Origin of the sequence: Chitinivorax tropicus, from assembly GCF_014202905.1 — a bacterium.
Classification (GTDB): Bacteria; Pseudomonadota; Gammaproteobacteria; order Burkholderiales; family SCOH01; genus Chitinivorax; species Chitinivorax tropicus.
In genome coordinates, this window is the sequence record NZ_JACHHY010000027.1 from 1 (window position 1) to 42,028 (window position 42,028).

Genomic DNA, 42,028 nt, shown 5'->3' on the forward strand with positions numbered 1-42,028 from the left:
TAGCTACGACAACGCCTTGGCGGAAACAATAAATGGCTTGTACAAGGCCGAGATGATCCACCGACGAGCCCCCTGGAAAACCAAGGAGTCAGTGGCGCTGGCGACCTTGGAATGGGTGTCCTGGTTTAACCATCACAGGTTGCTCGAACCCATTGGTTATATCCCGCCTGCAGAAGCTCAGGCAAACTACTACAGGCAACTCGCCGATCAGGCTGTTATTCTGGCCTGACTTTAACCAACCAGCCTCCATCAAAGCCGCGGCGGTTCAGCCGGGGGGAAGGTCACGATGGCGCTGAAAAAGCGTATGCCCGATCTCGTTGATTGATTGGGGATCGTCGAGCTGCCGTGCAAGAATAGTCGTACCAGGTGAGTAGCCTGGGTTAGGTTGGGGGCCATAGGATTGGGCAGTCAATCCATGTTGAACCAAGACATCCTGGGCGGCGATGGTGGCCAGGCCATGGAGCAGGATGGCCGCGTGAAATTCCTGATGAATAGCCTGCGGCGTCTGGCCTCCGAACTGTTCGAGCGTGAGGCGGCACCTGAGATGGCGGAAAGCTTCCTGATGCATCAGCGTTTCTGAGAGCGTGCGGCAAAGGCTAAAGCCGGCCACAGCGCTTCGCCCTGCAAGGTGACCGTTCTTGGGTGGTGCGCGCGCAGGCACGGCGGAACAGGCTGTAAGAACGTGTTCACGATCTCGTCGTATTGCCAGGTAATGGTGGAATGATAGCCCCCTACGCCAGCGATATCAGTCGAGAGCAGTTTGAAAAAATCCTGCCACTGCTGCAAAGCGTCAGGAAGCGCACGAAGCCGACCACAGTGGATCTGTACGAAGTGTTCTGCACAATCCTGTACCTGCTGCGCAGTGGTTGCCAGTGGCGGATACTGTCGAAAGATTTTCCGGAATGGCACACAGTGCATTCGTACTTTGCCAAGTGGAGCGAACTCGACCAGGACGGCACCAGTGTACTGGAGCGGGCAATAAAAAAATCAGGTTGGCGCGGCCCGCGAGAGACCGAGGCGCAACGCCATGCCGACGCCTCTGATCGTGGATGCGCAGCGCGTGAAGCACACGGATACAGCCGGTAGTAAGGGCGATGACGCGGGCAAGAAAATTGTAGGCATTAAGCGACATATTGGCGAGGATACGCAAGGGCATGCCTCATGCCATGGCTGTGACCACGGAAGAGGTCACTGACCGCAAAGGGGCGTTACAGGCACTAAAGCGCTGCGGAGTCGGCTTGAGTAAAGTGCAAAGTGTGCTGGCTGACAGCGGTGACGTGGGTCAGCCTTTCGCCCAAGAGGTGAAGGGAATCCTGGGCGAGGCGAATATGGTGCAGATTGCCAAACGTCTGGTTGGAAAAGGACGGGCGGCTCTGGAAGAACTGCGAGCAATGGCTCAATACCAGCTTGCAATTCATCCAGCTGGCCTTCTTGGCGGTACTGCTCAGGAGATTGTGAACACGTTCTTGCGAGTGGGCCCGCGCTTTGGTCATTTTGACAATCCTGCGCCGAGTTACGGTCGGCTCAGGCTTATTATGTAATTTACGGATAAATCATAAGTCATACCGCCATCATGTAAGCAGCGGCAAACATGGCGTAGCACAACAATGCCAGGCTGACTCAAAATTCTTTTCGAAATAACACGGAAGTTCTACTCGCGTCATAACCAATTTGCTTGTAAAACACATGCGCTTCCTCGGCTCGATGGATGCCAGATCGCAGGCGCAGATGAGTATGGCCCTGGGACTGAGCCCACGTTTCCGCTGCGGTGACTAGCGCTTGTCCGATACCCTGTCTCCGGTGACGTTCGCTGACGACCAGGGCCATGATTTCCGAAAATACCGGGGAGGTGAACAGGTGATAAGCCGTCGCGTGCACAAAACCAATTGGACGATTTTCCCGGTCGATGGCGACGGCTGCAAAAGTATCATCGCGAGCTAGAAGTTGACACATGCGTTGCTGAACGAGTGTTGGTGTCGTGATATAGCCCAGCTCTCCAGAAAGTGTGACGATGTCGTCAACATCTGAGGCGACCATGTTACGAATATGAATGTGATTCATGATTAGCCGTACCCGTGATATCGGTGGTGTCAAATAGCTTTGTTGTGCATGGCATCTTGTGCCGAATCTGCACAGTCGGCGTGGCGCCGATCGACAGGGTTCCACATTGAGGCCGAAATGAACCTTGCACCCTGGTTGGCAGTATGCCGCACCATGTCTGGTCGTTTTCCACCTGCTTTCGTGCCGCTTGTTGATGCCAGCAAAGGTGAATGTTGCTGCTGGACAAAATCACCGCTGAAACGCAATGACATGGTCGATCTCCAGCCGGATGCCAATCCACTCCCCCACCGCGTGGTTGTGGTGGCTGGGGACGAGTGACAGGACTTGATCGCCGCTTTCCAATTCTAAGGTGTAGAGGAACTCAGCGCCACGGAAGGCTTTGTTGATGACCTTGGCTTTCACTGGGCTGGCGTCGTCGTGCAGGATGTCATCCGGGCGGATCAGGACGTCGGCGGTGCAGCCCAGGCAGCAGGTTTCTGGCATGGTGCCGCGAATCTCTCCTAGTTCGATTTCCAGGAGATCGTGCCGGATGACCTGGCCGGGCAGGAACACGCCTTCACCGATGAAGTCCGCCACGAAGCGGTTGGCCGGGCGGTGGTAGAGGTTGTAAGGGGTGTCCCATTGCTCGATGCGGCCATGTTGCATGATGCCGATCTGGTCGGCCATGGCAAAGGCTTCGCTCTGATCATGGGTGACCAGGATGGCGGTCATCTGCTGGGATTTGAGGATGGTACGGATCTCCTCTGACAGTTTCTTCCTCAGCTCGACATCCAGGTTGGAGAAGGGTTCATCCAGCAACAGGATGGCCGGCTGGGGGGCCAATGCGCGCGCCAGGGCCACCCGTTGTTGCTGGCCGCCAGACAGTTGATGGGGGTAGGACTGGGCCAGGTTGGCAAGCCCCACTACCGACAGCATCTCTGTGACACGTTGTTGCTGCTCTGCCTTGCCCATGCCGTGCAGGCCAAAGGCGACGTTACCCGCCACAGTCAGGTGTGGGAACAGGGCATAGTCTTGGAACACCATGCCGATTTTACGCTGTTGTGGAGGCACCAGCTGCCCGGCAGTGGCTACGGTCTGACCATTCAGGATGATGCCGCCACCGGTGATGGATTCGAAACCTGCGATGCAGCGTAATACCGTGGTCTTGCCACAGCCGGATGGGCCGAGCAGGCAGCCGATGTCTCCCTTATCCAGGTGCAGGCTCAGGCCGTCGATGATGTGGCGGGTACCATAGGCATGGGAAATCTGTTTGAGTGAAAGCTGCGACATCGTTTAATTGCTTACGTCTGAGGTGGATTGGTCGGTCTGGCGCATCAGCAGCAGGACCGGCAAAAGGCCCGCGATGACGAGTGAGATGGCGGGTAATGCGGCGCGTTGCCACTCGCCCTCACTGGTCATTTCGAAGACGCGGATGGCCAGGGTATCCCAGCCGAATGGGCGGGTCATCAAGGTGATGGGCATCTCCTTCATGACATCCACAAACACCAGCAGCATGGCGGATAACAGACCGGCGTTCAGTTGCGGCAGATGGACACGTCGGATCAGCTGCAGGCCGCCCAGCCCCAGGCTGCGTGCGGCCTCGTCCTGGCTGGGGGTGATGCGGTGCATGGCGGATTCGACCGGGCTTACTCCCACGGCCATGAAGCGGGCGAGATATGCCAGCAACACGACTGTCAGCGTGCCATTGAGGATTTGGTGGGTGCCGTTTGGCAGCCAGGCTTTGCCATAGGCCAGCAATTGATTGTCCAACCAGGCGATCGGCACAAAGATGCCCACCGCCAACACCGAGCCAGGAATGGCGTAGCCAAGGGTGGCCAGCCGTGATACCCAGTGGCTGGTGCGATCAGGCAGCCGACGCTGGGTGTAGGACAGCGCCAGTGCGCAGGTGGCGACCAGCAGGGCGGCAAAAGCTGCCAACAGGATCGAGTGCAGGACGAAATCGATGTAGCGGGCGTCGAGATCATGCTGAATGATGCCCATGGCCCACCAGACAAGCTGCATGGCTGGGACGATGAAAGCCAAGGCCAAGACCAGGCTGCACGCCAAGGTGGCACCCCAGGCTTGCCAGCCCAGTAGGGGGATGCGCTGCTGCTGGGTGGTACGGCCTGCGGGGGTGTAACGCCGATGGCCACGGGCGTGTTGTTCAGCCACGGCCAGAGCCAGCACCACCATGACCAACAAGGAGGCCAGTTGGGTGGCGGCGGGTAGCGAGAACATCTGGAACCAGGCTTTATAAATCGCGGTGGTGAAGGTGTCGTAGTTGAAGATGGAGACGGTGCCGAAGTCCGCCAGGGTTTCCATCATGGCCAGCATGACACCTGCGATGATCCAGGGCCGCGCCATGGGCAACGCCACCTTGAAGAAGCCCTGAGTGCGGGAGAGGCCCAGTGATTGGGCGGCCTCCAGGGCGCGCCGGCCTTGGCTCTGAAAGGCGTTCAGCGCCAATAGATAGACATAGGGATAGAGCGCGAAGCTCATCACCAGTATCACGCCACTTCGGGAGCGGATGCGGGGGAACCCCGCGCTGCTGCCAAACCATTCACGCAGCAAAGTCTGGATTGGCCCGGTGAATTCCAGCAAGCCGACGATGGCGAATGCCATCACATAAGCAGGCATGGCCAAAGGCAGCATCAGGGCCCAACGGAAGAACCGCCTGCCCGGGAACTGGTGGATGGCAGTCAGCCACGCCAGGCCAACGCCCAGCAAGGATGTGCCGACGCCCACCCCTAGCGCCAGCCAGGTGGTGTTGGCAACCAGCTCGGGCAACAGGGTCTCGACCAGATGCGGCCAGACATCGTTGGGCGGCTGCAGCCAGGCAGACAGCACGATGCCGAGCGGGATCAAGGGCACCAGCGCGATCAGCATGGATGGCAGTCGGATTAGCCACGTTCGGCGTCGGACAGGGCGTAGCGTACTGTCTTGCGCGTCGATCGCAAGGGGGTGGGTTGATGTGAGCGGACCACTGGCAGGCATGGAGGATCAATTGAAATAGGCTTCAAATGAGAATTGTAACCGATAGGATTCGCAATCGCGAAAATGCACAACGGGCAATTGCTTGCCCGTTGTGGTTGGCGGGCGTCTGCCCCGCCAGTGGCCATTCACCCGGCGCATATCACGCAGGGTAAGCACCTATGTAACTTATTTATAGCCAGCGCGATCCATCAGCTTGGTAGCGGCCACTTGATTCTCACCGGCCTTGGCGACGTTGACATAGTTGTGCTTGAAATCCCCCCAGCTGGCTACCAACGCATCCGGCTTGATCTTGGGGTTGGCAGGGAATTCCAGATTCACATCGGCATAGAGGTTTTGAGCCTTGTCAGATGAGAGCCATTCCAGCAGCTTGATGGCACCTTTTTCATTTTTGGCATGCTTGGTGATGCCTGCGCCAGAGATATTGACGTGCGTACCATTGGTCTTCTGGTTGGCCCAGAAGATGCCGACCGGCAGCGACTTGTTCTTCTCGACCAGGCGGCCATAGTAGTAGGTGTTGGCAATGCCGACATCGCACTGGCCAGCGGCAATTGCTTCCAGCATCTTAGTGTCATCCGCGAACACATCGGTAGCCAGATTGTTGACCCAGCCCCGCACAACCTGCTCCGCCTTGGCCTCACCCTGTTCAGCAATCATCATGCCTACCAGCGACTGGTTGTAGACCTTTTTGGAGGTACGCAGGCATAGGCGATCCTTCCATTTTTTGTCAGCCAATGCTTCGTAGGTGGACAGCTCAGCAGGGTTGACTTTCTCCTTGTTGAAGAAAATGGTCCGCGCCCGCACGCTCAGACCGAACCACTGGTTGCCTGGGTCGCGCAGATGCGCAGGGATGTTGGCTTCCAGCGCGGCGGATTTGACAGGCTTCAGCAGATTCAGATTACTGGCCTGCCACAGGTTGCCCGCATCGACGGTCAACAACATGTCAGCAGGTGTGTTGGCGCCTTCTGCCTGCAGCTTGGCCATCAGTGGGCCTTCCTTGTCGGTGTGTACCTTGACCTGAATACCAGTCTCTTTGGTGAAGGCATCGAACAGTGGCTTGATCAAGGGCTCGTTCCGTGCGGAGTAGACGGTGACTTCTTCGGCATGAACGAAACCTGCGGTAGCCAGCAACAAGGCGAGCGGGGTCAGAAAGCGTGTTTTCATCGGTATTTCCCGTTGTAACGAACTAACTAAAAACAAAACCGTTGCGTGCCAGCTTCAACCAGCGTCGCTGACGGTGTACGTAAAAACATTTGGCGAGCAGCCAGATGGCAGGTGTCAACCAGCCAGCGTCGATCTCCATGTGATCGATATAACGTGTTCCCTGGTCGGATTCGAGCAGCGTGATGTGATGGTCCCAGCGCCGGATCAACCGGCTGTGCCCAGTGCCGCGTAAGGCATACGCTCGGCGGCCTGTTGGCGTGATGTAGTCTTTCGACGAAACATCCGTGCCACGCGGCCAGAATGCCGCCACGCCAACCCCCCGCAATGCCACCTGATAGACCCACACGAACCATGCGCCGGAAAGGGGCGCTGAACCGGCCCCGTGCTGAAGCCGTATCGGGGCCTGCAGCTGGGCCACCACATCATGCAGTGGTACGGGCAAATCGATGCTGTGCTCGATATCCATGCATGATCCTTTCCCGAAGATGTGTTGGCCGACTGTGTGACTGCCAAGCATGATCGACCGACCTCGTCCATGCACAGCATTGTGCAAATGAGAATAATTATAAATAATTATTGGGAAAAGGGAATCCAAATGTTGAGCGATCCAGGCGGGCGGCAAAAAACCCGCCCCCAGACGGGAGCGGGCTTGGCAAGCAGCGTCAGGAGATGGTGAGGCGTTTGGTGGCGCTTTGTTGCCGCTTGGGCAGGCGCAATTCCAGAACACCGTCTTTGTAACTGGCAACCGCTTCACTCTGATCGACATCTTGCGCCAGCTGGAAGCTACGGGATACTTTGCCGTAATAGCGCTCGCTACGTAGCAGCTTCTCACCATCCTTGGTGTCGCTTTCGCGCTTGACCTCGGCTGAAATGGCAACCAGGCTGCCATCGATGGTGACGTGGATGTCTTCTTTCTTGACACCAGGGATATCCGCGTGGACGGTATAGGCTCGGTCGTCTTCCTTCACATCCATCTTGATCTGCAGCTCAGGTTGATCTGCAAACTGAACAGGGCGGACAAAAAAGCCTTTCAACAAGTCATCGAATACGTTGTCGAAAGCGGGGCGGATGTTGGCCATGATGATGCTCCTTTCTTGCGAGTAAGAATTGGATATTCAACAGGTTATGAATCGCTGCGCGCCAGCTGTGAGTAACAAGATGGGTTGTACTGGACAGATTTCAAGAGATTGAACCCATGCGGGATCGACTGGTTTGATATGCATCAAACTTTCGCCTTTTCCGAGACTGCGTGGCCGGGGTGATGGTTGAAAGCGGCTTGGGTGGCGCTTGCTGGATAGCCTATCCCGCAGGCTGACCTATGTTGCGGGCGGGTTTCAGGATATGTCTGTGCTGCAATCAATACGTATTTGTGCATTGATATGTGGAAATTCGAATTTAAAAGAGCTATAACGTCAGTCTGAACTTGTTTTGGAGTGTCTGTCATGCCCCGTCTGTTCCGTCTGTCCTGCTTGGTATTGGCGATCACCATGTCCGGTGTGGTTGCCGCTGAGAAACCCGCATCAGTGAAATTATGTACTGAAAATGAAGAGTCCTATCCTTGGCTGCTCAAGTCCAAGCCTGGGCTGAGCATCATCATGATGCAGATGGTCGAGAAAAAGCTGGGAACCAAGCTGGACATCCAGCCCCTGCCTTGGAAGCGGTGCATGGAGGAGGTCAAGCAGGGCAATATGGATGGACTGTTCAAGATCAGTTTCAAGGCAGACCGCCTGGAGATGGGGCACTACCCAATGGTGGGCGATAAGCCAGACAACAGCAAACGGATGCTGGATGACAGCTACAGCTTCTACCGGCTGAAAGGCAATCCAGTGGATTGGGACGGCAAGACCCTGAAACATGCTGACGCTGGGGTTGGTGCCCAGTCAGGCTTTTCTGTTGTCGATCAATTGAAGGGCATGGGGCTGAAAGTGGATGATGGCACCCGTGTGGCGGATGACAATTTACGGAAGGTGCTCAGTGGCCGGTTGGCGGCGGTGGCGCTGCAAACCCAGGAGGGCGACGCCAGCATTGCCTCGCAGCCAGAATTCAACGGCAAGCTGGAGCGATTTGGTCCACCTTTGGTCGAGAAGCCTTACTTCCTGATGCTGTCCAAGTCTTTTGTCGCGAAGCAGGGCGAGCTGGCCAAACAGATCTGGGATGCGGTTGCCGCAGTGCGGGAGTCCCCGGAGTACAAAAAGCAGCTGCAAAGCTTCAAGTGAGCTGCGGCAAACGGTGCCTTGTCAGCCACGCAGCACAACGCCAATCAAGGCACCAGCGCTGCCCAATGTTGCTCCCAACATGGGCAGCATGATGCGTTTGGTGAATGCCCAGCCACCGATGCTGGTGGTCAGGATCAGTTTGAACGCGGTATTCGCGCTGATGGCCAGTACGATGCTGATCAGGGCTTGATCCAGTGTCAGGCGCTGTTGGCTGAACAACCGCATGGTTGACAACGTGATTGCGTCCACATCGGTCAGGCCAGACGCCAACGAGACGAAGTACAGCCCACCAGCCCCCGCCATGTCCTGCAACCAGGCAGAGGCCAGCAGCACCACGGAGTAGATCAGTGCGAAGGTGATGGCCGTTTTCAGTTCGGCGGGGTTGGTCATGTTCGGTGCAGCGCTGGGGGCGTGTTGGCCTCGGAAGCTGAGGGCGATCATGATGAGCCCGATCACCAGCCCGATACCGAGCGTGGTGGCCAGTGCGACCAGCATGCCCTGTGCAACGGCTGCGCTCAGCAGGGTCAGGCGCACAAAGATCATCAGGTGTGCCAATGCCACCACAACCGCTGCAAAGTGGATCAAGTCACGGTTTTCCTTGGCCTGTCGTGAATAGAGCAGGGTGGTGATGGTGCTTGAAACCAGCCCGCCCAGCAAACCCAGCAAGGTTGCGCCGATCTGCTCGCCCAGCAGACGAAGCGCCACATACCCCGCCAGGCTGACACCTGAGATCAATACCACCATCAACCAGGTCTGATAGGGGTTGAAGGCCCGGTACGGCCCCATATCCTGATTCGGCAGCACCGGCAGGATCACCAGGCTTAGCGCCGCAAATTGCAGCATGGAGCGCACGTCACGCGGGGTCAGATTGCGGGCGATGCCTGACAGCTCGGTCTTGAAATGCAGCAAGATGGTGGACACGATCGCCAGCGAGACCGCCAGATTACGTTCTCCCACCCAACACAATACGCCCAGCCCGAAACAGAGCAGCAAGGCAATCTGTGTCGTTGTGCCGGGGTCGTGGCTGCCGTTGTGGGGCTTTTGATAGGCACTGATGATGGATGCAGCCACCGAGATCAGCCCAGCGGCAATCAGCCAAGGGCTGTTGAAGGTCTGCGCCAACATGCCGCAAATCGACCCCAACATGGCAGTGAGGGCAAAAGTGCGTAGACCGGCCCGTGCGGCGGGGCTGCGCTCGCGCTCCAGACCAATCAACAAGCCAATGGCCAAGCTGGTGGCAAACACCGACAGCGGGCCGAACTGTAGCAGGTCGGCAAATCGACTGGGCATGCAGGGGCTCCTTCAGGTCACAATGTCATGATAGTGCCCGCCAGCGGCGAGTGGTGACAAGTTGTATCGCACGGTTGTGCGAGCCGGGGCGGCCATCTGGTCTGGGTGGAAGCTGGCGGAGTACATGAAATCAAATGCTTAGTGTGGCACCCACTAAACGACTGCCAGCAGCAGGCAGTGGTGGGTTAAAATGACAGAATGAATGCTCCTGACTTTGTCCATCTCCGCCTCCACACTGAGTTCTCCATCCAAGACGGTATCGTCCGTATCGACGACGCCGTAGGCCGCGCCAAGGCCGAGCAGATGCCTGCGCTGGGGATCTCCGATCTCGCCAATATGTTCGGCATGCTCAAGTTCTATAAGGCTTGCCGTGGTAAAGGCATCAAACCTGTCATTGGTTGCGATGTCTGGATCGAAAACGATATCGACCGTGACAAGCCTTTCCGCGCCATGCTGATCTGCCGTGATCGGGCGGGTTATGGGCGGGTTGCTGAATTGCTGACCCAAGCCTACCGCACCAATCAGTACCGCGAGCGGGCCGAGATCAAGCGGGCCTGGCTGGAAAGCGGTGACAACCGGGGCGTGATCGTGCTCTCCGGGGCGGCCTGGGGGGATGTGGGGCAGGCGCTGATCAATGGCAACCTCAATCAAGCCACTGAGTACGCCAACTGGTGGGCCAGACTGTTCCCTGATGCCTACTATCTGGAGCTGCAACGCAACGGCCAGTCCCTTTATGAACAAGTCCTGCAGGGCTGCCTGCAACTGGCGTCAGAGCTGGATCTGCCCGTGGTGGCCACGCACCCGATCCAGTTCATGAGCCGTGAGGAATTCAAGGCGCACGAGGCGCGGGTCTGCATTGCCAGTGGCTATGTCTTGGCCGACAAGCGCCGCCCGCGTGATTTCACCGAGGATCAGTATTTCAAATCGCGCACAGAGATGCTGGCGCTGTTTGCTGACGTGCCGGAGGCCTTAGCCAATACGGTCGAGATCGCCAAGCGGTGTAATGTCACCATCCAGCTTGGAAAATACTTCCTGCCGGATTTCCCCACGCCAGATGGCATGACGCTCGATGACTATCTGGAATACCGCGCGGGAGAGGGGCTGAAGGAACGGATGTTGCATCTGTTCCCCGATGCCGATGAACGCGAGGCCAAACGCCCTGAATACGAAGCGCGGCTGAAGTTTGAAACCGACACCATCATCAAGATGGGCTTTCCAGGTTACTTCCTGATCGTGGCGGACTTCATCAACTGGGGTAAGAACAACGGATGCCCGGTTGGCCCAGGCCGGGGGTCGGGGGCGGGCTCCCTGGTGGCGTACAGCCTGGGGATCACGGATCTCGATCCATTGCGTTATGCCTTGCTGTTCGAGCGTTTCCTGAACCCCGAGCGGGTGTCGATGCCCGACTTCGACGTGGATTTTTGCCAGGACAACCGCTGGCGGGTGATTGAATATGTACGGCAGAAGTATGGCATCGATGCCGTCTCGCAGATCATTACCTATGGCACCATGTCATCGAAAGCCGTGATTCGGGATGTCGGGCGGGTGCTGGATCTCCCCTTCGGTCTGTGCGATCGCTTATCCAAGCTGGTGCCCTTGGAGGCCAACAAGCCAGTCGCGCTGGCCAAGGCCATCGAGATGGAGCCGCAGATCAACGAGATCAAGGCGGTGGAGGAGGGCGTTGATGAGTTGTTCGAGCTGGCGCAGACCCTGGAGGATCTGACACGCGGCGTCGGTATGCACGCCGGCGGCGTATTGATCGCGCCAGGCCGCCTGACGGATTTCTGCCCGCTGTACCAAGCCTATGGTGATGAGGCCAGCCCGGTCAGCCAATTCGACAAAGATGACGTCGAGCAGATCGGTTTGGTGAAGTTCGACTTCCTCGGCCTGCGTACACTGACCATTCTGGAGCTGGCAGTTGGTTATATCAAACAACTGGATGGACGGTCGGTCGATCTTGCCGCCTTGCCACTGGATGATCAGCAGGCCTATCAGATCTTCAAGGACGGCAATACCACTGCGGTATTCCAGTTCGAGTCCTCAGGCATGAAAGACATGCTGAAGAAGGCGAAGCCCGATCTGTTCGAGGACATCATCGCCTTTGTGGCCTTGTACCGCCCAGGGCCGATGGATCTGATCCCTGACTTCATCGCGCGTAAGCAGGGCACCAAGTTCGAATACCTGCACCCCTTGCTGGAGCCAGTCCTGTCGGCCACCTACGGCATCATGGTCTATCAGGAGCAGGTGATGCAGGCCGCGCAGGTATGCGGGGGCTATAGCCTGGGCGGCGCGGATCTGCTGCGCCGGGCCATGGGCAAGAAAAAGGTCGAGGAGATGGTGCAGCAGCGTGCGACTTTTGTTGCGGGAGCTGCGCAAAAAGACATTTCTGAGGAAAAAGCCAACGAAATCTTCGATTACATGGAGAAATTCGCGGGCTATGGTTTCAACAAGTCGCACGCGGCTGCCTACGCGCTGGTGGCCTACCACACGGCGTGGCTGAAGGCGCACTACTGTGCCGCCTTCATGGCGGCAACCATGTCCACTGAATTGTCGAATACCGACCAGCTGGCAGTGTTCCGTGAGGATCTCAAGCTCAACCGGATCGAGTTGTTGTCACCGGATATCAACAAATCCGTCTATCGCTTTGTGCCCGAATCGATGCAGTCCATCCGCTATGCATTGGGTGCGATCAAAGGCACGGGTGAAGCGGCCATTGAGCATATCGTGGCTGAGCGTGAGGCAAATGGCCCATACAAGAGCCTGTTCGACTTCTGCAACCGTACTGACAAACGGATGGTGAATCGGCGGGTGATCGAGGCGCTGATCCGAGGCGGTGCCTTTGATACGGTCGATGATCACCGTGGCCGCTTGCTGGCGAACGTGCAGCTGGCCATCGATCAGGCGGAGCAGAAAAACGCCAATGCCAATCAGGGCGGGCTGTTTGACATGTTCGAAGAGGCCGCGCCCAGCGTGGAGATGATCGATTGCCCACGTTGGGATTTGATCAAATTGCTGACAGAAGAGAAGCTGGCCATCGGTTTCTATCTGTCTGGGCACCCATTCGAAGGCTACGCGCCCGAGGTGCGGACATTCGCCAAGACCAAGATCAAGGATCTGCGGCCTTCCAAAGACCCGAAGGATTTGCAGACGCTGGCGGGGATCGTGCTGGAGGTTCGCATCAAACAGACGCAACGTGGCCGCATGGCTTTTGTGAAGCTGGATGATGGGTCGGAGCCGGTCGATATCTCAGTGTTCTCCGAGCTGTTTGATGCCAGCCGCAACAAAATCAAAGAGGATGCATTGCTGGTGGTCAAGGCCAATGTGCGCCACGATGAATACAGTGGCGGAGTGCGGATCATCGCTGATAGCTTGTTTGAGCTGGCCGAAGCGCGCAGCCAGTTTGCCAAACGACTGGCCTTGCGGATGAACGGACAGGCCGACGCGGGGCGTCTCAAGCAGATCCTGAGCCCTTACCAGGCAGGTGCCTGCCCGGTCAGCATCAAATACAGCAATCAGGAGGCCGAGTGCGAGCTGGTGCTGGGCGATGCGTGGCGCATTACCCTGCATGATGATCTCCTGAATGAACTGAAAGCCTGGCTGGGTGAGCAACATGTCGCCGTCCGCTACAGCTGAAGACCCGTGGGCGGCACGTTGGCAAGCGCTCTGGCTGCGCCTGGGCTGCCAGCCGGATCTGGCTGAATACCAAACATTGCGGCAAGCCTATGCCGAGCCGGCACGGCATTACCACACATTCACCCACATCGCCGCGTGCTTGAGCTGGCTGGATCGGGCCTATGCAGATCAGGCTTTGCCAGTGGATGACGGCCTGGAGCTGGCGATCTGGTACCACGATGGGGTGTACGACCCCTACCGCGCCGACAATGAAGCGGCCAGTGCGGCATGGTGGCGCCAGACTGCCGCCCGACATGGGCTGGCTGGGCCATTGGTCGAGCGCGTATCGGCTTGGATTCTGGCCACTCAGCACGCAGACCAGACACAACCTGATGCGCCTTGGCTGTTGGATATCGACCTCTCCATACTGGGGGCCGTGCCAGCGGTCTATCAGCAATTCGAGCAGCATGTTCGGGCTGAATATCGCTGGGTGCCGGCCTTTGTGTTCCGCTGCAAACGGGCGGCGCTACTGCAGCAGTTTTTGGATCGGCCCCGGTTGTACCAGACCGATTACTTTCATGACAGGTTGGAAGCCGCCGCTCGTCACAATCTGCAGCATGCCATCACGGCGCTGTGCGGATGACCCAGTCATCGGTGCTGGCAGCAGGTAAAGCCCCCATGGTTGCCTCGCTGGAGGCGGCTCGTGGCTTTGCTGCGCTCTATGTCACCATCGCACACCTGCTACAGATTCTGGGGTTCAAGTCTGGCCAGGGTAGCATGCCCCTGCTGGTTGAAATGGTGGGTGGCTATGCACACCAGGCGGTGCTGTTTTTCTTCCTGCTGTCTGGCTTCAGCATCCATTACGCCAGCCTGCACCGGCCATTGGACACCTGGCAGGGTGTCAAGGCCTACCTTCTGTTGCGTGTCCGTCGTCTCTATCCTATCTGGTTGGTTGTCTATGCGCTGGCAGTAATCTTGATCTGGATTGGCGTGCAGCGGGATATTCCACGCTACCAGGTCTGGTGGGCCGGTATCAGCCAGTGGGACTGGTGGGCCAATCTGCTGTTCCTGGGTGATCGTGGCTATGTATGTGGTCGCCTCGCCAATGCACTGCCCAGTACGGCTGTGTGGTCGTTGGGGTATGAGGTGATCTATTACCTGCTCTACCCCGTGTTCTGGTGGTCAACTCGCCGGTTTGGCATTCATCGCACCTTATGGGCTGTGGGTGTGACCAGTGGTGTGGCGTTCTGGTTGAACGAGCAACACTGCCATCATCTGTGGAATGTGCTGGAGCTTTATATCGGCTGGTGCCTGGGGGCATGGATCGCCCATCGCCAACGCGTGGGCTTGACATTCAAGCTGTCGGGTGAGGCCGCCTTTCTGGTTGGAATGGCGTTGCTACTGGTGGCACTGGCGGTTGGCTATACCCGGTTCGCGGCATTGGCCGAGCTGTCGTGGTTGGGTCTGTTTTTCATATTGATGGCTTGGCACTGGGCAGATCCCACATATCGCACGCCCGCAGGGCCTCGAAAGGCGCACCTTGCCATGATCATGGTACTGATGGCGATACTGGTGCTCGCATTGGAGCAATGGCGGCACTTCGCGACCTCGTCTAGCCTGTTTACAGGCCGGGTGATCGTATTCACCTTGGGCAGCCTCATTCTGCTGGTGTGGAGTGGTCGGCCCTCAGCTGGTACTGCCATGGCACAGCTGACCCGCTGGCTATTGCCTCTTGGGGGCGTGTCCTATGCACAGTATCTGCTGCACCTACCCTTGATACAGGCGGGTCACGCCTATGGTGGTCCATGGGGGGCCATTGTGGCCCTCCCGATCACCTGGTTGCTGGCGTATTGGCTGGAAAAGCAATGGCAGCCGCAGGTCAATAGCCGATTGCCGATCCACTGGCCAGCCTCAGCTGCCCGGTAGCATCTGAAACCCTTTCAGCCGTTCCAACGGGGCCAGATCGTATTCGCCTTTCCGGTCAAATGGTAAGCGCCAGCCACTTTCCCCCACCAGCGCCTCCCCAGTCAATCGATAGGGCACCTTGCCATTCACCGCCATCGCCTTGGCCTGTTTGATCAGCTCAAACAACTTGATATAGGCCTCAACCTCCAATACATCAGACCCCAACCGTTTGACCGTGACCGACTGATTGCTCTGCCCCGTCACAAACTCCTGTCCGCCAAGCTCCAGCTTATAGTGAAGGCCACTCAGTTGGAGATCGAAATCATTGGGGTTTTGAACACGTAACTTCAAGATGAATTGCTGTTCGAACAGATTGCCCCCGACCAGACTGATACCAGCGATGCTGAGCTGAGGGGGTTGTGGTTTTTGCAAAAGGCTGCTGCAACCGGTGATCAAAGAAAGTGCGCAAAATATTGTCAGAAACCAGCGGCGTGTTAGCATGGTGTGGTGTCTTGAATTGGTCTGGATGTTCGATATTGTAGTTCGTCCGCCCCAATGACGGCTGAACGAAAATTATCCACACATCAGCCAGCATGAGGGTGTGGATAACCATAAGAGGCATTTTTTGTTACTATACTTACGGTAATGAGTATGTATTAGGGTTGGTGGCATATAAGTCCTGATAAAACATCGATTTGCGGAATATTGGCACTTGACCGGAATAGCAGATAGTTTAATATTTGCTTATATGCTGGCGTCAAAAGCATGTATACTTTGATGCTACGAGCGATTTCTGCTCGTTTGATCAAGGTACTCATGAAAAGCTGACCACTATGGCCAAATAAGGCATGGTGATCAGAGAGGTGCCAGAAAAATCGACGTCTTAATCTTCAGGGCAAACCTACTGAAAAGTGGGGACGCAAAGTTTCCGGTCTACAGGGCGAAAGCCCCAGGATAGCGGGATTGCTAAGAACGTTGAATCGGGCTAGCCTTAAGTCCAGGCGTGCACGACTCCCAGCTTCCAGCATCCCAACCCCGGCAACTACGCTGAATGATCAAGGCGGTTTTGGGCACGGTTTTGATGGCCAGTGCCAATGACGGGTGTGCAGCCATGAACAACACAGCGCCAAAAAACATTGTCTCGTTAAGCGAGTACGACAAGGCTCGTAAAGTGGGCTCAGAAACCATTTCATTGTTGAATGAATGCCGGGATATGGCAGCGGAACTGCTCAGCAAGTCCCTGTCCAAAATGCTCGACCGCATCGAAGAATCGCTGTTTGAGCTGGCCGAGAAGGCGCTCAATCACGACGTGCGCAATGTCTATCTTGAGGCGCGTGGCAAAGCATTGGCGCACCGAGATGCCATCGAGAGCGAATTCCGCCGCAATTTCCTGCAAGGTTTCAATAAACGGCTGGTTGCGCCAGATGCCGCATCGAAGAAGCTCGACTTTTCTTCGCTGGAGCTGAGCCTCGTCGATACCGATGATTTCGAGGCAACCCTGGCTGTCTCTGACATTGCGAAACGCCTCAAGAATAACTGCAACGATGAGCTGATGGCACTGGATTACCGTGTCTCCGAGCTCATGCACAAGACCGATCTGGCGGATGATGACAATCCGCTTGGCCCCAAGGCGATCTGCGAAGCCTTCAAGGATGCATGTAACCAACTGGAATCCAACGTCAACGTCAAGCTGATCATTCTGAAGCAGTTTGATCAGCTGGTTTCTGACGACATTCAAGGGGTGTATAAAAACCTCAACACCCATCTGGTCAACCGCAACGTCATTCCTGTCATTACGCCGGACATGCTGCGCCGCCGTGCATCTGGTAGCCCGATGCCGCGCCCGGCGCCTCGCCAACAGGAGCGGCTCGACGACAAAGTCGAAACCGTTGGCGACCAGCCCCCGCAGGCCCAGGCAACAGAGCAGGAATTGTTCACAACCTTGCAACAATTGTTGACACGCAATGATGCCGGGATGGCCGCCATGCTGGGTGGGCTGTCTCAAAATGCATTCGCACCGACAAGCAATGGTGGGTTCCCTGAACTGAACAATAGCGTGCTCGATGTCCTGAGCAGCATGCAGCAGGGCAATTTCGGCGCTGTTGCCTTGAATGGCGCAGGATTGGATCTGGCACAAGCCGGCAGTGGCAATATCCTGCGTGACGTCAAGCAGGCGGTGCTGGGGCAGGGGGCAACGCAAATCGATGGCATGACCATCGATATTGTGGCCATGCTGTTTGATTATATTTTCGACGACCGTCAGATCCCGGACAAAATGAAAGCGTTGATCGGGCGCTTACAGATTCCGGTGCTCAAGGTTGCGATGCTGGACAAGAAGTTCTTCTCCAAAAAGTCCCACCCCGCACGACAACTGCTGGACACATTGGCACTTGCCGCCCTGGGTTGGAATGAAGCGGAAGGCGAGGGCGACCGGCTGTATTGCAAAATAGATGACATCATTCATCGGATTCTGTCTGAATTCGAAGAGAATTTCGATGTCTTCGAGTCCGCCCGTCTGGATTTGGAAGCGTTTCTGGCGGAAGAGGAGCGCCTGGCACAAGAGCGGGCCGAGAGTTCCGCAAAAGTCATCTATGAGCGCGAATGGCTGCAGATGGCCAAGTCCACGGTCGAGGAAGAGGTGCAGCGCCGTATTGCGACTGGTGACATGCCAGAGGTGATCGGCCAGTTTCTGTCTTTGCAGTGGGGCAATCTATTGTTGTCGGTCTACGTCAAGGATGGTGTGGAGAGCGACAACTGGCGTAACGCGCTGCAAACCATGGATGATCTGATCTGGAGCGTGCAGCCCAAGCGCTCTCCAGAAGAGCGGATGCGTCTGGTCAGCCTGTTGCCACCGATGCTGAAAAAGCTGGAGGCAGCGCTCGAAATCAATCAGACACCCAAGGAGTCCCGCGAGAAGTTCTTTGCAGCGTTGGTGCAATGCCATGCCAGTGCCATCAAGTCAGGCATGCCAGGCAAGGCGCCTGAGCCCATGCCGGTGATCGCAGCCGAGCCGATCTTCACCCACCCACCTTTGCTGGTGAATGTCACCAGCCCGGTTGCAGAGGCGAAGGAGCTGGTTCCAGTGGAGCAACTGGGTGCGCCGCCTGTTGGTGCCAGCAGTTTCGAATTGGATCTGATTGCGTCTGCCAATGCCCGCCAATTGAATGATGATGTGGCGGCGATTCAAGAGCGTGCGCCTGTGGTCACGTCGGTGCAGGCTGCTGATCCATACGATGCCATGGCAGCCAATCTGAAGCGGGGTGCCTGGATTGAGTTCCGCCATGATGATAGTGCCATGCGTGCCAAGTTGGCATGGGTCAGCCCCATGAAAAACATGTATCTGTTTACCAATCGACAAGGTCTGAATGCCATGTCTATTTCACTGGAAGGGCTGGCAGCCAAGTTGCGCTCTGGCAGTGCGGTGATCGTGGAAGAATCGGCCCTGGTTGATCGTGCGGTCAGCAGCATGCTGGATGCGCTCAAGAGCGGCGCTGCTGCATGAGTCACCGCCGATGGCTGGCAAAGGAGAACGCCGCTGTTGAGCGGCGTTTTTCATTGGTGGGATCGATAACATCATGATTGGTTGTGCTCGGTCAGCAAGGCGGCCACGTGTTGCACCAGGTACACCAGACGTGGGCCCAGGTCTTCGGTCAGCTGGCGGGGCTTGATGGAAAAGGCTGGGCCACCACAGCTGAATACCACGACATCGGACAGCTCGGGGATGATCAATGGCACTGCCACTGAATTGACATCTCGTTTCCACTCTCCAAGCGACAGACAGAAGCCACGTCGGGCGTAGTCCTCCATGGCGGCGCGGATGCCAATCAGTTGTTCTGCCCAGCGGTGCCCAGCCCGTCGCTCCAGGTGTTGCATCATGAATTCACGCTCTGCCTGAGGTAGCCCAGCCAGGAAGGCCCGCCCGATGGAAGTCGTGGCAATCGGCATGCGCATGCCGGTGTCCAGCCGCAAGGTGACAGAGGCCCGGCTGCGGCAGTTTTCCAGATAGATCATGTCCAGACGGTCACGGGCAGCCAGCGATACCAGGGCATTCGAGTAATCGGCCAGATCCTGCATCAAAGGGCGGGCAATTTCGCGTACCTGCATGCTACCGGTGGCTGCGTAGCCCAGTGCCAGCACGGCTGGTCCGACCCGGTAACCGGCCAGATCGGGTAATTGCTGTAGATAGCCTAATTTGGTCAGGGTGTAGGTCAAGCGGGAAACCGTCGATTTGGGCAATTGCGTGCGGCGGGCAATGTCGCCGTTCGACAAGGCTCGATCCCCGACGGTAAAGCAACGGAGCACATCCAGGCCGCGAGCCAGCGCCGTCACGAATTGACGATCATCAATCTCATGGTCATTGTGAGCGGTATCTTCAAAATCAGTGATGTTCTGCATGTCGGAACAGTCATTCGGAGGAAAATCCACAATGTTGAGGATAATGCCTCTCTGCGCTATTTTGCTAGCAGATTTAGTGTAATGACATTCTGCATTGCGGAACGATTGAAAGCCTGCCTATTATCGAGTAGCGGTTGCTGGCCTGATGCCAGTGCTGCTTTTTGATGTCACCGACCGGAGTAATGAAGATGGCGACCAAACCGAGCTTCACCTGGGATGATGCACTGCTGTTGAATGATCAACTGACCGAAGAGGAGCGCATGGTGCGGGATGCCGCGCATGCCTATTGCCAGGAAAAGCTGCTGCCACGGGTTCGAGAGGCCAATCGCCATGAGCGATTCGATCGGGAGATCATGACCGAGATGGGGGAGCTGGGCATGCTGGGTGCAACCATCCAAGGTTTTGGTTGTGCGGGGGTTAACCATGTCTCATATGGCTTGATCGCGCGTGAGGTGGAGCGAGTGGACAGTGGCTATCGCTCAGCCATGAGTGTGCAGTCCTCGCTGGTGATGTACCCGATCGATGCCTACGGCTCGACGGCGCAAAAGGAAAAATACCTGCCGAAACTGGCGAAAGGGGAATGGGTCGGGTGCTTTGGCCTGACCGAGCCGGATCACGGCTCAGACCCCGGTGGTATGCAGACGCGCGCCCGCAAGGTGGCGGGGGGCTGGCAATTGACTGGCAGCAAGATGTGGATCACCAACTCTCCGATTGCCGATGTGTTCGTCGTATGGGCAAAGGATGATGAGGGTGAGATCCGGGGATTCATCCTTGAGAAGGGCATGGCCGGGCTGTCTGCACCTAAGATCGAAGGTAAATTCAGCCTGCGTGCATCGATCACGGGCGAGATTGTCATGGACCAGGTATTCGTGGCTGATGAGCAATTGTTGCCAGGTGTCAAAGGCCTGAAGGGCCCATTTGGCTGCCTGAACAAGGCGCGCTACGGGATTGCCTGGGGGGCGATGGGGGCGGCAGAGTTCTGCTGGCATGCGGCCCGCCAATACACACTGGATCGTCAACAGTTTGGCCGCCCGTTGGCCGCCAATCAGCTGATCCAGCTGAAGCTGGCCAATATGCAGACTGATATCACTCTGGGGCTGCAAGGCGCATTGCGCGTTGGTCGGCTACTGGATGAAGGGCGCGGTGCGCCTGAAATGATTTCGCTGATCAAGCGCAATAACTGTGGCAAAGCACTGGACATTGCTCGCATCAGTCGTGACATGCATGGTGGGAACGGCATTTCAGACGAATATGGCGTGATCCGACATGTGATGAACCTGGAGGCCGTCAACACCTATGAAGGCACCCACGACGTGCATGCGCTGATTTTGGGGCGGGCGCAGACAGGCATCCAGGCGTTTTTCTGATATGGGTGCGCTTTCTCACATCAAGGTTCTGGATCTATCCCGCGTTCTGGCTGGGCCATGGGCGAGCCAGATCCTTGGCGACCTCGGCGCCGATGTCGTCAAGATCGAGCGCCCTGGCGGTGGGGACGATACCCGCAGCTGGGGCCCGCCCTATCTGCTGGATGAAGCAGGGCAACCTACTGGCGAGGCGGCCTATTTCCTGTCAACCAACCGCAACAAACGATCGGTGACGGTCGATATGTCCCAACCGTCTGGTCAGGCGTTGATCCGTCAATTGGCCGCTCAGGCAGATGTCGTGCTGGAGAACTTCAAGGTGGGTGGCCTCAAGCAGTATGGGTTGGATTACGACAGCCTGCATGCCATCAACCCCCGCCTGGTCTATTGCTCCATCACGGGCTTTGGCCAGACCGGGCCCTATGCAGAGCGCGCTGGGTATGACTTCCTGATTCAAGGCCTGGGCGGCTTGATGAGCCTGACTGGCGAGCCGGATGGAGACCCCCAGAAAGTCGGTGTCGCACTGACTGATATCATGACTGGGCTATATGCCACGATCGGCGTCTTGGCGGCGCTGGCTGATCGTGAACGGACGGGCAAGGGGCAGCACATCGATTTGGCCCTGCTTGACGTGCAGGTCGCGTGCTTGGCCAACCAAGCCATGAATTACCTGACGACCGGGCAAGCCCCCAAGCGACTGGGAAACGCCCACCCGAACATCGTGCCCTATCAGGCTTTCCCAACGGCAGACGGCGACATGATTCTGGCGGTCGGGAACGACGGCCAGTTCGCCAAGTTTTGCGAGGTGGCCGGGAAGGATTGGGCGCAAGACGAGCGATTTAGCACCAACCGGGCCAGGGTGACCAATCGGCAGGTGTTGGTGCCATTGATCCGGCAGACAACCGTGATGAAGACCACGGCGGAATGGATTGCCGCGCTGGAAGCTGTGGCGGTGCCTTGTGGGCCGATCAACACCTTGGAACAGGTATTTGCCGACCCGCAAGTCCAACACCGTGGCTTACGCCTCGACCTGCCCCACCCGCTGGCCGGCCATGCGCCTGGCGTGGCCAGCCCATTGCGCCTGTCAGCCTCGCCTGTCAGCTATCGCAATGGGCCACCGTTACTTGGACAAGACACAGAGGCGGTGCTTCATGACTGGCTGGCACTGTCCGCGCAGCAAATCCATGCGCTACGTGAGCAGCAGGCATTGGGCTAGGTCTGCCGGGTACGGCATCGTATTCGGCACTGGGCGGGGTTGGTGGAGAAGCCTGGTGTCAGGAGTGTGGCATGGCAGGCAGTCTCAGCGCGGAGCCGTGATGGCTTGCTGCAAGATGCGTTCTGTCTTGGAACATTGAATGAGATCCATCAGCCTGAAGGGCTTGCCCATCCTGCCGCGCCAGGTTTGGCATCCCCCTCGGGCGGTCATCTACATGAATTTTTCTGAACGATAGCCAACGCGCCTTGGTATTTTGTTATAAAGGCCAATCTCGCAGCCCCTGAGTCACGGATATATGGAACAAGATCCGCGCTGGATTGCAGGTGTGGCGCCGTTTGTCAGCCCCGTCCAGCGGCTTGAAGCAGCCATAAATACTGTTTGACTCAACAGTTGGATGATGGCCGTGGTAGTCTGTCGATAAAGCCCGGTCTACAATTCTAGATATAACGATGCGCCGACGCAGAATTAGACCAGTCGGTTTTGTTCAAGTGGATCGGGCGAATTGCCAAACGGAGAAAATATGAGGGAATTTGGTTTCGAAGTCATGGCCGTACCAGGTGCTGAAGCGTTGGCTACTTTGAATCGTCTGAAAAGCGAAAATCGGGGTTACCCGGTTTTGCTGGGTGATTCGGATAGCGTGCTGGCCTTGAGCGAAAACCTTCAGGATGTTGAAGATAGCGTTGAGGAGTTGATTGAAAACGCTGAGAAACTGAACCCCAGAAGTTGGTTGATCACCCGCGCGAAAAACGATAGCGAATACTATCGTGCGCCACGCGGTGATTGGCCGGATGATGAGGAGCCTAGTGAGGGGTTGATCAGCCATCTCGATCTGTCGACCGGCCAGCCGCTGGAAAAGGTCTATATCGCGATGGTGCCGACAACAGAGTCTTGGAAGGTACCTTGTTATCTGAAAATGGGCGGTTGGAATGAATGCCCGTTTCCTGAAGTCCATGCCAGCCTGTTCCGTAAATGGGGGGAAGAATATGGCGCACGGGTGGTGGCAGTGACCAGTTCCACCATCGAATTCGAGGTGGAGCGCCCACCTCGGACTCGGGATGAAGCGATCACGCTGGCAAAAGAGCAGTATGTGTATTGCATCGACATTGTCGAGCAAGGCACGGAGACGATCGAGCAGCTGGCTGCATCGCTGCTGAATGGTCGGACCTGGTTCTTCTGGTGGGATTGATATCGTACCGTAATCCTTGATCTGGCTTGGTCGTATCGATGCCTGATCATGAAAGTGCCACCTCTTTATGAGGTGGCATTTGCTTTTTTGAGAGTGCTTGCTCATGATGGTGCATAAATGTCATTGATTATATTGGTGAATTTTATATTCGTAATTTAATCATTGAAAAAAACTATTGTTAACATTCTTATAATTCATTTAACTAATCAAACTTGCTCTCCTAGACTGAATTCCACTTACCGAACAAGGAGAACAAGAATGAAACATCTTTCCATACAATCCGCCAAAGCCTGCATGAAGCATCTCGCAGCCGGTGGGCTGGCTGCCACATTCACGCTTTCGCAGGCGGCCTGGGCCGCGCCGCTGACCCGCGATAACGGGGCACCGGTGGGTGACAATCAGAACTCGCAAACTGCGGGTGAACATGGCCCCGTGCTGTTACAAGATATCCACCTGATTCAGAAGTTGCAGCGTTTCGATCGTGAGCGGGTCCCTGAGCGGGTCGTGCATGCACGAGGCACGGGCGCCCATGGCGTGTTCGAGGCGACAGAGGATGTGTCGGGGCTCACCCGTGCCAAGGTGTTTGCCAAAGGTGCGCAGACACCTGTATTCGTAAGGTTTTCAACTGTAATCCATGGTTCGCATTCGCCTGAAACTGCGCGTGACCCACGTGGCTTTGCGACCAAGTTCTACACCAGTGAGGGCAATTGGGATCTGGTGGGTAACAATCTGCCGGTCTTCTTCATCCGTGATGCCATCAAGTTCCCTGATATGGTCCACTCGCTGAAACCGGCACCTGACACCAATATTCAGGATGCCAATCGCGTGTTCGATTTCTTCTCGAATGTGCCTGAGGCCACCCATATGCTGACCCGAGTCTACTCGGACTATGGGATACCCAAGAGCTATCGACTGATGGATGGCAATAGTGTCCATGCATACAAGTGGGTCAATACGGCGGGACAATATACTTATGTGAAATTCCACTGGAAGTCGCTGCAAGGCGAGCAGAATCTCTCGGAAAAAGAGGCTGAAGCCATCCAGGCCAAGGATTTCAACCATGCAACCCGCGACCTGATCGACGCAATCAAACGCCAGGACTTTCCGAAGTGGGATCTGTATGTGCAGGTGTTGAAGCCAGAGCAATTGGGTCAGTTCGATTTTGACCCATTGGATGCCACTAAGGTCTGGCATGGTGTACCAGAGCGAAAGATCGGTACCATGACGCTGAATCGTAACCCGGACAATGTCTTTCAGGACACCGAGCAGAGTGCCTTTGCGCCCTCCAATCTGGTTCCAGGGATTGAGCCGTCAGAAGATCGTCTGCTTCAAGGGCGGGTGTTTTCCTATGCGGATACGCAATTGCACCGCGTCGGCACCAACGCGCTGCAGCTTCCGATCAATCAGCCCCGGGTTCCGGTACGGAGCAACAATCAAGATGGCGCACTCAACTCAGGCAAGCGCACTGGGACGGTCAACTATCAACCCAGTCGGATGAGTGATCTGCCTGATCAGGCAGAGTTCAAATCCAGCAAGTTGCCGCTGGCTGGGGCGACTCAACAGGCACGTATCGCCAAGACGCTGAATTTCCGCCAGGCAGGTGAGTTCTATCGCAGCTTGTCAGCCAATGACCAGAAAAACCTGATTGCCAATCTGTCAGGTGATCTGGCCAAGGTGGTCAGCCCGGAGACGCGTGACATCATGCTGTCGTATTTCTACAAAGCCGATGCTAACTATGGTAAAGCACTGGCCAAGGCTCTGAAGGTGGATGCAGCGGCAATCGAGCAGCGCGCATCGCAGCTGGCTGAATGATTTCGGCAGCTAGGCAGTGAGCAAAACGGCGGTGGTGACCGCCGTTTTGTTTTGCTACATCATCAGAACTTATAGGCGGACACGATTTCCCGCATGTTGGTGGCGACCTGATCCAGCTCTGCGGCTGTGGTAGCCGTCTCTTGTGCTGCGGCACTGGCTTGTTCCGCCATTTGCGCAATCCGTTCGATCTGGGAGGCGATGTTGTTGCTGGCGGTGGCTTGTTCGCGAATCGCCGTGGTGATCTCCCCGACCATGATGACGGTCTGTTCAGAGCTGGTGCCGATCTGGGCGATGGCTTGCGCTGCATGGTCAGCCCGTACCACACCTTGTTCGACTTGCTTGACCGCGCCTTCCATATCCTTGACCGCACCCTCGGCGCTGGCTGTCATGGCAGAGATGGTGCGGGAGATCTCCTGTGTCGATACCGATGTCCGCTCGGCCAGCTTTCTCACCTCATCTGCCACCACCGAGAACCCCCGTCCATGCTCACCGGCCCGGGCGGCTTCAATGGCGGCATTCAATGCCAACAGGTTGGTCTGGTCAGCGACCTCCTTGATGACCGCTACGACGCTTGAAATCCGCTGGCTTTGGTTTTCCAGCTCGCGGATGTGTTCTGCAGCCTGGCTGACTGTGCTGGCGATGTCGCGGATGTCGCGCACGGTCTGCTCGATGACCTGGCGACCGGACTGGGCCAACTGCCCGGCCTCAGTGGCCAATTGGTTGGTTTCGCTGGCACGGTCACCGACATGATTGATGCTGACGGTCATTTCCTCGATTGTTGCTGCAGCGGAGGATGAGGATTCGCTCTGCGTATTGGATGACAAGGACACCTGCTGTGAGGTTTGTGACAGCTGATTGGCGGATGCAGACACATCCACGGCACTATGGGCCAATTGCTTGAGGTTGCCTTGCAGCCGATTGAGCAGTTGATTGAAGGCCGTCGCGGTTTCACCGACTTCGTCTTGGCGCAGGATTCTGGCGCGTTGGGTAAAGTCCAATGACTGTTCGATATGGGTGACCGTGCGGCGGATTTGATGAAGCGAGCCGATGATGGCGCGATACAGCAGCCAGCCGCTGATGCTGGTGATCAATATTGCCGCGACGATCAAGATGGTGTTGATGATGAGGCCACGGGAAATGGCGGCTGCGTTGGCTGCTTCATGCCGCGCGGCTGTTTTCTCCCTGTAGCTACGATGACGCTCGATGACCTTGAACAATGTCGCGAGCTTGGGGCCTGCCGCGCTGACAGCCATTTCCCGCGAGGCGGTCAGGTCATTTTCTCGCGACAGCTTGAGCACTTGCTCTCTGACCGTATCATAGTCGGCCAGGGCGGCCCGCACGGCTGCCAGCAGCGCCTTGTCCTCTGCTTCTTCCGCCAGCGCGCTATAGCTCTCAAGGCTGGCAGTGACCCGGTTGTGGGATTCCTTGATGACCTGGTCCTGGGCGTTTTTGAGTGGTTCATCAATGGTCAACATATGCATCAGCACGCTGGATCGGATCTGCCATATGCCGCTCTCGACATCTGCCAGCAGTTGAATGGCAGGGATGACATTGGTCTGGGTGTACTCCAGCTTGCCTTGCGTATCATTTGCCAGTCTGGCGCCGTTTATGCCGACAATCAGTAAGGCGAGCAAACTGATGACGATGAGCAACAATAGACGTTTGGCAATATTCATGGGCGTTTCTCAGAAAGTGGGTTGAGCGACATGTATCGGATCGGTTTGATGCGTGCAGCATGCTGGCCTCAGCCAGAAGGCCCGATAGAAGGGCGAGTTGTGAACATCATCGATTCTTTGGTGTGGTGAATATGACATCGGAACCATATATTACAATGCCCAGCGCATCGGCTGGGCATGAAAGATCAAGAATCGTGTTATGGCCGTTCCAGTGTCGTACTCCATGTCACCAGGGCCTGAAGCTGTTCCCGGATCAATTGCAGGATGCGCTCATCCACCAGATTGCCAGCGTCATCGAAACCATCGCTGAAGGCATTCGCAAATACCTCAGGCTTGTTCAGTGGATGGAGATCCAGAAAGACACAGACCTGGCGGAGATGGTACTGGGCGCGCGCGCTGCCCATGCCACCCGCTGCGCCCATCAGCGCCACGGCCTTGCCTGCCAGCAAAGCGTTGCCCGGCTCACGGGACGCCCAGTCGAGTATGTTCTTCAGCGCGGGCGCAATGGAGTAGTTGTACTCTGGACAGGCGATGACCAGTGCATCCGCTTTAGCGATTTGATCGAGCACCCGCTGCACCGATGCCGGTTTGTTGGTGATGTCGGCATTGTAGAAAGGGATATCGGACAAGTCTGCGATGTCCATCGTCACACCTGCGGGCACATTGGTAGCGGCAGCCCGCAGCAGGCCCTTGTTTCTGGATTGTTGGCGAAGGCTTCCCGTGATGCCGAGAAAGTGTAGCGACATGGTGTCGGCTCCTAAGTGGTTGGCGGATAGGGTCAGGTTCCGATCAGGTGATTGCGTAGCTCCCGCAGCGCCGCCGAGAGCATGGCCAGATCCTGTGTCGGGTGGGCCTGCAGCTCGGTCAGCAATTCACGGCAGGCATCCACCCCCTGCTTGCGGTGCGTTCGCCAGGTGGCGCTGGCGGTCTGCCATTCGCCAGTGTGGGCGGTTTGCAACACCAAGGCTGTCAGTGAGCGATGCTGGCGATACAGATCATCACGCAATGCAGAGCGGGCCAGTGTGCTCCAGCGATTGTCACGCGGCAAGCGGTTGATGGCAGAGAGCATCCAGTCCAGCGACAGGTTGGCGCCGATGTCGAAATGGATTTGCGCCACCATCTCGGGCGCGGCCATATTGGCATGGGCGATGTCCAGGATGTCCAGTGAGGACAGCAGAGGCTCTGCGCGGGCCAATGCCGAGGCAATCTCAGCGGGCACCCCTTGTTCGAGCCAGCGTCGCTCCATGGTATCGCTCTTGCCTTTGTCTTCCCCTTGCAAAATGCCTGGCAGCACATCGATCAGCACTGAAACGCCACTTTGATATTGTTGGACGATCTCATTGCAGTCATGTGCAAAGCGACAATTGCGCAGCATCCAGCGGGTGGCCCGCTCAATCAGCTTGCGTAGCTCATGCAGCAGCTCATATTGGACGGTGGCTGCCACCTTGCCATCCAGTGACTCCACCTGCTTAGCGTAGCGGTGTGCGTTGAAGACCTGGCTGGCGGCATACCAGGCGCGAGTGATGTCGGCGGGCGAAAAGCCTGTTTCTTCATTGACCCGGAAAATGAAGGTCATGCCCATCCGATTGATCAGATTATTGGTCAGGAAGGTTGCGACGATCTCACGTTTGAGCGTGTGATCCAACATCTGATCCGTGTAACGTTCTCCTAGCGCATTTGGGAAATAACGGAGCAGGAGCTGGTTGAAGTCGGTCTCATCCGGCACCGACGATTCCAGTAATTGATCGTACAGATCGATCTTGGCATAGGCCAGCAACACCGCCAGCTCAGGGCGGGTCAAGCCTTGCCGGGCCAGTCGCCGTTCAGCGATTTCTTCGTCATTGGGTAGGTACTCAAGCCGCCGACTCATCCGCCCGACCCGTTCCAAGTAGGTGATGAACCGGGCGTGGGTGTTGAGCATCTGCGGGCCAATGGCTTGCGACAGGCTTAGCACCTCGGTCTGCAGATAGTTGTCGGCCAGCACCAGGGCTGCGACATCATCGGTCATGTCCGCCAGCAACTGATTGCGGTGCTTGAGCGACAACTCGCCCTCGGCCATGACTGCGTTGAGCAGGACTTTGATGTTGACTTCGTGATCCGAGCAATCGACTCCGGCGGAATTGTCGATCGCATCGGTATTGATGCGCCCGCCACCCAGTGCGTATTCGATCCGTCCGGGCTGGGTCAACCCGAGGTTGCCACCCTCGGCCACAACACGGCACCGCAGCTCCCGGCCATCGACGCGAACCAGGTCGTTGGCCCGGTCATTGGCCTCGGCGTGGCTCTGGCGGCTGCCCTTGACATAGGTGCCGATACCACCGTTGTATAGCAGATCGACGGGCGCTTTCAGCAGCTCCTTGATCAAATCGTTCGGTGTCAGTGCATCATGTGTAATGGCCAACGCGGCACGGGTTTCCGCCGACAGCTTGATGGACTTCAAACTGCGCGGATAGACGCCCCCTCCGGCTGATATCAGGCCCGGCGTGTAATCTGCCCAGGAAGAGCGCGGCAGCTTGAACAGCCTTTGCCGCTCTGCGAAGCTGATGGCTGGGTCTGGGTTGGGGTCGATGAAAATGTGGCGATGATCGAAGGCGGCCAGCAGGCGGATATGGGGCGATAACAGCATGCCGTTGCCGAATACGTCGCCGGACATGTCACCAATGCCGACCACGGTGAATTCGTTGGTCTGGATATCCAGGCCGATTTCACGGAAGTGGCGCTTCACCGACTCCCAAGTACCGCGTGCGGTGATGCCCATCTGCTTGTGGTCGTAGCCGGCAGAGCCACCCGATGCAAAGGCATCGCCCAGCCAGAAGCCATATTCCAGCGCGATGGTATTGGCGACATCGGAGAAAGTGGCGGTGCCTTTGTCTGCTGCAACCACCAGATAGGGGTCATCGGTATCGAGCCGTACCAGATCGGCAGGCGGGATCACTTTGCCGCCGACCCGATTGTCGGTCAGATCCAGCAAGCCACGGATGAATGTCTGATAGCAGGCCACACCTTCCGCTTGAATTGCATCGCGATCCAGGCTGCCATGCAGCTTCTTGCAGACGAATCCACCTTTGGAGCCGACCGGGACGATCACCGCATTTTTGACCATTTGCGCCTTGACCAACCCCAAGACCTCGGTCCGCACGTCTTCCATGCGATCTGACCAGCGCAAGCCGCCGCGCGCCACCTTGCCGCCACGAAGATGGATGCCTTCCATGCGTGGCGAGTAGACCCAGATTTCGACCAGGGGCTTGGGTAGGGGTAGGAAATCGATGGCCCCGGAGTTGAGCTTGAATGAAATGTAGGGCTTGGGGTGCCCCTGGCTGTCACGCTGAAAGTAGTTGGTGCGCAAGGTGGCCAGAATGACAGTCAGAAAGCCGCGCAAAATACGATCATCAGCCAGATTGGCGACACGATCCAATTGCAGATGCAAATCCTCGAACAGCGTCTGCGCCGCCGACGAGTCGCTATGGATGGGGTCATGCCGTGCTTTGAACAACGCAATCAGTTGCCAGACGATATGCGCATGGCTGGCCAGGCATTGCTCGACATAATGCTGGGAAAAGGTCAGCCCGGCCTGACGCAGATATTTGTTGTAAGCGCGCAACACGGCGACTTCCCGCCAATCCAGGCCCGCCAGCAGAATCAGGCGGTTGAGACCATCGTCTTCCGCCTCGCCATTGAATACCTTGGAAAAGCAGGTCAGAAAGTTGTCACGATTCTGTTCGATGACAAACAGCTCCGGGTCCGCCAGTTGCATCGAAAAGTCTGTGACCCAGTATGGGCCACCTAGCGCCGGGCGTACCATATAGGGCCGTTCTTCCAGCACTTGGCCACCCATGTTCTCCAGCATCGGCAGAGTGCGGGACAGACTGGTTTCGGTATTGCGAAACAGTTTCAGGCAGATCAGCGGCTGTTGGCCAACCAGCACCTGCCTGAGCGCCAGCTCACAATTGTGTTGGGGTGTCAGCGATACCAGCTTCAGAATGTCCTGTACGGCGTGGCGTGGCTGGAAGTCCTCGCGATAGGCGGCTGGAAAGGCGGCATGAAACTGTTTTAGCAGATGGGTGCCGTGTTCCTCACCAACCGCTTCGATCAATGCGCTGCCCAGGCTGTCCTCCCAACGGCGACACAGCTGGGCAACCTGTTGCTCCAGCGCTTCATTGCTGAATGAAATCGTCGCCTCTGGCGAAACCCGCACAATGAATTCAATCCGGGCCAGCATCGATTCAGACAGGGTGGCCCAGAATTCGACATGGCGCCCCTGGAAGGTCTCCAGCAGCAATGCCTGGATTTTCAATCGGACTTCGGTATTCCAGTTATCCCTTGGCACATACAGCAGGCAGGCGTAATAGCGACCATAAGGGTCGCGCCTGACGAACAGGCGAACCCGTTGCCGCTCCTGTAGATTGACAATGCCATGGCTGAAGAGGCGTAACTGTTCGATCGACAGCTCCAGCAACTCATCGCGCGGGTAGGTTTCCAACACGTTCAGCAGGGTTTTGGCTTTGTGGCTGCCCGGCAGGTAGCGGGTTTCGCTCAATACTGCATCGATCTTGGCGCGCAGGATGGGCACCTGACGAGGCGTATTGTTGTAAAGCTCAGAGGTGTAGAGCCCCAGAAAACGGTACTCACCGATCACCTTGCCTTCATTGTCAAAGCGTTTCACGCCGACATAATCCAGATAGCCAGCCCGATGGACGGTCGAGCGGGTGTTGGATTTGCACAGGATCAGTGGATAGGGGGCCTGTGCCTGTTGGCGCAAGGCTGGCGTCAGGGAATCGAAGCTTTGTGAGTGGGCGCGGTCATTGTCACGCAAAATGCCCAGCCCACAGCCCTTGACCACCTTCAGAACCAAGCCGTCTGGGGTATCGAGCAGGTCGTAACAGCGATAACCCAGGAAAGTGTAGTGCTGGTCGATCAGCCAGGCCAGAAAGGCATCGATCTCATCGAGATCGCTTTGGGCGATAGCCGGGTGGGTGTCAGCCAGCGAGGCGCGGGCCTGCCTGGCGGCATCCACCATGGCTGGCCAGTCTTCCACCGCAGCACTGACCTCGGCCAGCACCTGCTGCAAGGCACTTTCCAGTGCTTTGAGTGTGGCGGGGTCTGACTGGCGGTCGATTTCGAAGTGCATATAGGATTCATGGCGGCAGCCCAGGTCTTCCGGCTCGCAATGGCTTGCATAGCAATGATCGGCATCCCGCGTCAATGCAACGACCGGGTGTACGATCAGGTGAATGGTCAGGCCACGGGTGTTGAGCGCCAGGCTGATGGAATCCACCAGAAACGGCATGTCATCGTTGACGATCTCAACGATGGTGTGGGTGCTTTGCCAGCCATCTGCTTCGAAATCCGGGTTGTAGACGCGCAGTATGGCTTGGCCTGGCGCGCGCTGACGGCCCAATTGCCAATGGCTGCAGGCTGCCCCGTACAAATCCAGGGGGTCACGGCTGGCAATGTCCTCGTCAGCGACATCGGCATAGTAGTGGGCGATGAATGGTGCCAGAACGGACTGCATTTCCGGCGACAGCGTTTGGGCCGCACATTCCTGAATCTGATCGATTACACGATTCTTATTGATATTGTGAGTAACAGACATCACCAGCTCCAAACTTGGCTGACTGCAATTTAATGGGGCGTCGTGCAAAGGGTACTGAGCCTGAACATCATATCTCCTCATATACTGATTTGCATATGAAGACAGAAACGTTTCACTATAGCCCATTCCGTGATCGGCTGGGCGGCATGGTTGCCTCAGTCTGGCATTAGACAACTCGCCTGAAAAAAGGTATTGCCCAATGTCAAATATCGGTAATCTTCTGCTGCATTTTGTGCACAGGGTTTACAAAATATCGGGTTCCTATGACGTTAAATCAAGAGGCATATCAAATGGGTTTTTTCAAGTGAAGCCGGATGAATGACACGGTGCCAGCGACCCGAAGCGGCGGTGTGCCACTCATGGCATGGTCAAGGGGAGGCCGCAGGCTGTACGGCACCGCCATACGGGTGGGGGCTGAGGTGGAAAGGCACCTGCTCAGTATGCAGCCGGAACCTAAGCCTCACGCAGTGCATCGACTATTTTCATGCGTGCGGCGCGAATGGCGGGTAGAAAGCCGCCGATCAAACCCATGATGAGCGCGAAGAGCAAGGATTGTATGGTGATGGCCGGGCTCAGCTCGAAGGTGAAGGCGAGCTCCGAAAACGTCTGGAAATTGGTGGTGGACAGGGACAGGAATTGCAGTGTCGAAGCCAAGGCCAGCCCCATCACGCCACCCAACAGGGCCAGGGCCATCGATTCCAACATGAATGCGGCCAACACGCTGCTGCGCTGGAAACCCAAGGCGCGCAAGGTGCCGATTTCACCGATGCGGTTTGCGACAGAGGAATACATGGTGATGGCTGCGCCAATCATGGCACCCACTGAGAAGATAATGGAGATGGCGATGCCAAGCACATTGATGAACAGTGCGATCTGTTCTGACTGATCGGCGTAGAAGCGTGTCTCCCGCTTGGCCTCCAGCGTGAGTTGGCGGTTGTTTTCCACCGCTGCCTTGAATTGATCGAAGTGGTCGCTGTCGGCCAGCTTGGCGATGACGGCGGAGAACATGGTTCGCCGGAACGCCTGCATCATCTGGTCGCGATCCCCCCAGATCTCTGAGCTGAAGGCTGTTTTACCCGCATCAAAAATACCGACGATACGCCACTCCCTGCCACCAAACCGTAACGATTCGCCCAGCCCGGCGCCCGTGAATTTGTCAGCAATCGCTTTACCGACCATTACTTCATTGCTGTCGGGCCTGAACAGCCGACCTTCGATCAACTGGACCTGTGGCCGCAAAGCCAAGCCAACCGGCTGGATGCCTCGTGTGACAACGTTGGCTGCAATGCCGCTGGATCGTTTGGGCAGCGTGATCAACACCACCGCTTCTTTCGACACCTGCGGGTGGCCATCCCGCCCGACAGCAATCAGAGGGTTGGCTTCGACAATGCTGGCTTGGTCGCGTGACACCCCGCTTTGTACTTCAGTTTGTGACGAAGCGCGGATCAGCACCACATTGTCTTTCGAGCCGGTCTGTACCAGGGTCTGTTTCAGCCCGTTGGACATCATCAACACCGCAGCGAAGACAAACACCACCATCCCCATGCCAGCGGCAGTGAAGAGCGTGGTCAGCTTGCGCACGGCCAGGTTGCGGACAATGTATCGGAACGGGATCTTCATCACACCAGCTTTCTCAGGCCATCCACGATCTTGGTCCGCCCCGCTTGCCACGCTGGCAGCAGGGCCGACATGAAGGCAATGGCAACGGCCCCCCCCAGTTGTAACAGGCGGGTTTCCACCGAAATATTGAAGACCGGAAAAAAGGCCGATACTGGTTTGGCGAAGGCCGCAACGACCGGGCCAGTCAGCAGGATGGCCATGCTGGCGCCAACCGTGACCAACAGCATCGACTCCAACGCAATCAGGGTGCGGATGACGCCAGGGGTGAATCCCAGCGCCTTCATGGTGGCATATTCGGCTGTCCGTTCGCGGGCGGACATGGCCATGGTGTTGGCCACCACTGCCATGATGATCAGGATGACCACATACGACACCAGCTTGATCGCATCCACCACCGTTTGCAGCATGGCCACAAAGCCCAGTTGAAAAGCCTTCTCGGTTTCTGTCAGGGTTTCCGCCAGTGAGTTCTTGAATTCGCGATCGATGGCTACGGACACCGGCCCGGCGTTGGCAGGGTCGTCAATGCCCAGCACGAAGGCCCCCACACGGTTGCTACGACCCGGGGCGAGCTGCTCCAACCGGTCATTGAGCAGGCCCCAGTGGAAGTAGAAGATGTTGGTATCGGTATTGCGCTGCCGGCCCTCGAAAATGGCACGGATCACAAACGGGTAGTTGCCAGGGTAGATGGTGCCGCGCAGCGGGATCACGTCCCCCACCTTCCAGCCAAACCGGTCGGCCAGCTTGCGTCCGACGGCGGCCCCGCGTTTGTCGCGCAGGAAGTCATGGTATTGATTGGGCTCGAATACAAACTCGGGATACAGCGAAAAGTAGGTTGGCACATCGACTGCGAACTGCGGGAAGAAGTTGGACTCATCGATATAGACACCGCCAAACCAGTTGGTCCACGCGACGGTCTGCACGCCCTCAACCTGACGGATGCGGTCTTTGTATGCCAATGGCAGCGAAAACACCAGAGAGACAGCATTACGTGTGACCAGTCGAGCGTCTGATGCGGCATCGACACCTGCATACCAGGCATCCACCACTGTGCGTAACAGGCCGAATGCCAAGATGGCGACGACGATTCCCAATGTGGTCAACGCGGCCCGCAGCCGGTGGCGGAAGGCGTTGCGAAACGACATGCGCACAAAGAAGAGCAACATGGCTTGGAAGGGATGGGCGTGAAATGGTTGCAAGCATAGCGCAGCTTGGCCCCAAACGGCGCTCCGTTTGCGGTTTTATTGCACGCCGCCTGGTGGGCTCATGAGCTGGATGCGACGGGCTTTGATCCGTTGCGGATGATGAAATGTGTCAACTGGGCCTGAAACAGTATCTTTTTTTGAAACAAGCCGCGAACTTTTTGATTTCCAGCCTGACTACATATTTGTATGCGCTTGTGGAATGTGGCTGAGCAGGTCGCAAATGCCAGCTTCAACAGGCTCGAACGATGTCCGACATGGTTGATATGGCATATGGCGTAAATAAAATTGATTACGCCATGCAAATGTATGGCAGATGCGGTCTTTTCTGTCGAAAGCAGTGGCTGATCTGTAGCGCAGACATGATAACGAAACAGCTCGGGTCATGAGTCCGTGCCGAAGAACCCAGGCTGGGGCAGCACTATGCAAGCCCCTTGTTCAAATCGATCGCCTTGGCGACTTAAAATAAAACGAAATGTATGGCAACCATCAAAGATGTCGCTCGGCACGCCAGTGTGTCGATTGCAACCGTTTCACGTGTGATCAATGAACCCGATAAGGTCAGAGAGCTGACACGTAAGCGGGTCGAAACCGCAATGCAGGTCTTGTCGTTTTCCCGTAATGCCTTGGCTGCGTCGTTGGTGACACGACGAACCGGGTGCATCGGTCTGATCGTGCCGCATCTGGCGGGGGCCTTTTATACACCATTGATCAGCACGGTTGAGCAAACCGTGCGTGCGGCAGGCAGCCATCTGGTGATCAGTTGTGGCAACAGTACGCAGGATGAGGTGCTGGCGGCGTTGCGTTTTCTGAAACAGCGATCGTGTGATGCCATCATCGTCACGCCGGGGGCGTTGGATCAGGACTCTCTGGGCACCTTGCTGGCAGCGCATCCCAATGTGCTGGTGGTACACCGGCTGGTGCCAGGGTACGAGCATCGATGCGTGGTGGTGGACAATCACCAAGGCGCGTTGCTGGCGACCGAGCACCTGATTGCACAGGGCCACCAACGTATTGCTGCCATCACCGGCCCGCGTGACAACCCAGAGAGCGCCGACCGGCTGCGTGGCATGCTGAATGCGTTGATACAAACAGGTCTGCCCGTTCCAACATCTTATCTGTATGAAGGGGATTTCACCCAGCAATCCGGCCTGTGTGGGGCGGCGGCCTTGATGGCTTTGCCAGAGCCACCGACGGCCCTGTTTGCCTTCAATGACCAGATGGCGCTGGGGGTGGTGGATTACTGTAAGCGCCATGGCGTGAGTGTGCCGGATCAATTGTCGGTGATGGGGTTTGACGATGTGGAGTTCTCGGATCTGGTGTCACCGAAACTGACCACCATCCATCACCCGGTTGAGGCAATCGGTAAGACCGTGGGCCTGCTCGCTTTGAAGCTGGCCAAGCAGCAGCCCGCTTTGGGTGAGTCGTTCGTGATATCGCCCAGCCTGACCTTGCGGGAATCGGTGGGGGCCCTCAACTGAGCCGCTGATTTACGGTTGTGTGAGTCGGCCATGGCTCACACAGCACGGCCATTGCGTCGATTATGAGCCGAATTTCCCATATGCCTGGAAATCGGTGAAGTACAACAACATCTGCTTGTTGTTGACCTTGACTGGGAAGTAGAGCTGATAATTTCCACCCGTTGCTTCAAAGCGGGGCAGATTGTGCTTGTTGTCAAAGACGGCCTGAAGGTAGTCACGCTCATCTTTGGTCATCGGCTGAATGAGCTGCTGCCGTTCAAGTTTCTTACTGTCTGATTCCGTCCAGTGCTGGCCAAACATCAGGAATACCCGCCTTCCTTCGATCTGATCCGGCATCAACAATTTGACATTGGGAAGGTGGCGATCGATGCGCTGGATGGTGCCAATGATATTGGCTGCGCGCGCCACATAGGCCGGGCTGAATTCATAGTCGGTCAACATGCCCAGCTCGCGTCGATTTTCCTCGACCAATTGCTCGGCGGCCTGAATCAGCCTGATCTTTTTGCGGTGAGCCGACATGGCATCTCCTGCCAGCAGCCCCAGTGCAATCACCGGAAAGCTCACTGCCAGCAGGAGCTTGTTGCGGGTAGGCCAGTGCCACGTGGTTTGCTGGTCTTCATGTTGCTTCGCAATCGCTGCCGAGATTTTTGACAGGTTGGACATCACATTCAATACCACGGCCCCACCCAGCAGCGCAAAAATACCCAACACGCTGAACAGAAATGTCTCGGTCAATCTCTCCTTGAATATCTTCAGATCAAAAATGGTGGACAGCGCAAAGATGAAAAGCCAGTAGATCAGTGCAATCAAAGCATAACGGGCGATTCGATTGGTGCTTCGGATCAGGAAGTCGTGATTCATACCAAAGGCATGCAAAAGACAGTCAGTATAGTGACGAACAGGCCATTTGTCATACAGACATCATGTTGGTTGGGGCGGGGCGGTTGGGGGGGAAAGCCTTATGGATGGACTTGGTAGGCAGGACCCGGCTTGGGTATGATCACGGTTTATGTTGCAGGATTGTCCAATGAGCTACTTCAAACATCATGTCTTCTTCTGCACCAACCAGCGGGCGTCCGGCGAAACCTGCTGCAATGCAAGGGGGGCGTCTGAGCTACAGGCGTATGCCAAAGACCGTGTCGCCAAACTGGGCCTGAAAGGGCAAGGGAAGTGTCGCATCAACAAAGCGGGTTGTCTGGATCGCTGCGACCATGGCCCGGTGATGGTGGTCTATCCCGAGGCGGTCTGGTATACCTATTTTGATCAGGCTGATATCGATGAAATCATTGATGAGCACATTGTCAATGGCCGTGTCGTGGAGCGCCTGAAACTTGATTAAGCCACAAACAATAGAATGGATTGCCGGGCCAGTGGGCAGCTTGGAAACGATCGTCATTCCCCCGGCTGGCGAGATGGTGGGCATTGCCGTGCTGATTCACCCCAACCCGACCCAAGGTGGCACCAATACCAATAAAGTTGTGCAGATGATGGCCAAGGTGGTCTCCAAACGTGGTTATGTCGCTTACCTGCCCAATTGTCGGGGTGTCGGGCAAAGCGAGGGTGAATACGACTGGGGCAATGGTGAAACGGACGATGCCTTGGCGGTGATCCAATATGCCAAAGGTCAGCATGGCGACTTGCCCTTGTTATTGGGGGGGTTCTCATTCGGCACCCTTGTTGTTTCTCAGGTCAGACAGCGTGTCGAGGCTGAGAAGCTGATTCTGGCGGGCCCAGCCTGCAAGCGCTTTCCGGTGGCGGCGGTTCCAAAAGATACCTTGGTGATCCACGGCGAAGAGGATGAGGTCATTCCATTGGCCGATGTGCTGGACTGGGCCAGGCCGCAGGCATTGCCCATCGTCGTGGTACCCGGTTGCAGCCACTTCTTTCATGGCAAATTGACGCAATTGGCCGATGTCATCGAGCGACATTGGTGAGCGGCCTTGACCCAAGGCACCCATGCTACCTGTGCCCGGCGTGATGGCTGGCCATAGGGCATGGGTCTCGCCGTGGATTCAGCACTGACCTGATCGGGAGAGGACTCCACCAGGCAAGAGAAGCACTGTTTCACCGCAGCAGCCAGGTCGGCTGACTGGTGTTGCCAAGGCCGCGCACTGGCCATTTAATAATGGCTGTATTAATATGCAGTCATGTCGCATCATGATTCTATCAAAGGCCGTGGCTCGGCCTACAATCCACTCATCCGCTTTGATCGCCTGACAAGGGAAGCGGCGATGCCCGATTGGCCTGGCGACGACGCCGAGCCCACTGCCATCAAGACGGAGCTGATCTGGCAAGAGGCCAAATCCGCCATTACACGGAATCAATCCCCGGACATCTACTTCAGTCAATCCATCAACCCTTACCATGGCTGTGAGCATGGCTGTATCTACTGTTATGCCAGACCCAGCCATGCCTATTGGGGCTATTCGGCAGGGCTGGATTTCGAAACCCGTATCATCGCAAGACGCGGGTTGGCAGACAGATTACGCCACGAGCTGGCCAAGCCAGGTTATCAGTGCGAGCCGATCTGCATCGGTGCCAACACCGATTGCTATCAACCCGCCGAAAGACAATTGGGCTTGACCCGCCAGCTGCTGGAAGTCCTGCTTACCCATCGGCACCCTTTAGTGATCATCACCAAAAATGCGCTGGTCGAGCGTGATCTCGATGTGCTGCAAGCCCTGGCTGCACAACAGCTGGTACAGGTCTATATCTCGATCAGCACACTGGATGCTGAAACAGCTCGATTGCTGGAGCCCCGCGCCAGCGCACCTCATCGGCGCTTACAAACGGTAGAAACATTGAGCAAAGCCGGGGTGCCGGTGGGTGTGCTGTGTGCGCCGATCATTCCTGCGCTGAACGATCATCAGATCGAACAGATTTTGCCCGCAGTGGCGGCTGCGGGCGCGGTGATGGCCAGCTATGTCCTGCTCCGGCTGCCATTGGAAATCAACGAGCTGTTTAAAGACTGGTTGCAACGCCACTTTCCGCAACGTGCGGAGCATGTGATGAGCTTGATACGACAAATGCGTGGCGGGAAGGAAAACAACGCCCAATTCGGTGAGCGCATGCGAGGCACTGGCATTTTCGCGGACTTGATACGTAGCCGCTTCGAATTGGCTTGCCGTCGCCATGGGCTGGGACGGCGGCACATGGATCTGAACTGCGGATCATTCTGTGTCCCAGGGCAGGCGAAACAGTTAGATCTTTTCTAGGCGGGATTGAGCAGGCTAAGTACCGCTCGGTGGCACAATTTGGCAGCTGACGGGAGGCCCGTGCGAACCAGAAAAGGGCACTGATCGCATCTGCATGACCAAACCATGAGTCAAACATATGCAATCTGCACCACCGGGTATTTACGAAGACCAATGATGTAACAGGCACCACTGGTCTTCCCGGGTCGTGTACGCTACGCCTTAACCCCGCCCAATATATTGGCACGATGCTGGAGAGGGCTTCTGATGCAGATTGCACATCGATACGACACGCTGAATGCCTAACCAATCAGCGGCCACCAGCGACGGTACAGAGCCCGGTCTGTGCCGCGTGCGAAGCAGTCTATGCGGTGTGGCCCCCAGCTGACGCACCTTGGCGCATCCAGAATAGTTCCCCCAAGGCTCTCCCAGCCATACCAGTTCGAACCATTCCACCAGCGGTGGTACATGGCTCGGTCGGTTCCACGGGCAAAACAGTTGAGGCGATTGAAGCCCCAACTGACGCAATTCGGTGTTTCCAGTAGCGTCCCACCAAGGTAATGCCAACCGCCCCAGCCTGATCCATTCCACCAGCGCTGATACATGGCACGGTCAGTGCCACGGGCAAAGCAGTCGAGACGGTTTGGTCCCCAGCTGACGCAGTTGGGTGCATCCAGTAGCGTCCCACCCAGATTTTCCCAGCCGCCCCAGCCCCAACCATTCCACCAGCGATGGTACATGGCCCGGTCAGTCCCTCGCGCAAAACAATCAATGCGGTTTGGCCCCCAGCTGACGCAATTGGGCGTTTCCAGAATCGTCCCGCCAAGGTTATGCCAACCACCCCAGCTCGATCCATTCCACCAACGCTGATACATGGCTCGGTCTGTGCCCCGCGCAAAACAATCAATACGGTTTGGCCCCCAGCTGATGCAATTGGGCGCATCCAGTAGTGTCCCCCCGAGGTTCTCCCAGCCGCGCCAGCTTGATCCATCCCACCAGCGATGATACATCGCCCGGTCAGTACCTCGTGCAAAGCAATCAATGCGATTTGGTCCCCAGCTGACACAGCTGGGGGCCTCCAGAATCGTTCCGCCAAGGTATTCCCAGCCACGCCAACTCGATCCATCCCACCATCGGTGATACATGGCCCGATCCGTACCACGCGCAAAGCAATCTATGCGGTTTGGGCCCCAGCTGACACAGTTGGGTGTTTCAAGGATCGTCCCGCCCAGATATTCCCAGCTACTCCAAGACACCGGAGATGCCCCCGCAGATGGCATATTGCCAAATGCAGTGACCGACAACGCGATCAGCCACGCAGAGGCCTGTTGCCTGCGCCCTGAATGGCCACCACTCTTGCTGCCTAACTTGGTCATTTTCGTCTCCTTTACCTAAAGAACATGACCACAGGTGCCTGTCAGACACCTACCTTGATGCCCTTCATCACTGGCAGGTCTGCTGATGTACCGTCTGCTCAATGGTGTGATCAGCAAATCAGCACGATGTCCGGGCTATCTTCAATAAGCTGGGTTGTGAATCAGGAGATGCATGTCATACATGCATGGATATGTTTATTGCCGCTTTGGTGTGGTGATGAGTCAGCCTGTGATTTCAATTCACAGTTTTCGGTGTCAGATTAGCGCTGAATTTTTTTGAAATCAATGGATTATTTTTTTATATTCGATCTTCATTATTTTTAAAGATGAATATTTAAAGTGGTTGAAAAGGCTCTATGCTACAACTGAGATTTCGCATATTAAAGATAGCAATTGATGATTTGAGTGGCAGCAAAATTTATACCAGTGAGTGACATGGAATAGATATTAATGCATCGCATTTTATATATCTAAATATTCAAAATAATCAAGTTGGAATTGAGTGCCGCAGCGCAGGTTGCGTACTAGCTGAATTGGTTCGGCTGGTAGCGGGTGAGTCGCATAGTCATGGGCTGCGATTGCCCTGTAGCTTGGCCCACGAAGGGTGCTGTTGCATAAATCCTGAATCGGGCGATGCTCCCCTTTACCCCAACGGATTTACGCCAAAGCTACCGTGCACGGACGGCCCAGCATGCTGAAGT

At 56.6% G+C, this 42,028-nt stretch carries 32 protein-coding genes, 1 pseudogene and 1 riboswitch; of the genes and pseudogenes, 16 read left to right on the forward strand and 17 right to left on the reverse strand.

Going from position 1 to position 42,028, the window contains the following annotated elements; all coding sequences use genetic code 11:
• The 3 genes and pseudogenes from HNQ59_RS16985 to HNQ59_RS16995 form a co-directional block, all read left to right on the forward strand.
• Positions 1–229 (forward strand): integrase core domain-containing protein (locus HNQ59_RS16985; protein ID WP_184041591.1); only part of this gene is annotated, 229 nt, incomplete at its 5' end.
• Positions 230–415: 186 nt separating this feature from the next.
• Positions 416–580, forward strand: coding sequence for a hypothetical protein (locus HNQ59_RS16990; RefSeq protein WP_184041592.1), 165 nt, complete (start codon positions 416–418; stop codon positions 578–580).
• Positions 581–720: 140 nt separating this feature from the next.
• A pseudogene (locus HNQ59_RS16995) lies at positions 721–1,458 on the forward strand (IS5 family transposase).
• Between the two features lie 162 nt (positions 1,459–1,620).
• Here the strand turns inward: HNQ59_RS16995 and HNQ59_RS17000 are convergent.
• The 7 genes from HNQ59_RS17000 to HNQ59_RS17030 all read right to left on the reverse strand — a co-directional run bounded on the left by HNQ59_RS17000 (position 1,621) and on the right by HNQ59_RS17030 (position 7,274).
• On the reverse strand, positions 1,621–2,061 hold the full coding sequence (locus tag HNQ59_RS17000) for a GNAT family N-acetyltransferase (RefSeq protein WP_184041593.1): 441 nt from the start codon (positions 2,059–2,061) through the stop codon (positions 1,621–1,623).
• Between the two features lie 29 nt (positions 2,062–2,090).
• Positions 2,091–2,312 carry a hypothetical protein gene (locus HNQ59_RS17005; RefSeq protein ID WP_184041594.1) on the reverse strand — a complete coding sequence of 74 codons (222 nt, stop codon included), beginning with the start codon at positions 2,310–2,312 and terminating at the stop codon, positions 2,091–2,093.
• A complete protein-coding gene (locus tag HNQ59_RS17010; RefSeq protein WP_184041595.1) occupies positions 2,290–3,330 on the reverse strand; it encodes an ABC transporter ATP-binding protein in 1,041 nt (346 codons plus the stop codon). Before HNQ59_RS17010 ends, HNQ59_RS17005 begins: the two co-directional genes overlap by 23 nt.
• A 3-nt stretch (positions 3,331–3,333) precedes the next feature.
• Positions 3,334–4,926 carry an ABC transporter permease gene (locus HNQ59_RS17015; protein ID WP_246491060.1) on the reverse strand — a complete coding sequence of 531 codons (1,593 nt, stop codon included), beginning with the start codon at positions 4,924–4,926 and terminating at the stop codon, positions 3,334–3,336.
• A gap of 273 nt (positions 4,927–5,199) precedes the next feature.
• Complete coding sequence (locus tag HNQ59_RS17020) at positions 5,200–6,195, reverse strand: extracellular solute-binding protein (protein ID WP_184041597.1); 996 nt, start codon at positions 6,193–6,195, stop codon at positions 5,200–5,202.
• Positions 6,196–6,217: 22 nt separating this feature from the next.
• Entirely contained in the window at positions 6,218–6,661 is a 444-nt protein-coding gene (locus HNQ59_RS17025) for a hypothetical protein (protein ID WP_184041598.1), read from the reverse strand.
• 196 nt (positions 6,662–6,857) lie between these two features.
• The gene (locus HNQ59_RS17030) at positions 6,858–7,274 is read right to left on the reverse strand and encodes an Hsp20/alpha crystallin family protein (RefSeq protein WP_184041599.1); all 417 of its coding nucleotides are present in this window, start codon (positions 7,272–7,274) and stop codon (positions 6,858–6,860) included.
• Between the two features lie 363 nt (positions 7,275–7,637).
• Here HNQ59_RS17030 and HNQ59_RS17035 point away from each other — a divergent pair, with 363 nt between their 5' ends.
• On the forward strand, positions 7,638–8,411 hold the full coding sequence (locus HNQ59_RS17035; RefSeq protein WP_184041600.1) for a substrate-binding periplasmic protein: 774 nt from the start codon (positions 7,638–7,640) through the stop codon (positions 8,409–8,411).
• A 21-nt stretch (positions 8,412–8,432) separates the two neighbouring features.
• On the opposite strand, the gene HNQ59_RS17040 is transcribed toward HNQ59_RS17035, so the two are convergent.
• Complete coding sequence (locus HNQ59_RS17040; protein WP_184041601.1) at positions 8,433–9,701, reverse strand: MgtC/SapB family protein; 1,269 nt, start codon at positions 9,699–9,701, stop codon at positions 8,433–8,435.
• A 198-nt stretch (positions 9,702–9,899) separates the two neighbouring features.
• Between HNQ59_RS17040 and dnaE the strand changes: the two genes are divergently transcribed.
• From dnaE to HNQ59_RS17055, 3 genes are read left to right on the forward strand one after another with little or no spacing between them, the layout of a single operon-like run.
• Positions 9,900–13,334, forward strand: coding sequence for a DNA polymerase III subunit alpha (gene dnaE, locus HNQ59_RS17045; RefSeq protein ID WP_184041602.1), 3,435 nt, complete (start codon positions 9,900–9,902; stop codon positions 13,332–13,334).
• Positions 13,312–13,956, forward strand: a complete 645-nt coding sequence (locus HNQ59_RS17050) for an HD domain-containing protein (protein WP_184041603.1) — start codon at positions 13,312–13,314, stop codon at positions 13,954–13,956. The genes dnaE and HNQ59_RS17050 overlap by 23 nt, the downstream gene beginning before the upstream one ends.
• Entirely contained in the window at positions 13,953–15,239 is a 1,287-nt protein-coding gene (locus tag HNQ59_RS17055) for an acyltransferase family protein (protein ID WP_184041604.1), read from the forward strand. The genes HNQ59_RS17050 and HNQ59_RS17055 overlap by 4 nt, the downstream gene beginning before the upstream one ends.
• On the opposite strand, the gene HNQ59_RS17060 is transcribed toward HNQ59_RS17055, so the two are convergent.
• Complete coding sequence (locus tag HNQ59_RS17060; protein WP_184041605.1) at positions 15,225–15,650, reverse strand: LEA/WHy family protein; 426 nt, start codon at positions 15,648–15,650, stop codon at positions 15,225–15,227. The two genes, HNQ59_RS17055 and HNQ59_RS17060, sit on opposite strands and share 15 nt — an antisense overlap.
• 452 nt (positions 15,651–16,102) lie before the next feature.
• A riboswitch (cyclic di-GMP riboswitch) is annotated at positions 16,103–16,189 on the forward strand.
• Between the two features lie 140 nt (positions 16,190–16,329).
• On the opposite strand from HNQ59_RS17060, the gene HNQ59_RS17065 reads away from it, so the two are divergent.
• On the forward strand, positions 16,330–18,720 hold the full coding sequence (locus HNQ59_RS17065; protein ID WP_184041606.1) for a DUF1631 domain-containing protein: 2,391 nt from the start codon (positions 16,330–16,332) through the stop codon (positions 18,718–18,720).
• Positions 18,721–18,791: 71 nt separating this feature from the next.
• On the opposite strand, the gene HNQ59_RS17070 is transcribed toward HNQ59_RS17065, so the two are convergent.
• Positions 18,792–19,613 (reverse strand): IclR family transcriptional regulator, encoded by an 822-nt coding sequence (locus HNQ59_RS17070; RefSeq protein ID WP_184041607.1) that lies wholly within the window; start codon positions 19,611–19,613, stop codon positions 18,792–18,794.
• A gap of 188 nt (positions 19,614–19,801) precedes the next feature.
• Between HNQ59_RS17070 and HNQ59_RS17075 the strand changes: the two genes are divergently transcribed.
• From HNQ59_RS17075 to HNQ59_RS17090, 4 genes are all read left to right on the forward strand, one after another.
• Positions 19,802–20,980, forward strand: coding sequence for an acyl-CoA dehydrogenase (locus HNQ59_RS17075; RefSeq protein ID WP_184041608.1), 1,179 nt, complete (start codon positions 19,802–19,804; stop codon positions 20,978–20,980).
• A gap of 1 nt (position 20,981) precedes the next feature.
• Complete coding sequence (locus HNQ59_RS17080; RefSeq protein ID WP_184041609.1) at positions 20,982–22,190, forward strand: CaiB/BaiF CoA transferase family protein; 1,209 nt, start codon at positions 20,982–20,984, stop codon at positions 22,188–22,190.
• A 520-nt stretch (positions 22,191–22,710) separates the two neighbouring features.
• Positions 22,711–23,376, forward strand: a complete 666-nt coding sequence (locus tag HNQ59_RS17085; protein WP_184041610.1) for a DUF4253 domain-containing protein — start codon at positions 22,711–22,713, stop codon at positions 23,374–23,376.
• Positions 23,377–23,670: 294 nt separating this feature from the next.
• Positions 23,671–25,188 (forward strand): catalase, encoded by a 1,518-nt coding sequence (locus HNQ59_RS17090; protein ID WP_184041620.1) that lies wholly within the window; start codon positions 23,671–23,673, stop codon positions 25,186–25,188.
• Positions 25,189–25,250: 62 nt separating this feature from the next.
• On the opposite strand, the gene HNQ59_RS17095 is transcribed toward HNQ59_RS17090, so the two are convergent.
• From HNQ59_RS17095 to HNQ59_RS17115, 5 genes are all read right to left on the reverse strand, one after another.
• Positions 25,251–26,864, reverse strand: a complete 1,614-nt coding sequence (locus HNQ59_RS17095) for a methyl-accepting chemotaxis protein (RefSeq protein WP_184041611.1) — start codon at positions 26,862–26,864, stop codon at positions 25,251–25,253.
• A 197-nt stretch (positions 26,865–27,061) separates the two neighbouring features.
• Entirely contained in the window at positions 27,062–27,610 is a 549-nt protein-coding gene (locus HNQ59_RS17100; RefSeq protein WP_184041612.1) for an NADPH-dependent FMN reductase, read from the reverse strand.
• A 32-nt stretch (positions 27,611–27,642) separates the two neighbouring features.
• A complete protein-coding gene (locus tag HNQ59_RS17105) occupies positions 27,643–32,457 on the reverse strand; it encodes an NAD-glutamate dehydrogenase (RefSeq protein ID WP_184041613.1) in 4,815 nt (1,604 codons plus the stop codon).
• Positions 32,458–32,910: 453 nt separating this feature from the next.
• Positions 32,911–34,077: an ABC transporter permease gene (locus HNQ59_RS17110; protein WP_184041614.1), complete on the reverse strand. Its 1,167-nt coding sequence runs from the start codon at positions 34,075–34,077 to the stop codon at positions 32,911–32,913.
• Positions 34,077–35,240, reverse strand: a complete 1,164-nt coding sequence (locus tag HNQ59_RS17115; protein ID WP_184041621.1) for an ABC transporter permease — start codon at positions 35,238–35,240, stop codon at positions 34,077–34,079. Before HNQ59_RS17115 ends, HNQ59_RS17110 begins: the two co-directional genes overlap by 1 nt.
• Positions 35,241–35,755: 515 nt before the next feature.
• On the opposite strand from HNQ59_RS17115, the gene HNQ59_RS17120 reads away from it, so the two are divergent.
• Positions 35,756–36,757, forward strand: a complete 1,002-nt coding sequence (locus HNQ59_RS17120) for a LacI family DNA-binding transcriptional regulator (RefSeq protein WP_184041615.1) — start codon at positions 35,756–35,758, stop codon at positions 36,755–36,757.
• A 60-nt stretch (positions 36,758–36,817) separates the two neighbouring features.
• On the opposite strand, the gene HNQ59_RS17125 is transcribed toward HNQ59_RS17120, so the two are convergent.
• The gene (locus tag HNQ59_RS17125) at positions 36,818–37,618 is read right to left on the reverse strand and encodes a hypothetical protein (protein ID WP_184041616.1); all 801 of its coding nucleotides are present in this window, start codon (positions 37,616–37,618) and stop codon (positions 36,818–36,820) included.
• Positions 37,619–37,784: 166 nt separating this feature from the next.
• Here HNQ59_RS17125 and HNQ59_RS17130 point away from each other — a divergent pair, with 166 nt between their 5' ends.
• The 3 genes from HNQ59_RS17130 (at position 37,785) to HNQ59_RS17140 (ending at position 39,972) form a co-directional block, all read left to right on the forward strand.
• Positions 37,785–38,096, forward strand: coding sequence for a (2Fe-2S) ferredoxin domain-containing protein (locus HNQ59_RS17130; protein ID WP_184041617.1), 312 nt, complete (start codon positions 37,785–37,787; stop codon positions 38,094–38,096).
• The gene (locus HNQ59_RS17135; protein ID WP_246491061.1) at positions 38,089–38,691 is read left to right on the forward strand and encodes an alpha/beta hydrolase; all 603 of its coding nucleotides are present in this window, start codon (positions 38,089–38,091) and stop codon (positions 38,689–38,691) included. Before HNQ59_RS17130 ends, HNQ59_RS17135 begins: the two co-directional genes overlap by 8 nt.
• Before the next feature lie 213 nt (positions 38,692–38,904).
• A complete protein-coding gene (locus tag HNQ59_RS17140; RefSeq protein ID WP_184041618.1) occupies positions 38,905–39,972 on the forward strand; it encodes a PA0069 family radical SAM protein in 1,068 nt (355 codons plus the stop codon).
• A 281-nt stretch (positions 39,973–40,253) separates the two neighbouring features.
• Here the strand turns inward: HNQ59_RS17140 and HNQ59_RS19875 are convergent, their stop codons facing one another.
• On the reverse strand, positions 40,254–41,327 hold the full coding sequence (locus tag HNQ59_RS19875; protein WP_184041619.1) for a DUF8189 domain-containing protein: 1,074 nt from the start codon (positions 41,325–41,327) through the stop codon (positions 40,254–40,256).
• Positions 41,328–42,028: the final 701 nt, after the last annotated feature.

Excerpts from the sequence above, each read along its gene's own strand:
- HNQ59_RS16990 (WP_184041592.1), top strand. The coding sequence starts at position 416 with ATGTTGAACCAAGACATCCTGGGCGGCGATGGTGGCCAGGCCATGGAG.
- HNQ59_RS17000 (WP_184041593.1), bottom strand. The coding sequence starts at position 2,061 with ATGAATCACATTCATATTCGTAACATGGTCGCCTCAGATGTTGACGAC.
- HNQ59_RS17005 (WP_184041594.1), bottom strand. The coding sequence starts at position 2,312 with ATGTCATTGCGTTTCAGCGGTGATTTTGTCCAGCAGCAACATTCACCT.
- HNQ59_RS17010 (WP_184041595.1), bottom strand. The coding sequence starts at position 3,330 with ATGTCGCAGCTTTCACTCAAACAGATTTCCCATGCCTATGGTACCCGC.
- HNQ59_RS17015 (WP_246491060.1), bottom strand. The coding sequence starts at position 4,926 with ATGCTGATCGCGCTGGTGCCCTTGATCCCGCTCGGCATCGTGCTGTCT.
- HNQ59_RS17020 (WP_184041597.1), bottom strand. The coding sequence starts at position 6,195 with ATGAAAACACGCTTTCTGACCCCGCTCGCCTTGTTGCTGGCTACCGCA.
- HNQ59_RS17025 (WP_184041598.1), bottom strand. The coding sequence starts at position 6,661 with ATGGATATCGAGCACAGCATCGATTTGCCCGTACCACTGCATGATGTG.
- HNQ59_RS17030 (WP_184041599.1), bottom strand. The coding sequence starts at position 7,274 with ATGGCCAACATCCGCCCCGCTTTCGACAACGTATTCGATGACTTGTTG.
- HNQ59_RS17035 (WP_184041600.1), top strand. The coding sequence starts at position 7,638 with ATGCCCCGTCTGTTCCGTCTGTCCTGCTTGGTATTGGCGATCACCATG.
- HNQ59_RS17040 (WP_184041601.1), bottom strand. The coding sequence starts at position 9,701 with ATGCCCAGTCGATTTGCCGACCTGCTACAGTTCGGCCCGCTGTCGGTG.
- dnaE (WP_184041602.1), top strand. The coding sequence starts at position 9,900 with ATGAATGCTCCTGACTTTGTCCATCTCCGCCTCCACACTGAGTTCTCC.
- HNQ59_RS17050 (WP_184041603.1), top strand. The coding sequence starts at position 13,312 with ATGTCGCCGTCCGCTACAGCTGAAGACCCGTGGGCGGCACGTTGGCAA.
- HNQ59_RS17055 (WP_184041604.1), top strand. The coding sequence starts at position 13,953 with ATGACCCAGTCATCGGTGCTGGCAGCAGGTAAAGCCCCCATGGTTGCC.
- HNQ59_RS17065 (WP_184041606.1), top strand. The coding sequence starts at position 16,330 with ATGAACAACACAGCGCCAAAAAACATTGTCTCGTTAAGCGAGTACGAC.
- HNQ59_RS17070 (WP_184041607.1), bottom strand. The coding sequence starts at position 19,613 with ATGCAGAACATCACTGATTTTGAAGATACCGCTCACAATGACCATGAG.
- HNQ59_RS17075 (WP_184041608.1), top strand. The coding sequence starts at position 19,802 with ATGGCGACCAAACCGAGCTTCACCTGGGATGATGCACTGCTGTTGAAT.
- HNQ59_RS17080 (WP_184041609.1), top strand. The coding sequence starts at position 20,982 with ATGGGTGCGCTTTCTCACATCAAGGTTCTGGATCTATCCCGCGTTCTG.
- HNQ59_RS17085 (WP_184041610.1), top strand. The coding sequence starts at position 22,711 with ATGAGGGAATTTGGTTTCGAAGTCATGGCCGTACCAGGTGCTGAAGCG.
- HNQ59_RS17090 (WP_184041620.1), top strand. The coding sequence starts at position 23,671 with ATGAAGCATCTCGCAGCCGGTGGGCTGGCTGCCACATTCACGCTTTCG.
- HNQ59_RS17095 (WP_184041611.1), bottom strand. The coding sequence starts at position 26,864 with ATGAATATTGCCAAACGTCTATTGTTGCTCATCGTCATCAGTTTGCTC.
- HNQ59_RS17100 (WP_184041612.1), bottom strand. The coding sequence starts at position 27,610 with ATGTCGCTACACTTTCTCGGCATCACGGGAAGCCTTCGCCAACAATCC.
- HNQ59_RS17105 (WP_184041613.1), bottom strand. The coding sequence starts at position 32,457 with ATGTCTGTTACTCACAATATCAATAAGAATCGTGTAATCGATCAGATT.
- HNQ59_RS17110 (WP_184041614.1), bottom strand. The coding sequence starts at position 34,077 with ATGAAGATCCCGTTCCGATACATTGTCCGCAACCTGGCCGTGCGCAAG.
- HNQ59_RS17115 (WP_184041621.1), bottom strand. The coding sequence starts at position 35,240 with ATGTTGCTCTTCTTTGTGCGCATGTCGTTTCGCAACGCCTTCCGCCAC.
- HNQ59_RS17120 (WP_184041615.1), top strand. The coding sequence starts at position 35,756 with ATGGCAACCATCAAAGATGTCGCTCGGCACGCCAGTGTGTCGATTGCA.
- HNQ59_RS17125 (WP_184041616.1), bottom strand. The coding sequence starts at position 37,618 with ATGAATCACGACTTCCTGATCCGAAGCACCAATCGAATCGCCCGTTAT.
- HNQ59_RS17130 (WP_184041617.1), top strand. The coding sequence starts at position 37,785 with ATGAGCTACTTCAAACATCATGTCTTCTTCTGCACCAACCAGCGGGCG.
- HNQ59_RS17140 (WP_184041618.1), top strand. The coding sequence starts at position 38,905 with ATGTCGCATCATGATTCTATCAAAGGCCGTGGCTCGGCCTACAATCCA.
- HNQ59_RS19875 (WP_184041619.1), bottom strand. The coding sequence starts at position 41,327 with ATGACCAAGTTAGGCAGCAAGAGTGGTGGCCATTCAGGGCGCAGGCAA.